The following is a 57,671-nucleotide window of genomic DNA, read 5'->3' as shown; positions in this document are numbered from 1 at the left end:
TTGAATTTATCCACAACCTGAATGTTATCATCTCCATCAGTTTGTAGTAGATTAATAGGGCGATAATATTTAGAGTCTTGTATCTTCATAAATAGTTTTTTTTAAGTATTTTCAAACAGAGAAAAAGTTCGTTTTTATCAAAAAATTTAGGCAAAGGTATGAAATGTAGTCAGAAGTTAAAAAATAAAATTTCAAATTTGATTGTAGAATTTAAAATAACAAAAGCGAAACGTAATTATAATTTGAAGTACGTTTCGCTTTAAAATCAAATATATGAGCTTACACTATCCTTTTAATAATTTTTCTTGGACTTCGTGGTTCATCACCTGATAACCCCATAACTGCCTACTGAATTTAGATTTTCCTTGCGTGATGGAACGCAGTGAGGTGGAATATCCGTACATCTCGGCAATGGGTACTAAAGCTTTGATTTGCTGGTATTGTCGGATGTTGTCAATTCCTGTAATGACAGCTCTTCGGCTTTGTAAATCGGTCATTACATCGCCCATCGCAACAGCGTCACAAAGCACTTCCAATTCGTAAATGGGTTCCATAATTTTTGGTGAAGCATTTTTGAAGGCTTCCGAGAAACCAGCTGAAGCTGCCAACTGAAAGGCAATATCATTGGAATCTACAGGGTGCATTTTTCCGTCGAAAACGCTTACGCGAACGTTTTGGCAATATGAACCTGTGAGAGGTCCTTCCTCCATTTTTGCCATAATTCCTTTTTTGATAGCTCCAATAAAACGTGTGTCGATGCTTCCGCCAACAATGCACCACAAGAAATGCAAATATCCGCCCCAAGGTAGTTCGATGAGTTCTTCTTTTCTGATATTCAAATCGGTAGGTAGAGGGGAGTTTTCATCATAAGGTTCAACACGAAGATGCACTTCGGCAAATTGCCCAGCTCCGCCCGATTGTTTTTTATGACGATATTGGGCTTCAGCAGTTTTTGAAATCGTTTCACGATACGGGATTTTCGGACGAATAAGCTCCATATCAATATTATACAGCGATTTGATACGTTGTTTCACCACATCAAAATGCATTTGTCCTTGTCCGTGAATGATGGTTTGTTTCAGCTCAGGAGAATATTGCAAGGTGAAGGTTGGGTCTTCCTCCTGAATGATATGTAAAGCGTTGGTTAGTTTTTCAAAATCCGATTTTGAAGGAGGCACCACAGCCATACGGATTTTCATTTGTGGGAATTTGATTTTGCGTATTTGTACGTCCTCGTGCCCTTCCGCATTGAGTGTGTTGTTGGTATGTGAATTTTTTAGTTTTATGGTAACTCCCAAGTCACCAGCGACCAATTGCTCAACGGGTTCTCTGTTTTTTCCATTGACGATGAAGATTTTGTTGATGCGTTCATCTTCGCCATTCATCTGATTTTTAAGAGTTTCTCCACTTTTCAGTTTTCCGCTATATACTTTAAAATAACTGAGTTCTCCAATTTGTGATTCGTTCAGTGTTTTGTAGATGAAAATACTTGTGGGTAATGAAGCATTCGGAGCGAGAGTTTTTCCGTTTTGAAGCTCTTTATCAGGTTGTTGCAAGGGTGAAGGACAAATGTCACGAATGAAACCCATAATACGTCCCGTTCCTTTATTTTCCTTTGCCGAAGCACAAAAAACAGGGAAGAAATTTTGTTTTCCCATAGCCAATTGAAGTCCTTTGGTAAGTTCCTCTTCCGATAATGTTCCTTGTTCAAAGTAACGTTCCATTAGTCCTTCTTCTTCCTCAGCAGCTATTTCAACAAGCTGATTGTGAATTTGTTTTGCTCGTTCAAGTACTTCTTCGGGAATAGCTTCTTTTTTAGGTTTTCCTCCGTTGGAATCGAAGGTATACATTACCATACGTAATGCATCAACGATATGATTAAATCCGTTTTCTAATTGATACGGAAACTGAATTTCGACTACTTTATTTCCAAAAGTATTTTTGATTTCCTGAAGTGATTTTTCAAAGTCTGCTTTTTCGTGATCCATTTGGTTGATAACGAAAAGAGTAGGGGTTTTAAACTCTTCGATGTAATCTTTGTGGAGTTCGTTTTGAACCTCAATGCCTTCCTTAGCGTTGATAACCACTACGGCGGTATCGGCGACTTTCAGCCCTGAAATGGCTTCACCGATAAAATCATCAAAACCAGGGGTGTCAATAAAATTGATTTTGACATTTCCCCATAACACGTGCATCAACGAACTGAAAATACTGTGTTTTTTTTCTCGTTCCATTTCGTGAAAATCGGAAATTGTATTTCCCTCTTCAATGCTTCCGATGCGTGTAGTAGCTCCTGATTCAAACAGCATTGTTTCTACCAAAGAAGTTTTTCCGCTTCCGGCGTGTCCTAAAAGAACCGCATTCCGAATATTGTTGGTATTATAATCCATAATGAATAATTTTGGGTGTTAAAAATACCCTATAAAAGTATAAAAAAATGAAATACAAAGCAAAGTAATTTTGCATTTTTTGTTTTTAGAAACTAAAATAATATAATTTATTTCATATTTTAATTTTTATACTATTGTTAATCATATTTTTATATAAATAAAAACAGATTGTCTGAAAAGACAATCTGTTTTCGATTTTATTCTTATTTTTACTATTTCTTTCTTGTTTTCCAGGTGATTCCTTCGATTGATTTTTGGTTTGGAATCAATAAGCTCAAAGTAAATGCAACGATGATGTTAGAAACCATTCCTATAAGTCCGTAAAGTAGGAATGAAAAATCTGTGTGAGATTTTACCAAATATAGGACAATTACACCAGAAATCAACCCAATGAAAGCAGGAGTAGCACCCACGCGAGGGAAAAATATTCCTAAAATGAATAAAGCACCTAATCCACTGGTTAATAACCCCAAAAAGGTATTAAATTGATCCCAAAGTGAAGCAATATTCCAAGTAGCCAATACAATAGCCATTCCTGTTCCTAATAAACCAATGACAACTCCTGACCATCTGGCTACAATCATTTGTTGTTTGAATGAAGTATTTTTAAATAGAGATTTGTAAAAGTCAGAAGTAATTACCGCTGAAACTGAATTGATATTTGATGAAAGTGTACTCATCGCTGCAGCAAAAATGGAAGCTATTAGTAATCCTGATAATCCTACAGGCATCTGTGAAACAAGGAATTGAGGAAAAATAGAATCAATATTAAGGTCTGTAATGGACATTTGTTCAGGATTCGATTTGTAAAATGCAAATAGCCCTGTTCCAAGAAGGAAAAACAAAATGCTCACAGGAACGCTAACAATTCCGTTCAACCAAATACTTTTTGCCGTTGCTTTTTCGTTTACGGTCGACATATATCTCTGTACAACCGATTGGTCACTGGTATATGATATTAAAGTATTGGCAAGTCCTCCAAAAACTACAACCCAAAATACAGGTTGCGAGAAATCGAATCGAAAATCGAATGTATCAAATTTGTTGAATGATTTTGTTGTCTCCCAAAATTCACTAATACCACCTTCAATCCCTGTAATCATTACTACAAGAGCAGCAATAGCACCTCCAACTAAAATAAATCCTTGGATTACATCGCCCCAAACCACAGCTTCCATTCCACCACTTGTTGAGTAAATTATGGTCACAAAGCTCATTATCAATATGGCATAGTAAATGTTAAATCCCGTAACTATGTTTAAAGCTAATGAAGGCAAGAAGAGTACAATTGCGATACGGCTTATCATAAAGAGAGTAAAAAAAGCCGATGCCACCCAGCGAATTGGGCGATTAAAACGGATTTCTAAATATTGGTAAGCTGTGTCTAATTTAAAACGCAAGAAAAATGGTAGAAAAAAGTGAATAATTATGGGTACAGCCAAAATAATTGTCATATTGAACATCAACATACGCCAATCAGTAGCATAAGTTTTGGCAGGAATAGAGATAAACGTAATGGCACTGAGCATCGTAGCAAAAATACTTACCCCTACTGCCCACCACGGAATGCGTCCGCCTCCTTTAAAATAATCATCAGTATTGTTATTGTTTTTCATAAAGAAAAACCCAAGTCCTAACATTCCTATGAAATATAACCCCAATACAGCATAATTTAACCAACCAAAACTTTCACCCTTTGAAAATGATAATTTGGTAATCAAAGAAGAACGAATACCTGGTTTTTGTTCTCCTCCTGCGATATAAATATGTTGATTTTGAGTGTCATAAAAGATTGAGGATACAGCTACAGTGTTGTTTGCATTGCCTAAAGTAAACCACTCATCGGTAATTGTATTGTAAACTAAAATTTCTTTTTCAAATCCTTGATGGTTTTGCCAAAGTTTGTTACGAAGTTCAATATCATTATCGTTTATAGCTTTTTCTATCTGATTGAAAATAACTCCAGTATCTCCTCCAAATAGTAAAATACTTGATGCCCCTACTTTGGTACCTGTAGAAACTGCCAGAGGTAAACTTCCTTTCGAGTTTTGAATGTTTTTCTTTTTAATCCATTGATTTTTTGAATGTTTGAATTGATAAACTTCATCGTAAAAATCAGTAATGTTAGAATTATTACGACTTCTTCCTCCAAAAGCAAAAATTGAAATTTCTTCTCCATCTTGTTGGGCAACAGCCACTGCTCCCGACACGTTTTTGGGATAATTGGGTAATTTTTGCCAACCTTTTTTAGGGTTGTTAATGTCTAATCTTATGAATTGATTCGATGACGTCCCGTTAGTTGTCTGTCCACCAACAATATATATGTGGTTTTCTATGAGAGTTGCCGCCGCACTTTTTACGGCTATTGGTAAATCTGGAAAGTTTGTGATTTTTATTTTTTTGTTTTCGTAAGAAATTAAAAAGTTTTTTGATGAAACGTCATCAGGTGTTTGTCCTCCAATGCAGAGAAGTCCTTCAGGGAGAGAAATATAAGTCCCTTCGGCGATGGCTTCAGGCAAATCATCTCCTTGGTGAACTAATGATAATTTACCATCAGTTGAGGATTCAAAAATAAAAATAGTTTTGGAAAATTCTTTTTTGCCTCCCTGCCAAGGTTTTTCCTTAGGAAAATATGAGCCACCTGCTAGTATAAAAAATTGCTTATGTTTGCCGAAATAAGTTCCTGCTAATCCTTCTTGAAATTGTTTTGTTTGAAGTGAATTACTATTCCAAACTACGGATTGTTCAAGCTGGTTAATAGTTTTCCTTTCCTGAGCTTTTGAAGAAAAGATTGCCCCAAAGAAAAAAAGAATTGAAAAAACGACTGAATAATAATTTTTTATCATAACGAAAATATTGGTCTTACAAAGGTATATTTTTTTAATTCTAAAATCAAAAAAAAGGAGGTATATTTCGGTAGAGGAGCAAAAATTTCATTCTAATGGAACTTTTTTATATTTTTGCACCCCAAATTCTTTTTGTCCGAATTAAAAATGATACAAATTGGTGAAACTATAATTTCAGAAGATATTATTGAAAATGATTTTGTTTGTAACTTAAATGCTTGTGCAGGAGCTTGTTGCATTGAGGGAGATGCAGGTGCTCCCGTTGAAGAATCAGAACTTAATATATTGGAGAAAATTTATGATAAAGTAGCTCCATATCTTACCACTAAAGGGTTGCAATCTATTGAAAAACAAGGAGTTTATATTAAGGGAGAAGACGGAGAATGGGAAACTCCACTTATTGATGGGGGAGAGTGTGCTTACGTAATCCGAAATGAGAAAGGATGGGCCTTGTGTGCCATTGAACAAGCTTATAACGATGGTAAAATTGATTGGAAGAAACCGATTTCTTGTCATTTATATCCCATTCGTTTACAGGAATATACTTCTTTTACAGCTGTAAATTACAATCGTTGGAAAATTTGTGATGATGCTTGTAGTTTGGGAAAAGAACTTCAAGTTCCAGTTTATAAGTTTGTGAAAGAGGCACTTATCCGAAAGTTTGGAGAACAATGGTACAAAGAGCTTGAACTAATTGCAGAACATTTGAAGACTGAACCCAGAAAAAATAAAAGAAAATAAGAATATATTACTAATCAAGATAAAGGTCAATCAATCCTTCGGGAGTTTTTACTATAATTTTTTTGTTTTCTCTGTCCACTTTCTCAAGAAATTCATCATTCATTGGTATAAGAATTTCTTTGTCATTGTTTTTTACTTCGAATAAAGCTTGTGAGGTGCTGTCGTTTACGCCAGTAATTGTTCCCACATACCCGTATTCAATGTCTTCCATTGTAAATCCGATAACTTCGTGATAATAAAATTTATTTCCGCTTAATTTTGGGAGAAAAGAGAGTGGTAAATAAAGTTTATGTTTTAATAAAGTGTCTGCGTCCGATTCATTTTCAACATCTTCAAATTTAATTCGCAGTAAGTCGGACTTATGTAGGGAGCATTTTTCAACAAAAAAAGGAACCAGATTATTGCCAAGGGCAATAAAAACTGATTCCAAATTTTCGTACAATTCGGGGTCATCAGAGTCTAATTTTACCAAAACTTCCCCTTTAAAACTGAATTTTGATACAATTGTTCCTACATAAAAACAATCTTTCAAAGTCATAACTATGCTTCAGTTTCGTTGTTTTCTTCACTTGTAGTTGCTTCAGCAACTTCATTTTCAGCCTCCGCAGCTTTAGCAATAGCAGCATTTTTGCGTTTCTCATTAGCTTCTTTTTCAGCAGCTAAAGCGTTTGCTTTTGCAGAAGCTTTGTCTTTTGCTAATTTTTCTTCTTTTGAAGAGATTTTCCCAGCTTTTTCTTCTAACCAAGCATTGAATTTTGCTTCAGCTTGTTCCATAGTTAAAGCTCCTTTAGCAACACCACCCAAAAGGTGATATTTCAATAGAACACCTTTGTAAGAAAGAATTCTACGAGCTGTTTCTGTAGGCTGAGCCCCATTTTTTAACCATTTTACCGCTGCATCAATGTTTAACTCAATCTGAGCAGGATTTGAAATTGGGTTGTAAGTTCCTATTTTCTCAAGGAATTTACCATCTCTTTTTGCACGAGAATCAGCTGCAACCACCCAATAGAATGGTTTCCCTTTTTTTCCGTGTCTTTGTAATCTGATTTTTACTGGCATAAGTATTTAATTTGTGAGGTTCACGACCTCGTTATTAATTCAGGGTGCAAATATATATCTATTTTTTGAAATAGAAGCAGAATTGAAAAAATTTTTTTAAAAATGTAATTATCTAAAAATCAAAATGAAGATGTTTTACCTTAAGTGATCTAAGTATTTTTGATGATGTTCTTTGTAAGAATTATCAATTTGCTAAGTTTTTAAGGGAATATTTATTTCTATCAAAAGTATTTTTATAAGTTTATTATTTAGAATTATTAACTATAAATACGTAACTTTGCGGACGTTTTTAAAACTTAAATTTTGTTTTATGGAAGATATGATTTTATATAATCGATTGCAATTTGCTTTTACGATTACTTTTCATTATTTATTTCCACAATTAACGATGGGACTTTCCTTAATGATTGTTTACTTTAAGTGGAAATTCCTAAGAACCAATGATGTGTCTTATAATGATGCGGCAAAATTCTGGATGAAAATTTTTGCGTTGAATTTTGCAATGGGGGTGGTTACAGGTATCCCAATGGAGTTTCAGTTTGGAACGAATTGGGCAAAATTCTCTGAACTTACAGGCGGAATTATAGGGCAAACATTGGCTATGGAAGGAATGTTCTCTTTCTTTTTGGAATCTTCCTTTTTGGGAATGTTCCTTTTTGGGGAGAAATTATTGGGACACAGACTTCATTTTCTTGCAGGATTTTTGGTCTTTTTAGGGTCTTGGGCGAGTGGATTTCTCATAATCGCGACGCATTCTTGGATGCAACATCCAGTAGGTTATGAAATTCTTGCTAACGGAAAATTCGTTTTGAATAATTTTTCTGCTTTATTTGATAATCCTTGGTTATGGCCTTCATATTTGCATAATCAGGCAGGGTCGCTTGTTACCAGCTCTTTTTTTGTGACAGCAGTTGGTGCATTTTATCTGTTGAATAACAAACATAGCAAATACGGTAAACTATTTGTTAAAAACGGAGTTATTTTTGGAGTTATTTCAGCCATTTTAGTAGCTTTCCCAACGGGAGATTTGGCTGCTAAAAATGTAGCAAAGTATCAGCCTGTTACTTTTGCTGGAATGGAAGGTATCTTTGAAACTGAGAAAGCAGGTGCGGAAATTATACTTATAGGACAGCCTGATATGCAAAATAAGAAAATTGATAACAAAATAGCTGTTCCTAACGTACTTAGCTTTTTAACTCACCACCGTTGGGATGCAGAAATTAAAGGATTGAATGATTTTGACCCATCACTTCACCCAACAAACGTTCCAGGGTTATATTACGCTTATCATATTATGGTTGGTTTAGGAACTATTTTCATAGGAATAATGGCTCTTGCAGCTTTTTTGCTTTGGAAGAAACGGCTTTTCCACACAAGATGGCTACTTTGGGTTTTGATGATGTTACTTCCGTTTCCATATATCGCTAACACGGCTGGTTGGTATACTGCTGAGCTTGGCAGACAGCCTTGGCTTGTTTATAATTTGATGCGAACAGTAGATGGGGTATCTCCTACGGTTTCTTCTGGAAATACGCTATTTACGTTTCTCGGATTTGTAGGTCTTTATCTGCTTTTGGGCTTACTTTTCATTCTTTTGGTATTTAAAATCGTTAATAAAGGACCTGAAACAAAAATTCAGCTAAATCACTAAGAAATATGGAGTTATTTTGGTATATCGTTTTGATGTTTATGTTGGGAATGTATGTTATTCTTGACGGATATGACTTTGGTGCAGGAATTGTACATTTATTCTTTGCTAAAACTGAAGAGGAAAAAAGGGCTGTAACGAAAGCCATTGGACCCTTTTGGGACGCTAATGAAGTTTGGTTAATTGCAGGGGGAGGAGTGTTGTTTTTTGCATTCCCAACTTTGTATGCTTCATCATTTAGTGGATTTTATTTGCCTTTGATGATGGTTTTATGGTTGCTGATTTTCAGAGCTGTAGGCTTGGAGCTTCGTGGACAATTTCACAATCCGTTATGGGAAGGATTTTGGGATAAGGCTTTTGGAATTGCGAGTTTGTTGTTAGCTCTTTTCTTTGGGGCAGCGTTAGGAAATGTTGTTCGTGGGGTAAATTTAGGAATGGTTGAAAACGGAATTTCTACTCAAGAGCCTCATTATTTTTTCCTTCCGTTGTGGAATCCAACTTTTGATCCTATTGCTCATCAGCAAGGTGTAATTGATTGGTTTACATTGCTTATGGGAGTTTTAGCTGTGGTAACTTTAACCATACACGGGGCTAACTGGGTGATTTTAAAAACTTCCTCTCCTCTTAATCAACGTTTGCGAACTATTATTTTCAAGCTGAATTTTGCTTTGGTATTTTTAGTAATTTTGTCAATAATATTATGGCAATATGTTCGTCCTGTTCCTTTTCATAACTTTAAAGAGCATTTATGGCTGTGGATTTTTCCTATAATTGCTGCTGTGGGATTATTAGGTCAGTTTCGTATTCAGAATTTTAAAAAGGATAGCACTGGTTTTGTATTTTCAACATTGTTTATTTTTGGAAGTTTTGCCACCAGTGTAGCGTCATTATTCCCAAATTTATTGCCTTCTACTAATGATGTTAATTCTTCTTTAACTATTTATAATACAGCAGCAAACGATTATGGTTTGAATGTAGGATTAAATTGGTTTATTATTGCTGCCGTATTGGTAGTTGCTTATTTTGTTATTCAATTTAGGGTTTTTAGGGGGAAATTGGATAATATCGATTATGGTGAACATTGATAAGAGTGATTTATAAAATGAAAAAACAGCTGATAAATTTTTAAAATTTATCAGCTGTTTTTTGTAATTGAAAAATATTAATTTTTATCTTAATCCTCTAGCTTTCAGTAATGATTCAATAGAAGGTTCTTTTCCTCGAAAATCCAAATACATTTTTTCGTAATCCAACGTATTACCACGAGAAAGAATCATATCTCTGAAACGCTGACCATTAGCTCTGGTAAGTCCGCCATTTTCTTCAAACCATTTGTAAGCATCGTGATGTAACATTTCTGTCCATTGGTATGAATAGTATCCGGCTCCATATCCTCCTCCAAAAATGTGAGCAAAATACGATGAACGATAGCGAGGAGGAACTTCATTTAATAGCAATCCTGTTTTTTTCAAAGCTTCCTTTTCAAAGGTAGTTACATCTTCGATTTTGGTGTCAGCAGAAATAGTGTGCCATTGCAAATCTAAATTTGCGGCAGCTAAAACCTCTGTAAATGAATATCCTTGGTTAAAGGTACTTGCATTTTTTATTTTTTGAACTAAAGATTGAGGGATAGCTTCTTTAGTTTGATAGTGAAATGCATAATTACTCAAAACTTCAGGGTGTAAAGCCCAGTTTTCGTGAAATTGTGATGGTAATTCAACAAAATCACGAGCTACAGATGTTCCAGAAAGTGAAGCATATTGCTGATCGGCAAAAAATCCGTGCAAAGCGTGACCAAATTCGTGATAAAGTGTAGTTAATTCGTCAAAAGAGAGTAGGGTAGGAGCTCCATTAGCGGTTTTTGGATAGTTACAAACATTGTAAATTACAGGTTTTTTGCCTAATAACTTAGATTGCTCAACGAAATTACCCATCCAAGCACCTCCTCGTTTACTTTCACGAGCGAAAAAGTCACCATAGAATAGTCCTAATTTGGTTCCATCTTCTTCAAACAATTCATAAACAACAACATCAGGGTGATATACAGGAATATCTTTTCTTTCTTTAAAAGTGATTCCGTATAGTTTTGTAGCGGCGTAGAAAACACCATTTTCTAAAGCATTTTTCAGCTCAAAATAAGGTTTTATTTCATTTTCATCTAAGTCATATTTTGCTTTTCGAACCTGTTCAGCATAAAAATTCCAATCGTATGGAGTAAGTTTGAAATCGCCTCCTGTAGCCTTAATTTGTGCTTGAATTTCTTTAGCTTCATCTTTGGCTTTTCCAACAGAAGCGGGAACTAAATCCTTGAAAAACTGATAGATATTTTCAGGAGTCTTAACCATTGTTTGTTGTAATGACCACTCCGCATAGTTTTTAAATCCTAGTAAACTTGCTTTTTTAGCACGAAGTAAAGCAATTTTTTTAATCACTTCATTTGTATTGTGTTTCCCGTCATCGGTTCTGTTCCAGGCAGATTCAAAAATCTGTTTGCGGGTCTCTCTATTTTTCAAGTCTACAAGTAGTGGTTGTTGTGTGGTATTGAAAGTAGGAACTTTCCATTGTCCCTCTGTTTCAAGTCCTTTTAGGGCTTCATCACTCAAACCTTCAAGAGAATTTTTGTCCGTAAATACTTGGGCAGAAGCCAAATTTCCTTCCAATAATATTTGATTAAATTCGGTTTGCAATGATGCTAACTCTGAATTGTAACCTTTCAAAGTTTCCTTGTCAGTGGAAGATAAATTTGCACCTGAAATTATGAAATTTTCATAATAATGCTCCAATAATTTTTTAGACTCAGCATCTAAGTTTAAATTTTCACGTTTTTCGTAAAGTTCTTTTATTCTTTTAAAAAGATTGTCATTCAGATAAATAGCGTCAGAATGTGCTGCAAATTTGGGTGATAATTCCTTCTGAATGTTTTTAATAGTATCGTTGGTGTGTGCTGAAGCCAAAGCTCCAAAAACTCGTCTTGCTCGGCTAAATTCTTCACCACTTTTTTCCAAAGCTACTATTGTGTTTTCGAACGTAGGGGCCTCTTTGTTTTCGGCGATGGCTTTAACGCGTTCTGCTTGTAATTCCATTCCTTTTAACAATGCAGGACGGAAGTGTTCATCTTTGATTTTCGAGAAATCAGGAGCAAAATACTCCAATGTACTTTCAATTAGTAATGGATTTTCTTCCATAGTGTCATTTTTAACTGATTGATTTTCATTACAACTAACTAAGGCTAAGACTAAAGCTGTTGAGGTTAAAAAATTAGAATACTTCATAGACATAAAAAATTTATGGTAAAATTAATCGCTAAAGATATGAGTTTATTTTTGAAAAAGCAAAAAATGAAGTGTTTTTTAAATCACTAGTGAGAAGTGACGTTTGAAAAATTGTTGTGTTTGGTTGGTTCACAAACTGCAAATGGTAAAAAGTTTTATATCTTTGCGAAAACATATTTTTTGATGATGAATACACCTTTAGCAGAGCGTATGCGTCCGCAGAATTTGGCTTCATATGTGGGACAAGAACATTTGATAGGCGAAAATGGTTCTTTACGGAAACAAATTGAAACTGGTTTGCTTCCCTCTCTCATATTTTGGGGACCTCCAGGAACGGGAAAAACAACACTCGCTAACATCATAGCTCAGCAAAGTAATCGTTCTTTTTTTACGTTAAGTGCCATTAATTCAGGTATTAAGGAAGTTCGCGAGGTAATAGAACAATCTAAAGGAGCTGGAGGTTTGTTTTCTGCTAAAAATCCAATCGTTTTTATTGATGAAATTCATCGTTTTAATAAAACTCAACAAGATTCGTTGTTACAAGCCGTTGAAAAAGGGTGGATTACGCTTATCGGTGCTACGACAGAGAATCCGAGTTTTGAAGTAATACCTGCCTTACTTTCACGTTGCCAAGTGTATGTCCTCAATGCTTTTGAGCGAAATGATTTGGAAAAATTATTGAGAAATGCCATTGAAAGGGACTCAATTTTGAAAACTAAAAACGTAATACTTACTGAAACAGAAGCTCTTTTGCAACTTTCTGGAGGAGATGGAAGAAAATTACTCAATACTTTTGAATTAATTATAAATTCTTCATCAGAAGATGAAATTATTGAAATAACAAATGCCAAAGTATTTCAAATTGTTCAAAAAAATACGGTTTTATATGATAAAACAGGAGAACAGCATTACGATATTGTTTCAGCTTTCATCAAATCAATTCGTGGAAGTGACCCAAACGGAGCTGTTTATTGGCTTGCTCGAATGATTGAAGGAGGTGGAGATGTGAAGTTCATAGCTCGGCGTATGCTTATTTTAGCTTCAGAAGATATTGGAAATGCAAACCCGACGGCACTTATTTTGGCAAACAATGCTTTTCAGGCAGTTACAACGATTGGTTATCCTGAGGCGAGGATAATTCTCAGTCAATGTGCTACTTACTTGGCTTCTTCCCCCAAAAGTAATGCATCATATATGGCGATCAATAAGGCACAACAAAAGGTAAAGCAAACGGGTGATTTATCCGTTCCAATTCATTTATGCAATGCTCCAACCAAACTTATGAAGGAGCTGAATTATGGAAAAGATTACAAATATTCGCACGATTATGAAAATAATTTTGCTTTTCAGGATTTTTTACCAGAAGAGTTGCAAGGAGAAAAATTTTATGAGCCAGGGGATAATCCACGTGAGAATGTAATACGCACGTACTTAAAAAATTTGTGGAAAGAAAGATATAATTATTGATTTTTAATATTTTATTGCTCCTTTTGTTTTGAAATTTTGTTTTGAAGTGATAAGATTTCTTCATATTCTGCGAAACGATGTTCTCGAACAGGACGAATGTAAGGCTCTGTGTTAAAGTAGAGTAGTAAACACAGACTTATGTTTTTGTATTTTTCAACAAATTCATATTTTACTAGTTCACCATTTTTTATTCGTTGTTTTATTTTGTTGTGGTAAGGATACATATTAATCTATTTTTTTTGATTCTTGCCAAAAGTGTTCCATTTCTTCCAAAGTCATATCTTTCAATGATTTACCTTGTTGTAGGGCTTTATTTTCTAAAAACTGAAAACGTTTGATGAATTTTTTATTTGTTTTTTCCAAAGCATCTTCTGGGTTAATTTTCAGGAATCGAGCATAATTAATTAGACTGAAAAGCACATCACCAAATTCTTTTTCAATGTTTTCCTTGTTTTTGTTTTCAATTTCATAATGAAGTTCATTGATTTCTTCTTTTATTTTATCAAAGACACCTTCTTTTGAATCCCAATCGAAGCCCACTCCAGCTGCTTTATCCTGAATTCTAGAAGCTTTTACCAAAGCAGGTAAACTTTTCGGAACCCCTTCTAAAACACTTTTTTTACCTTCTTTCAATTTGATTTTTTCCCAATTTCTCTTTACATCTTCCTCATTTTCAACTTTAACATCACCATAGATATGCGGATGACGCTCAATGAGTTTTTCGCATACTGAATTGGCTACATCTGCAATATCAAAATCGTTGGTCTCACTACCAATTTTTGAATAAAAAACAATATGAAGAAGCAAATCACCTAATTCTTTCTTAATTTCTTGTAAATTGTTGTCCAAAATAGCATCACCTAACTCATAAGTTTCTTCAATAGTTAAGTGACGAAGTGATTGCAGGGTTTGTTTTTTATCCCAAGGACATTTTTCTCTTAAATCGTCCATTATATCAAGCAGACGCTCAAATGCTTGTAATTGTTCTTTGCGAGAATTCATCAGAAAATAAATTGAAAAATTATTGTTAGAAAAAGTTGGTTGCTATCAATATTTGTTATATGAAAAATGGAAATTTGAAAAAACGTATATGCTACTCAATTTTTCAAATTTCCATATAAAATATTGTATTATTGGTTTTATTTTATGCTGTTGAAAAGAGCTTCCATTTTTTCTTTTTCCTCCTCAGCAAGTGCTAAATCTACCAGAATGCGTCCGCTGTGTTCATCGGTTATGATTTTCTTACGAGCAGCAATTTCCATTTGTACTTGTGGTGGTATAGTGAAAAATGAACCACCTGAAGCTCCACGTTCCACAGGAACTACTGCCAAACGGTTAACTACACTACTACGAATTCTGCGATAAGCAGTTAGTAGCCTTTCTTCAATTTGCTCGGCGTATTCTTCAGCTTTTTGTCTTAAGAAAGCTTCTTCTTTTTCAGTTTCAGCTAAAATGGAATCCAATTCTTCTTTTTTGTGCTTAAGATGAGCTTCTCGTTGAGTTTTTTTCTCTTCAACTTGTTTGATGGCTTCCTTTTTTTGGTCTGCCTGAGCTTTACCTTCTTTGATTCGTTTTTCAGCTAATTGAATTTCAAGTTCTTGAAACTCAATTTCTTTTGTAATGGAATTATATTCTCGATTGTTGCGTACGTTTTTTTGTTGTGTATTGTACTTTTTAATCAAGATTTTAGCTTCTTCTATAACATTTTTTTTCTCAGCAATTCCAGACTGCAAATGTTCTAATTCTTCTTTGAATTTAGATAAACGATTTTTAAGTCCTTCAACTTCATCTTCAAGGTCTGAAACTTCTAATGGAAGTTCGCCTCGAACATTTTGTAATTCATCAATTTGTGAGTCGATAAGTTGCAAATCATACAACATTCTCAACTTTTCTTCTACTGTAATTTCAGCTTTCTTTGTCATATTTACTGGTAATACTTGATAGGATTTGTGTTTACGTCGGATAAAACGACGGCAAAGTTAGGAAAATTTTTTGTAAGATAATCAAATAAAAGCATTTTTGTGAATTGTTCGCTTTCAAAATGACCAATATCGGTGAGTAAAATCTGGTTTTCAGCTTTGAAAAAATCGTGATATTTAAAATCAGCACTAACGAAAGCATCAGCTTTGGCAGCTTTGGCTTTGTCAATGGCGAAAGCTCCACTTCCTCCCAAAACAGCAACTTTTTTTATTTTTTTACCAGTTAGAGCCGAATGCCGAATGCAATTAGTTTGCATTTTATTTTTTAGATAATTAAGAAAATCTTGTTCGTCTATTGGATTTTCAAGTTCTCCAATCATTCCCATTCCGATATGTTGATGAGTATTTTCCAGAACATAAATTTCATAGGCAATCTCTTCGTAAGGGTGATTTTCTTTCAAGGCTTTTAATATTTTATTTTCAAGATGTTTAGGAAAGATAACGTTTATTTGTGTTTCATTTTCAGTGTGTAAGAGATTTTTCTCACCAATTGTTGGGTTGGAATTGTCATTGCCTTTGAACGTTCCATATCCTTCCAAATTAAAACTACAATTGCTGTAATTACCAATTTCTCCAGCTCCTGATTCAAATAATGCTTTTCGTAACATTTCGGAGTGCTTATGAGGAACGTAAGTAACAAGTTTGTGAATTGTGTGTTTTTGAGGAATTAGAATAGCTCTATTTTTAAGTTTCAAAGCATCACATATTGCTGAATTGACACCTAAAAACATATTGTCCAAAGCTGTATGCATACTATAAATAGCAATATCATTCTTGATAGCTTTCATCACTACACGCTCCACGTAATTTTGACCTGTAAGGTTCTTTAATCCGCTGAAAATAATTGGGTGAAAGCTAACAATAAGGTTGCATTTTTTTTCAATAGCTTCATCAACAACACTTTCAAGAGTATCAAGCGTTATCAAAACTTTGTTTACACTCATTTCAGGATTACCTACAAGTAAGCCTACATTGTCAAAACCCTCCGCGTATGATAACGGGCTGAGTTGTTCTATCTTCTGAGTAATGTCTTTTACTTTCATAGAATAGATAAATTACTTAATGTTTCGGTTCATTTTGATAGATAGATAAATCCAAAAAATATTGATTCAGAAGTTTTTTGATTTTCTTGCTATACATCTTAGTTTTAGTAAAAAAAGCTACCCTTTATTTGAGTAGCTTTTTTCCCTTTAAAAACAATTATTACTATGAATGTGATTCTTCTTTTTTAGATTTTCTATCCAAAGTATCATAAAGCATTGGGGCGGCAATAAATATAGATGAATATGTTCCTACAACTACACCTACAATCATTGCGAACATAAAGCCTCTTAACGTTTCTCCACCAAAAATAAATATGGTTACTAACACAGCCAATGTGGTAAGCGAAGTATTCAAAGTACGACTTAATGTACTATTCAACGCCGTATTAATTTTTTCTTTTGTCCAATTAGGTTCGTGCATATATTCACGAATGCGGTCATAAATAATTACCGTATCGTTCAATGAGTACCCTACAACCGTTAAAATAGCAGCTATGAAAGCTTGGTCAATCTCCATATTGAAAGGCATAAAGCTGTAAGTTAGAGAGAAAACACCTAGTACTAAAATAACATCGTGAGCAGAAGGCACCACTGTTCCCAAAGAAAATTGCCATCTTCTAAAGCGGATTAAAATGTAGAAAGCAATCACAACCAAAGCTCCAAGCACAGACCAAACAGCGTTACTTTTGATATCTTCAGCAATTGTGGGACCTACCTTCATTGATTGTACGATTCCTAAAGAACTCTCTGCAGAAGCTCCTACAAAGTCTTCATATGAGTACCCTTGTGGTAAGAATTTCTGTAATCCTTTGTATAGTAATTCTTGAATTTCATTGTCCACAGCAGTGCTTTCTTCTTCTACCTTGTACTTAGTAGCGATTTTGATTTGGTTTGCAGAACCAAAAGTTTTTACTTCGACATTTCCGATGAGTGGCTGTAATTCTTTAGATATTTCAGCTGGAACCACAGGGTGTTCAAAACGAATTTGGTATGTTCTACCTCCTACAAAATCAATCCCTTGGTTTAATCCTTTAGTAGATAGTGAGATGATACTAACTAATATAGCAACAGCCGAAATAATATAGCCAACTTTACGTTTTTTAATGAAATCAATATTGACATTTTTAAGAATATTCTTAGTAAGATTTGTAGAAAACGTCAAATTGTGTTTTTTCTCAACACTATAGTCTATTAGTAAACGTGTTATGAAAATAGCTGTAAACAAAGTAGTTGCGATACCAATAAGCAAAGTAGTAGCAAAGCCTTGGATAGGTCCGCTACCAAAAGCTAACAAAATAAGAGCTGTCAGCCCAGTTGTTATGTTGGCATCTAAGATTGATGAAAGGGCATTTCCAAAACCATCAGAAACTGCTTGTGAAACACCTTTACCTTTGTCTAATTCTTCTTTAATACGCTCAAATATAAGTACGTTAGCATCAATTGCCATACCGATAGTAAGCACAATACCTGCAATACCAGGCAAGGTAAGTACAGCATTGATACTTGCTAGTACACCAAATACCAATAATATATTGAAAACCAATGCTATATCAGCATAAATTCCTGCTCTTCCGTAGTAGAAAATCATCCAAGCAAAAATGATGATAGCAGCAATCAAAAATGAATTCATACCACTATCAATAGCTTCTTGTCCAAGTGATGGTCCAACTACCTCTGACTGAACAATATCAGCTCCTGCTGGTAATTTACCCGCTCTTAGTACGTTAGCTAAGTCAATAGCTTCATTTAGTGTGAAAGTTCCTGTGATTTCTGAACGTCCACCAGTAATGGCTCCATTTGTTACGCCTGGTGCAGAGTACACGATATCATCTAAAACGATAGCGATGTTTCCTTGCTCTTTGAACGCTTTATCAGTAAGGCTTTCCCAAATTCTAGCTCCTTTTCCGTCCATTTGCATCGAAACAGCAGGTTGATTTCTCACATCGTACGTTTGAGCTGCATCTGTGATTACATTTCCTGTCAGTGCTGCTACATTATCACGATTAGATTTTAAAGCATACATTTCCACCAAATCTGAATCTTTGGAAGGTTTGCCCCAAACGAATTTAGCAAACTGAAGATTTGCTGGTAACAATCGTTTTGCATCAGCAGATCTTAAGTAGTTATTAACTTTTGCAGTATCTTTTAAACTTACAGCAAAAAGAACTGGAGAACCCTCATAAGTCGGTACAGGCTTAAATAAATCAAACAAAGGGTTAATCTGTTTTGCTTGGTCTATTGAGTCTTTTTTAATGTCTGTAAGAAGTGAATCAATTGTATTTGTAGTTGATTCACTTACAGATTCCTGAGGTTTTATTGTAGATTTTAAGGTTTCATTTACAGCACTTATGTAAGGAAGAACATCTATGTTTTTAAAAGTTTCCCAAAATTCTAACTGAGCTGTACTTTGTAAAAGTGATTTGATACGTGTAACATCTTTAGCTCCAGGTAATTCAATTAAGATACGTCCTGAAGCACCCAAACGTTGAATGTTAGGTTGTGAAACACCAAACTTGTCAATACGTTTACGCAATACCTCAAAGGCTGATGTTACAGATTCATCAACTTTTCTTTTAATGATAGGACGAACTTCACTATCAGACATTTGGAAGTTGATTTCCTCACTTAATGTTTTATTGGCAAAAACATCAGGAGAAGCCAATTTACCTCCATTTTTTTCGTATGATTCAAAAAACAAATCCAAATATGTACGATCTGTTTTTCGTAATAATTCGTCAGCCTCAGCTAATGATTTGTTGAAAATGGGGTCTTTTGTATTGTTAGCAAGACCTTTTAATATGTCTTTCACAGAAATTTGTAGGATTACGTTAATCCCTCCCTTTAAGTCCAAACCTCTGTTTAACTCCTTGTCTTTCACCTGTGCATAGGTGTACTTGGTAATGCCGATGTTGTACACATCTTGCCCCAACATAGAGTCTAAGTACTGAGATTCAACTCTTTCTCGTTTCGAAACGTAATTACTCTCTGCGTTCGACACTTTTGCCTCAGCGAATGCCTTAGCTTTGTTCTCCACCCTATTTGCGATGTACGTAAATGAAAGCTGAAAGATGCTTACAAGTCCGAATAAGAGTGCAAATAGTTTAATAAGTCCCTTGTTTTGCATTTTTTTAAATTAATTACTTATTCTTTTTTTCTTCAATCGGCAAATATATACAATTTAAGTAATATATAACACTTTATAGTTGTTAAAATTTTAAGTTTTTTTACGTCAGAAATATTTAAAAAATTAACATTGACGTTTTAGGTGATTTCTTGTTCAGAAAGAACTACTTTTTCACAACATTTGTTCTTTGATAATAAACTCGAATGATTATAGTTACTAAGAAAAATAATAGAAGGGGATAAATAATGCTTTTTATTTTCCAAGACTTCTGACTTTCAGCAACTTTTTCTCTATCCAGAAAAGCTAATTGTACCTTTTTATTCCGTAGTACAAGAAAATTCGTGTCATCTAATAGATAGTTAATGGCATTTTGTAGGAATGCTTTGTTATCGTAAAATTTATTGGTCCATTTGTCAAAACCTAATTCCAAAGGATTATTGTCACTGATGTCATTTTTGATAATATCGCCATCAGAAACTACAATCATTTTGGTAGGTTTACTAATTTCAGTATTGGTTTTCAAATCAATAGGTCGGATTCTATTTTTATAAACAGAAGTAAACTCTCCTTCCAGAAGAACAGCTGTAGGGATGTTACCTGTTTTATAAGCATTTTTATCTAGCTTATTTACATCAATTTTCAGACTTACTTCTCTTGGAGTACCATCGGATTTTGAAAAAGGAGAGCTTGAAAGCAAAATAGTTTTTCTAATTCCGTTTTTTAGTGTGTCAATACTATTAGCAAATTGCAATCTCGTAGCGTCTAAGTGATTGTTAATTAGGTGATTATTTTTGGATAAAATCATAGGATTATACACCCAAGGAATAGGCATATAACGAGTTTGGCTTCCTTCTCCAGTCGCAATTACGATTTGTGATGAGTATAAATCATTGATAATATTGAAGTTAATTCGAAAACCGTACTGAAAGAATAAATCTGTAAGATTCAGATTTACAGGCATTGCCATTGTTGTACCTGAAGGATTGTACAAATCGTTAATATCAATTTTTACATTGTCGATGAGCCACAATACACGTCCACCCTTCATCACAAATTGGTCGATTACCTGTTTTTGAGGGTCGGAAAAAGGCTCAGTAGGTTTAGCAACTATCAGTAAATCAAATTCATTGAGGTCTTTTAGTGTTTTTTCTGGATTGGTGCTTACTGAATCCAAAGTAAAGGGAGCAATTCGATAATATCCTTGTACAGATTTCAGAAAATCAGCTATATATATATCTTCGAGAGTTCCATTGCTTTTTAACATTGCAATTTTTTTTCTCTTTTTCAAAGTCAACTTATGAAGAGCATCTGTTAAGCCATATTCTAATCGTTGCACGGAGTTTTGAACACGTTCTTGGTCGTTTGCACTTAATTTATTTACAAAAAGAGCTACTTTTTCTGATTTTTCTCCATTATTTACTATTGCCCAAGGAAAAATATACTCAATAGATGATTTTCCAGCTTCATTTTGTGATATCTGTAAGGGATTTAGTCCAAAATTAATTAATTCTTGTAAGGTCTGTTCTGTATTTTCTTCATTTTCCAGAGGATTGACAAAATTGAAGTGAATATTGTTGTTAAAAGCTGAATATTCTTCCAGAAGTTGCAACGTTTCCGTTTGTAATTTTTTAAATTCTGTTGGAATGTTTCCTTTTAGAAGAACATCAATAACTATAGGACTATGAATTTTTAGCAATATTTTTTGCGTTGTTTCAGAAAGGGTATAACGTTTGTCCTTGGTTAAATCCCAACGATTATGCCATTTACTGGCCAAGAAATTGACCAAAAGTAACATCAAAAAAGCTATAATTGCTTTGAAACCAATTTTATTTAGAAGTACTTTCATAGCTTATAACTTTTTAAAGATAAGGTTGTTATATATAAGAAAAAAACAATTACAGAAATGAAATAAATGATATTTCTGCTGTCAATCACACCACGACTTATAGCATCAAAATGCGATTGAAATCCGATTTTTGAGAGGTTTTCAGGAAAAATCAGCTCTACAATTTGGTCTAATCCGAAAAAGAAAAAAAAGCACAAAAAAGCAGCCAATACAAATGAAATAATTTGGTTGTTACTTACCGATGAAGCCCATAGCCCTACAGCTGAAAATGAGGCAATAAGAAGGAAAAGAGCAATGTAAGAGCCAATAGTACCAGCAATATCTAAATTTCCGACAGGATTGCCTAAAGTCCATACCATATATATATATATGACAGAGGGAATAAGCGTGATAAATAGTAAAAATAGAACTCCTAAGTACTTCCCGAGTACAATTTCCAAAGTGCTTATGGGTTTTGTAAATAAAAGTGTTAACATTCCGCTGCGTTTTTCCTCAGAAATGGTTCGCATTGTTAAGGCAGGGACTAAAAATACAAAAATCCACGATGAAATTTTGAAAAATGGAAGTAAATCAGCAAAATTACTATTGAAAATGTTATATTCTGTTTTCAGAATCCATAAAAATAATCCGTTTAGAACGACAAATAGCCCAATGATAGTAAAACCGATGGGTGAAGTGAAAAAATAACGTATTTCTTTTTTGAATAATGCGTACATTCAATCAAATTTTTTAAAATAAAGTTCTATAATTGCGATTGAGGTTTGAAATTTAGAATTCTACTTATAAAATCTTAAATTTCAAACCTCAAACAAAAAAATAAAAATAAGTTATTTCAATTTAGTATAGTTTATTTTCAATTGCAAGCGTTTATCTTTATCAATACTTAAACTATTTCCGTAAATTACAGTACTCAAAGGAGTTGAAAGTGAATTCATAGGAATAAATTTCTTTTCATTCGATGAATTCAAATATTTTGCAGAAAAACTGTTTTTAACATTTGAAGCCACAGCTATTCCTAATGGAACATTTTCCGCATTGTTTTTCACAATATTTAGAATATGATTTGTTATGCGAAGCTGATAGTAAACTCCCTTTCCATCTTTCTTTTGCAATTTTCCCAGATGAACCGTTTGAGCATCGTTTGATGAAGGCAAACTTGTTGTTGGGTCGTGCAGATAATCAGCTAAAATAGCTCCTGTTTTGGCATTATAGATAAAAATTCGCTCCGGTTCTTTGTTATAGGTAACCGATTCATCTACATATAAAAACAAACTCGCATCTGTGATTAGAACATCTTTTTTGCGAATTTCTGCCAATTCAGTTTCTGTAAATAGTTTGAGTTCAGCAGTTCTTCCTTGTGAGCCGCTGAGGAAAACTCTTGATACATCATTAGGATTTGAATCTGAATTAATAGCTTCTTGCGAATTATTAAAAAGATTTACTGTAATTCCGTTTACATTCATCTCATAACGATTGGTATTCTTTTTATCCTTGTCTGAAGATGATTTATAAGTATAAACCAATTCAATTTTTGCATTTGCCATATTCAAAAGCATCATCAAGTCTGCTGAAAGATTATCAACAGAAACAGCTATCCCTCTAAAATAGTTTTTAAAAACATTCTGGTTAGAAAGTTCATTACTACCTTCTTTATCCAATATTTTTTGTTGAAAGAAGTCTGTTTTCAAATCAATTCGTATTCCTGGAGCCAACACATCTCCCACGTTATCAGTTCCTTTATCATTCGTTTTTGAACTATCTAACTTATTTCGTGTGATGGCTTTTCTGCTAATGGTGTAGCTTTTGTTTTCTTTTATTAAAGAAGCTCCCAAGTGGTTATTAACATTCAAGTCAGAATAATAAACTTGATTTTTTAAATTTTCATCAATATCTCTCAAAAAATAAGTAAGTTCCTTTACATCTACTTGGAAAGACGCTTTTGAATCCCCATAGATAGAATCTAACACGTATTCAGCATCTTTGGTATACGAGAAGTTTTTTGAAAAACTATTAGGATTGAAAAAAGGTATATATAGGTATGCTTCAGTAACGGTCTCTTCCTCTTGTGATTTATTTTTAATTTCAGTAGCTTGAGAATTAGCACCAAAGGTGGGATTTTCACTTGGTAAAGTTACTTGAGCGATGATACTTGCTTTTTTTGTTCCAAATGGTTCTTGAGTGTATTGTCCTAAAAGATATCCTCCAAGTCCGTTGGCTTGGGTGGCTTTCTCTTTGATATTATTTATAGAAACTGTAGCAGTATAAACGCCTGTATCGTAATTAGGATTTCCTAACAAATCGCTTTCAATTTCCTTGAATGAATCATCAGTACAACCACAAAAGATAATTGATAACCCTGTGATTGCTAATGTTTTGAAAAACATTGTTTTGTTCATATTCTCTCTTCGTCTTATTTTTTTAAAATTCGTAAATAAAAATCTCTGTAGGATTCTTGAAAAGTTTCCTGATCGTTGTTGTAAAGGATAGGTTTTTTAAGTCCTTTAAGGAAAGCATTAAAGTCCTCCGACATTTCATCTCCTACAATGATTACCCCATCAGAGTTTTTCGCAGCTATCTTCATCAAATTGAAATAATTAGGCTCTTTTAGTGCATCGGAGGCTCTGGAACTAATACCATCAAAATTCACTTTACTAATTAATGTTGAGTCCAAATTGCCTTCAAAATCCTTATTGAATACTGAAGTAATTATCTTACTTTCCTGAAAAATAGGCTCATCTTTGTAATAAGTCCTCAAATATAGTGGTAATAATGATGCTAACCAGCCGTGAATATGAATGATGTCAGGAAGCCAATTAAGTTTTTTAACAGTTTCTACTACACCTTTTGCGAAAAAAATGCAACGCTCATCATTATCAGGGAATAACTCTCCATTTTCATCTGAAAAAGTAGCTTTCCTTTTAAAATATTCATCATTGTCAATGAAATAAACCTGAATACGCTCCTTGGGTATAGACGCAACCTTGATAATCAAGGGTACATCAATGTCATTGATAACGATATTCATTCCTGAGAGTCGAATTACTTCGTGAAGTTGGTGTCTTCTCTCATTGATATTTCCGAAGCGTGGCATAAAAATTCGTATCTGTCCACCATTGCTATTAACCATTCTTGGGGTTTCAAAAGACATTTTTGAAATCTCATTTTCAGGAGAATAAGGCATTACTTCAGAAGACACAAAAAGCACTTTTTTATCTTTCATAAAAAGTAAATAGTTTTTTGTTAGCTTTGAAAGCTACAAAAGTACAAAAAAATATACAGAAATCCATAAAAAATATATAAGTTTGCACGATAATTATTTAAAGAATGGAAATTTATACGCAGCAAGAGAAACTAAAAAACACAATTTCAACATATAAAAAATCAGGAAAAAGTATTGGTTTTGTTCCTACAATGGGAGCTTTACACGAAGGGCATTTATCATTGATTTACAAATCTTTGTCAGAAAATGATGTGACTGTAGTGAGTATTTTTGTAAATCCAACGCAGTTCAATAATGCTGAGGATTTGGATAAGTATCCACGAACGCTTGAGGCAGATGTGGAGAAGATAAAAAAAGTTAGTGAAGAAGTGATTGTTTATGCTCCCAGTGTGGAAGATGTTTATGACAAAGACGTAGTTTCCGAAAAATTTAATTTTGAGGGACTTGACAAAGTAATGGAAGGTAAATTTCGTCCTGGGCATTTCGATGGGGTAGGCACCGTTGTAAAGAAACTTTTCCAGATTGTTACTCCTGATAAAGCTTATTTTGGAGAGAAAGATTACCAACAACTCCTCATTATCAAGAAGATGGTTGCTCAAACAAAATTGCCTGTCGACGTAATTGGTTGTCCGATTGTTCGAGATGAAAGAGGTTTGGCTTTGAGCTCTAGAAATCAAAGGCTTAGTGAAGATAGGAGAGAAGAAGCTGCCTATATTTATCAGGTACTCCAAGAGGTTAGAAATCAGTTTAGTACAAAGAATCCTATTGAAATTGAGAAGTGGGTAAAACAACAATTTGAAATAAAAAAAGATTTTGAATTAGAGTATTTTAGCATAGCAGAAGCAGATACATTGACTGAGATTGCTGAAAAAGAATCTGGTAAAAAGTATAGGGCTTTTGTTGTTGTGTATGTTGATGGAATTCGCTTGATAGATAATTTGGAAATGTAAAAGTGAGTAAAATAAGTTAAAGGTATTTTTTTGCTATTTTATTTTGAAAAAAAGCAGATTTTTTGCACCTTTGCAAATATTTTTGATAATTCACCTATTTTTTATGTAAATTATTAAGAATCAGATATTATAAGATTATATCATACTAAAATATAAAGGCAAATGAAAAAAATTGGTAAAGATGTGTACCTAAAATGGTATGAGGATATGCTTTTTTGGAGAAAGTTTGAAGATAAACTCGCAGCAGTTTATATTCAACAAAAGGTGAGAGGATTCTTACACTTGTACAATGGGCAGGAAGCTATTGTTGCAGGTTGTATGCACGTTATTGATCCTAAAAAAGATAAAATGATTACCTCTTACCGTAATCACGTTCATCCTATCGCTTTAGGTGTTGACCCTAAAAGAGTTATGGCTGAGTTATACGGAAAAGCTACAGGAACTTCACAAGGATTGGGCGGGTCAATGCACATCTTCTCAAAGGAACATAATTTTTATGGAGGTCACGGTATCGTTGGAGGTCAAATTCCGTTAGGAGCTGGTTTGGCTTTCGCTGATAAATATTTTGACAGAAAGGCAGTTACACTAACATTTATGGGAGATGGTGCTGTTCGTCAGGGGGCTTTCCACGAAACACTCAATTTGGCAATGCTTTGGAAATTGCCTGTTGTGTTCATTATTGAAAATAACCATTATGCAATGGGAACTTCAGTGGAAAGAACTGCAAATCACGTAGATATCTGGAAACTTGGTTTGGGTTACGAAATGCCTTGTGGGCCTGTCGACGGAATGAATCCTGTAAAAGTTGCTGAGGCAGTTTATGAAGCAGTGGAGAGAGCAAGACGTGGAGACGGACCTACTCTTTTAGATATCAGAACGTATCGTTATCGTGGGCATTCAATGTCTGATGCTCAGCATTATCGTACTAAAGAGGAAGTAGAGGAGTACAAGAAAATAGACCCAATTACTCAAGTATTAGATGTGATAAAAGCTAAGAAATATGCTTCTGAGGCTGAGATTGAAGCTATTGATGAGCGAGTTAAGAAACTTGTTGCTGAATGCGAAAAATTCGCAGAGGAATCTCCATTCCCAGCCAAAAATGTGATGTACGATACTGTGTATGAACAAGAAAATTATCCTTTTTTATCTCATAAATTATAATAAAAAATGGCAGAAATAATCAATATGCCACGATTGAGCGACACAATGGAAGAAGGAGTTGTTGCAAAGTGGCTAAAAAAAGTAGGTGATAAAATAAGTGAAGGTGATATTTTAGCAGAAATTGAGACTGATAAAGCTACAATGGAGTTTGAATCATTTTATTCAGGCACATTGTTGTATATTGGTCTTCAAGAAGGCGAAACAGCTCCTGTAGATTCTCTTTTAGCAATTGTAGGTAAAGAAGGAGAAGATATTTCAGCCTTAATAGGTGGAGGTTCTGCTCCTCAAGTCGCTTCTCAACCTGAAGAAGCACCTGCAGCAGAAGTAACCATACCTTCGGGAGTGGAAGTGGTAACTATGCCACGATTAAGTGACACTATGACTGAGGGAACAGTAGCTACTTGGCTAAAAAAGGTAGGTGATAGGGTAAGTGAAGGTGATATTCTGGCAGAAATTGAGACTGACAAAGCTACAATGGAGTTTGAGTCATTCTATTCAGGAACTCTGTTGTATATAGGCATAAAGGAAGGCGAGTCAGCCGCAGTAGATTCTCTTTTAGCTATTGTAGGTCCTGCTGGGACTGATGTGAGTGCCATCGTGGCTAGTGGAGGAAAAGTTTCAGCTCCCGCGCCTAAACAGGAAGAAAAAACTGAACAGAAAAAAGAAGTGACTTCAGTTTCTGTGTCTAATTCTAATGTAGCTACTAGTGGTGAACGTATTTTCGCTTCTCCATTGGCTAAAAAAATAGCACAGGAAAAAGGTATTAATCTTTCGCAAGTGAAAGGTTCTGGGGAAAATGGACGTATTACCAAAAAAGATGTTGAAGGATTTACACCATCTGCAGTGGCATCTCCAGCACAAAGTACTTCTTCTGCATTGGTAGCTACTTTTGCACCTGTAGGGCAAGAAGCAGTAGAAGAGGTTAAAAACTCTCAAATGCGTAAAACGATTGCTAAACGCCTTTCTGAGTCGAAATTCACGGCACCTCATTATTACCTGACTATAGAGATTGATATGGAAAATGCGATGGCTTCACGTGTGCAAATCAACAACATACCTGATACCAAAGTTTCATTCAATGATATGGTTGTGAAGGCGTGTGCAATGGCACTCAAAAAACATCCTCAAGTGAATACTTCTTGGAAGAATGATGTTACCGTTTACAACAAGCACGTACACATTGGTGTAGCGGTTGCTGTAGATGAAGGATTGGTGGTGCCAGTACTTAAGTTTGCGGACCAATTGAGCCTTACTCAAATAGGTGGACAAGTGAAAGATTTGGCGGGTAAAGCAAGAAATAAAAAGCTAACTCTAGCTGAAATGGAAGGAAGCACATTTACTGTTTCTAACTTAGGAATGTTTGGCATTGAGTCGTTTACGTCAATTATCAATCAACCTAATTCAGCGATTTTGTCAGTTGGAGCTATTGTTGAAAAACCAGTCGTTAAAGAAGGACAAATTGTGGTAGGACATACAATGAAAGTTACCTTGGCGTGTGACCATCGTACAGTTGATGGTGCTACAGGAGCTCAATTCCTGCAAACGCTTAAAACGTACATTGAAAATCCTGTTACAATGCTAGCTTAGAAATTTTTAGGGTTTTTATAATATTACGTTGAAAATGCAAGTCTGAATATTTAGATTTGCATTTTCTATTTTTGGAATATTAGGAAAAATAGAAAAAAAGCCATTCTTTTGCACAAAAATTTAGGAAACGAGTTAAAATTTGAGTTATGAGAAAAATTTGTTTGTTTTTTCTATTGTTGATAACATCAACGCTGTATTCTCAGCAACTTGATGATGTGAATACTGACCGTCCCGACCAAAGTGAAGGAGTTTACACACTTCCGAAAAATAAATTTCAGTTGGAAGATGGCTTTACGTTTTCTGATGAAAATACTTCTAATAATTTGATGTTGCGTTATGGGGTTTTTAACGGAACAGAAATTCGATTGTCTTCTGATATTGAGAAAAATAAATCGGAAAATATTCAGGTAGATAATTTAGTTTTGAGTTTCAAACAACGCATTTTGCAAGAAAAGGGAAGTTTACCTGCAATTACTCTGGTTGGTTACTTGGCATACAAAAATCCTCTGAAACAATGGCAAACAGATGTTTATTTAGCTTTTGAAAATAATATTTCTGAAAAGTTTGTTCTTTGCTACAATGTGGGAACATCGAATTTTTTTAAAGAGCTGAATGTTACAACCCAATTTGGTTATTCTATTAGTAAGGACTTGTACACATTTTTAGAATATTTTGCTGTTTTCGGAAATCAGTTTCCTGTACATAATTTTGATACAGGGGTGTTGTATTGTATAACTTCTGATTTTCAGGTTGATATCTCTTTTGGTTGTTCTATTTTTAATGAAAATTCGAATTGGTTTGTAAGTACAGGGTTTGCATATCGATTTTTTTAATATAGGCCATTTGTAATACGTATTACTTTTTTTATTACCTTTGCCATCTCAAATAGATTATTTGTAATGAATTTATTATCATATCATTATACTTCTGTTTTTCACGAAAATGTGGAAAAATTTGGGCATAAGAAAGCTTTAATAGGTAAAGTTGAACAAAATTGGGAAGGGATTACTTGGAATGAGTTAGGAGATGTAACCAATTTACTTTCAAAATCATTACTACATTTTGGACTTCACCCACAAGAAACTATTGGCATTTTTTCTCAAAATATGCCTCAGTGGACAATTACAGACTTTGGTAGCTTACAAATTAGAGTGATACCCGTTCCTATTTATGCTACAAATACATCAGAACAAGCCCTCTATGTGTTGAATCACGCAGAGGTAAAGATATTATTTGTAGGTGATACCGAACAATATGAAAAAGCTCTTCAAATAGTGGAAAAATGTCCTTCCTTACAAAAAATAGTTGTTTTTAAAGAAGATGTTGAGCTGAAAGAAGATAAATATTCCATTAAATGGAATGATTTTTTAGTGTACGGAAAAACGGATATCTATAATGAAGAACTTCAAAAAAGGATAACAGATAAAAGGTTAGATGATTTATTTACAATAATATATACTTCAGGAACAACAGGTGAGCCTAAAGGTGTGATGTTGGATTATGAAAATTTAGCCTACCAATTAATTGGACACGATATAAGGCTTGAAATTTCGGATAAAGATGAATCATTGGCGTTTTTGCCTTTATCACACGTTTTTGAAAGAGCTTGGACGTACTATTCGTTATATAAAGGTGCTACGGTTTATTACTTAGAAAACCCCAATAATATTAAAAGTGCGTTGGAGGAAGTAAAACCAACTGTAATGTGTGCTGTACCAAGATTTTATGAGAAAATATTTGCAACCGTTCACGACAAAGTGGATAGTTCTTCTTTCGCTAAGAAGATGATATTTGCTTTTGCTATAAAAACAGGAAGAAAGGTCTTGAAAATCAATCAAGAAGGTAAGAAGATTTCTTGGTGGTTAAAAAAAGCACACAATATCTCAGATAAGTTAGTGTATTCTAAATTAAAGCAATCATTAGGCGGACGCATTCGTTTTATGCCTTGTGGTGGAGCTAATTTAGAGCCAAGTATAGGACGTTTTTTCCATTCCATAGGGGTAAACGTAAAATTAGGATATGGAATGACCGAAACACTTGCTACGGTGTCTTGTTGGGATAATGTAGATTTTGAAGTTCAGTCAGTTGGGTCGATAATGCCAAATGCGGAAGTCAAAATTGGAGCAGATAACGAAATTTTGGTTAAAGGAGGTATGGTGATGAAAGGGTATTATAAAAATCCTGAGGAAACCAAAAAAGTATTTACGGAAGATGGCTTCTTGAAAACGGGTGATGCGGGTAATTTAGATACTCAAAATAATGTGTATATTACAGACAGAATCAAGGAGTTAATGAAAACTTCTAACGGAAAATATATTGCACCACAACATATTGAAGGAAAGGTAGGAAAATATAATCTCATAAATCAGATTGCAGTAATTGCAGATGGAAAAAAATTTGTTTCGGCTTTGATTGTGCCTAATTTTGAGATGCTTACACAGGCTCTTCAGGAGTTGAATATCAAGTACAAATCAACAACGGAACTTTTGAAAAATAGTCAGGTAATTGACTATATTACCAAACAATTACAGAAGTTTCAAAATGATTTGCCTGATTATGAGAAAATTAAAAAATTCACGTTGCTTCCTGATGCTTTCTCAATTGAGCGAAATGAAATTACACCAACATTAAAGCTCAAACGTAAGGTTATCTACGCAAATTATAGTAAAGAAATTGAAGCAATGTACAAGTAGAAAAGTAAGGACAGAATTATCGCTGTCCTTTTTTTATTTTCTGTATATTTTTACTGGTGGAGTTCAGAAAAAATCTTTCTTTGAATGGAAAATGCTGTGATGAGATATAGATAAAACTGTTTTTATTGATGAAGAATCATTAAATGAATTTCGTAAAAAGTAAGATTAAAATAGTAAACTGAATAAACCGCAATAAAATTCCTATTATCAAATTTTATTGTTATATTTGTGGCAGTAGAGTCTAATTTTTTAACTTAAAAATATATGGAAACAACTAGAGGAGGAGAGTTCTTAGTAAAAGAAACCCTATGTGAAAACATTTTTACACCTGAGGATTTTTCGCAAGAGCAAATCTTGATGAAAGACACGGTTAAGGAGTTTGTGGATAAAGAAATTTATCCAAATAAGCCTCGTTTTGAGCAAAAAGACTACGCCTATACCATAGAGATGATGAAGAAAATTGGAGAAATGGGATTGTTAGGAATTGCTATTCCAGAGGAATATGGTGGGCTTGGAATGGGATTTGTTACTACGTCGGTTGTATGTGATTATATTTCGGGAGCGACAGGCTCATTTGCTACGGCTTTTGGGGCACATACAGGGATTGGAACAATGCCAATCTTGCTTTACGGAACGGAAGAACAAAAGCAAAAATATCTACCAAAATTAGCAACAGGCGAAGCTTTTGGAGCGTATTGCCTAACGGAGCCAGAAGCAGGTTCTGATGCCAATGCTGGAAAAACAAAAGCAGAGCTATCTCCTGATGGAAAGTTTTATATACTCAACGGACAAAAAATGTGGATTTCAAATGCTGGGTTTGCCACAATTTTAACAGTATTTGCTCGTATAAATGACGATAAAAACATAACTGCATTCATTGTGGAATATGATCCTTCTAATCCTAATGGGATAACTTTAGGTGAGGAGGAACACAAATTGGGGATACACGCTTCTTCTACCCGACAAATATTTTTTAACAATACAAAAGTTCCTGTTGAAAATATGCTTTCGGAGAGAAATAACGGGTTTAAAATAGCACTCAATGTATTAAACATAGGTAGAATAAAATTGTCGGTGGCTACTTTAGACGCTCAACGTTGCATACTTGAAAATTCTGTAAATTATGCAAAAGAACGTATTCAGTTTGGGACACGTATTGCTGAATTTGGAGCAATTAAAGCGAAAATAGCAGAAATAGCAAGTAACTTGTATGCAGGTGAGGCAGCCGTGTACAGAACACTTAAAGAAATTGAGAATCGAATAGAAATCAGAAAATCTGAAGGGAATGCTGAAAATGAAGCTGAACTTAAGAGTATTGAAGAATATGCGATTGAGTGTTCTATTCTAAAAGTAGTTCTTTCAGAAAATATTCAGCGAAGTAGTGATGAAGGAATTCAAATTTTTGGAGGAATGGGATATTCAGCTGAGATGCCTATGGAAAGTGCTTGGCGTGATGCTCGTATCACGCGAATTTATGAAGGTACCAATGAAATTAATCGAATGCTTTCAGTGGGAATGCTTATTAAAAAAGCTATGAAAGGTCACGTGGATTTGCTCACTCCAGCAATGGCAATCAAAGATGAATTGATGGGAATTCCTTCCTTTGAAATTCCTGATTTTTCGGAAGTAATGTCGGAGGAAAAAGAATTGATTGCTCGGTTGAAAAAAGTTTTTTTGATGGTTTCGGGGTTTGCCATTCAGAAGTATGGAACTGATTTAGAAAAACACCAGTTATTATTGATGGTGGCTTCCGATATTATGATGGAAATTTATATGGCCGAATCGGTTGTATTACGAGCAGAAAAAAATGCAAAACGCTTTGGAGAAGAAAATCAGAAAGTGCAAATAGCGATGGCAAGGCTTTGTTTGTATCAATCTGTCGAGAAAATAATTACTCGAGCTAAGGAAGGAATAATCTCTTTCAGTGAAGCAGATGAGCAACGAATGTTATTGATGGGCTTGAAACGATTTACAAAGTATCACAATTATCCAAAAGTTATTGATTTAAAAGAATTTACAGCAGAAGAAATTTGTAAGAAATAAGAAAATATTCCTGAATGATTGATGTAGAAAACTCTATTGAAATATACTTTTTCACAAGGTTTTGATAGAGTTTTTCTTTTTATTTTTTCAAAAGATTTCTTCGTTTCTTGCAAATTATTTTGTTTTTAGAACTTCTTAATGGCAAAATTCTGATTTTAAGAATAATTTAATTTTCAAATACCAATTAAATTACTATTTTTGCCCACCAAAAGTTAGTAGTATGGCTAAAAACGTAGTAATTGTAGAGTCGCCTGCGAAGGCAAAAACCATTGAAAAATTTTTAGGGAAAGATTTTAAAGTAGTATCAAGTTACGGACATATTGTTGATTTACCCTCCAAGGAATTGGGCGTAGATATCGAGAATGGTTTCAAACCCAAATACTTGGTTTCCAGTGATAAAAAAGCAGTTGTTAAGGAGCTTAAAACGCTTACTCAAAAAGCCGAAACGGTTTGGTTAGCAAGTGATGAGGACCGCGAAGGAGAAGCTATTTCTTGGCACCTGTCAGAAACGTTGAAATTAAAACCTGAAAACACAAAACGTATTGTTTTTAACTCTATTACAAAGTCTGCAATTGAAAAAGCCATTCAAAATCCGAGAGGAATTGACTACAACTTGGTAAATGCTCAACAGGCACGTCGCGTATTGGATAGGCTTGTCGGATATGAAATTTCGCCAGTGCTATGGAAAAAGGTTAAAAGCGGACTTTCAGCAGGACGAGTTCAATCAGTTTCTGTGAGATTAATCGTTGAAAGAGAACGCGAAATACAAGATTTTAAAACAAATTTTTCTTATAAAATAACAGCAGAGTTCGCTAATTCCGAAGGAAAAACATTTAAGGCAACCTTGCCAAAATCGTTTGAGACATTAAAGGAAGCAAAGCAATTTTTGGAAAAAAATGTGGGTGCAAACTTTACAATAGCTTCTTTAGAAACAAAACCTGCGAAAAAATCTCCTGCACCTCCTTTTACTACTTCAACATTGCAGCAAGAAGCTTCTCGAAAGTTATACTTCTCGGTAAGTAAAACAATGATGATTGCACAACGTTTGTACGAGTCAGGTTTTATAACCTATATGCGTACCGATAGCACTAATCTGTCGCAAGAAGCAATAAATACTGCCAAAAACGCCATAGTTAGCATATACGGAAACCAATATAGTCAGGTTCGCAATTTTGCTACCAAAGCAAAAGGAGCTCAGGAGGCACACGAAGCCATTCGTCCTACGGATATGACACGTACTTCCATCTCTGCAGAGAGCGATCAAGCTCGTTTGTATGAACTCATCTGGAAACGAACGATTGCTTCACAAATGGCAGACGCTCAGCTTGAGCGAACTAACGTGAAAATTCAAGCAGATAAACATACTGAACTTTTTACAGCTAACGGAGAGATGATTCGCTTTGACGGATTTTTAAAAGTATATCTCGAAGGTAGCGATGACGAGGAAGAAGAACAAGAAGGTATGTTGCCAACATTAAAAAAAGGAGAATCTATCAGCAATAACAATATTATTGCCACACAGAGGTTTACTCGTCCTCCAGCTCGTTACACAGAGGCTTCTTTAGTGAAGAAACTCGAAGAATTGGGTATCGGGCGTCCTTCAACCTATGCTCCTACAATTTCAACAATCCAAAACAGAGGCTATGTAGAACGTAGTTCTTTGGAAGGAGAGGAAAGAAAATACGAACAACTTGTACTTGCCAAAGATACCATACAACAAAAAACACTTACAGAAAAAGTGGGTGCCGATAAAGGCAAATTAATTCCTACTGATATAGGAATTGTTGTAAATGACTTTCTGGTTACAAATTTTGAGAATATTATGGACTACAACTTTACTGCAAAAGTAGAGGGTAGCTTTGATAATATAGCCGAAGGCACTGAAGACTGGACGCAGATGTTGCAACATTTTTATACACACTTTCACCCAGTTGTGGAGAATGTAGAAAAAAACGCAGCGAGAGAAACAGGTGAACGTATTTTAGGAACTGACCCAAAATCAGGAAGACCATTGAGTGTTCGCTTAGGACGCTTCGGAGCGATGGCTCAAATAGGAACAAATGAAGATGATGAAAAACCACTCTTTGCAAGTCTTCATTCGGGAATGTCTATCGAAACGATTACTTTCGAAGAAGCCTTAAAACTCTTTGAACTCCCCAGAAAATTGGGCATTATCGACGGAAAAGAGGTTGATGTGAATGTAGGAAGATTCGGACCTTATGTGCGTTATGGAGATACTTTTATTTCTTTGGACAAAGGAGAAGATGTGTTTGGTGTGACACTGCAACGAGCCGAAGAACTTATTTCACAAAAGAAAAAAGCTGACGCCCCTATCGCGATGTATCAGGGTATGGAAGTTACCAAGGGAACAGGAAGATTTGGTCCTTTTATTAAATGGAATAATATTTTTATCAATGTAAGTAAAAAATATGACTTCGATAACCTTTCAAAACAAGATATAGAAGAACTCATTGAGAATAAATTGCAAAAAGAATCGGAGAAAGTGGTAAAAGAATGGGAAGATGGTTCTATCCGATTGGAAAAAGCACGTTGGGGACGTTATAATCTCATTAAAGGAAAAGTGAAAATCGAATTACCAAAAGAAACCGATGTTGAAACTTTCACTTTAGAACAAGCTACAGCCCTGATTGCTGAGAAAACTCCGAAAACAAAAACAGCTTCAAAAGTTGCAAAAACCAAAAAGACAACCACAAAAGCGAAGAAAAAATAATGATACGAAAACTTTGGTAAAAAAATGATTTGCCAAAGTTTTTTTTATGAAATAACACCAACAACATTATTCCAATTAAGAATATGAAAAAGCAAGATGAATTCACATACACGGAGGCATATTTCAGAGAAAACAGACATATAAAATATCTGTTGATAGCAAAACTAACGCATTTCTCTTACCTTACCATTTGGAGAGACTTGGAGTACGACTTTCTCAACTTAAATTTTTCTTCGTATGAAGAAGCTAAGGAATTTTCCGAAGACATAAGTTTTTTAGCAGGAAAAGAAATACCTGTTAGCCATATTCTTTCTTCAGCAAATGAAATCTCAAACCGAATCATCGATTACACCAATCAAGCACAAGAAATTAAAGAAGAAATTGTCGCAAATTTTCATATTCCTCACTTTACGGTCGAAGATTTTCTCTTCCTACTAACTTTTGAGTCAAGTTTGTACAGATTTTTAAGAACTTGGGGAATGCATATTGTGAAAATATATGAAACAGTAGCTCAATACACTTTGGGCAACATATCCAAACAAGAATGCGAGGAGAAAATAGAAGAATTGCGTCAGAATGAGTTTCGAGAAATGCCCAAACAATCATTGAGGGACGCAATCGGCTTATTGACGCAATTATTTTGGATGGTTTACAGAAGATACCTCAGGAAAAGACAAATGGCTAAAGAAATGGGCTTGGATTGAAAGTAAACCAACCTCAAAACATTTTTGCCAAGTAGTCGTAATGTTCTCCTTCGGCAACCAATTCGCATTCTAAGCCTACCGAGTGTGCAACGTTCTGCAAAGTGTTGTAGTCCACGTAAAGCCACGCAAAAGGCTCTTCTTTTTCATTTTTGTACTTAACCAAATAATCAACCTCGCCGTAGTAATCAAAATGGAGCGGTACGTCGTATGTTCCGTCCTCATTCTCATCGAACATATAAATAATGTCGGACGAATCGGTCAAAATTTGTCCGTTTGGGGCTAACAGACTTTTAATTTTAGCTAAAAAAGTTCCCATTTGCTTTAATCGTCCGCACATTCCAGCTCCATTCATTAGTAGCAAAATAGTATCAAATTTCCCCTCGAACTCCATAATATTGGCAACTGAAACGTTCTTTAAACCTCTGAGTTTACAAGCCTCGACAGCCTTTGGTGAAATGTCGATAGAATGAACTTCCAAATTTCGTTCGTTTTGCAGATACAATCCGTGGCTACCAGCTCCACAGCCCACTTCCAAAACTTTTCCTCTTGCCAAACGCAATGCTTTTTGCTCCAATGGTGGCATTTCTTTAAACGAACGGAACAAATAGGGCAGGGGCAAAATATCTTCTTCCGAAATAGTAGTTTCTGTTTTAATATCTTCCGTATAATTGCCTTGTTGATAATCTAAGATAGCTTGTCCGAATAAATCTTTCATTAATAAATTATTTTTTAGTAGATATACAATTAAATAGATGTGTTTATAAGATGTGCAATTTGTTGTATTGTTATTTTGAAATCAAAAAATTTTTTTGACGTTGGATTGTCTACAATCTTCTTTAAAAAAATTTTTTTGATGCTGGATTGTCTGCAATCTTTTTTGAAAAACTTTTTTTGACGCTGGATTGTCTGCAATCTTCTTTAAAAAACTTTTTTTGACATTGGATTGTCTGCAATCTTCTTTAAAAAACTTTTTTTGACATTAGATTATCTATAATCTTATCTTAAAAAAAATTTTTGATTGTGTATTTTTATTGATATTACAATATATTTTTGGAAGCGTATTGCATACACTATCATTTTGTTTCTCAAGATGTATGCAGTACGCCCCGATGTGCGATATACTTTCAAAAAACATTTTTGAAGGCGTATTGTACAGATTCTTTTTTCCGAAAGAAAGCAGGAGGATTATTTAACCAACTTTTCGATTTCTTCAATCATTTTATGGCTTTCGATGGTTCGTGCGATGATGGTTCCGTTAGCATCAATCAAAATGTATGTGGGCAACCAACGCAAAGTATAGGTTTGAGCTGCTTCTGATTTCCAAGCATTTTCCACAAATCCGTGTTCCCACGAAAGTCCGTCGGCGATGGCTTTCTGCCAATTTTTTTTGTTGCGGTCGAGCGAAATACTCAGTATTGTAAAGTTTTTGGAATTGTATGTTTTGTAAATTTCTTTCAGAGAAGGTATTTCTTTGAGGCAATCAGGACACCAAGTTGCCCAAAAATCAATGAGAACATTTTTTCCTTTTAAATCACTCAGTTTAAAAGTTTTTCCTTCAGGATTTTCCATAATAACATCAGGAGCGGGATTTCCTGGCTGAAGTTTTTCGAGCTTATTGATAGCAGTATCAAGTTCTTCGATGTATGTATTTTTAAGTAACTCCGGAGCGATTTGTTTTCTAAGCGAAACGAGCTGCGGATAGTCGTACATATAAGCATTTCGCCCCAAAAAGTAGGCAATCACAGGCGAATTATTGTCTGTTTTGAGGATACTATCTAAGTTTAAGGCTCTTTTTTCGTTCAGGTCGTCGTATTGTTTGAAAAGTTGCGTGTTTTTATCTCCTTTTATGGTTTCAATTTCCCAATTTTGGTTCAAATGCAATGTTATATTTGTGTTTTCAAGGAAGAAGTTGGCTCTTTTTCCCACGTTATTGAGTCGCAAAGAGTAGACGAGGGGCTCAGAAGTATTTCCTTCGAATTTAAAATTTCCGTTGTTAATATCAACAGAATCGACAGCGGTGTATTCTCGGTTTTTGAATTCCAAGAGATAAATCTTGCCTTTTGTTTGCCCATCAACGCTGCCCTGAATTGTGTAGGATTGTTCTTTTTTTGTTTGTTGTTGCTCACAAGAAGTTAGCGTGAGTAGCAGTCCCAACACGGATAAAAAATATGTATGCTTCATAAAAAAATAGAATTTAGTTTCCAAAGGTAAGAATTTTTTTTGTATGAAAAAATTATTATTTTTGTCCGCAAAATTATGTCATAACAAATGGAAAGCCAAATTGTCACTTTTTTGTTGTATTGTGTTCCTTCAGCGATTGTTGGTGTAATTGCATATTATTTCTTCTATTTACAAATCAAAAACGAAGAAAAACGTCGTTTATTTTTGTTGCAAAAAGAAAATCAGAAGCTTTCACTTCCGCTTCGTTTACAGGCGTATGAGCGAATGGCTTTGTTTTTGGAACGCATCAGTCCGCAGCAATTACTACTTCGCATTCCTTCTCGCAACTTGCCTAAAAAAGAATATGAAGCCCTTTTGGTAAATTCTATTGATGAGGAGTTTGAGCATAACTTATCACAGCAAATTTATATGAGTGAAAATTTGTGGAATGTTATCCGAACCGCAAAAATGGCAACCATTCAAGTAATACGTAAAGCTACATATGATGAGCAGCTTGCTGATTCCAAAGCGATGACCGAATTTATTTTTAAAGAGTTTATCAACAAGCCATCGCCTTCGTCAAGTGCTTTGAGCCATTTAAAGGAGGAAGTTCGTGAGTTTTTACGTTAAATTTTGACATTTCAAAGAAGAATACCTTGCTGAATTATCGCAGACAAATAGTTTTACTTATAGGATTATTAATCGCAACCACTTGCTTTTGGTATGCGGAGCTATTTGCTATCCGAAAGATGGATTATCGTAGTTTTCATACCTATTCAATATTGGATACTTTGCGGCGTTCCAGAAATTCAGCCAAAGATACTATCAAAAAACAAAATATAAAACCTCAAACCGATTCTCTTCTGCAAAAAGCCGATTCACTCAGGAAGGATTCTTTGCAAAAACCTAAAGGGGCTTTGGAGGATATTGTTAAGTACAAAGCCAAAGATAGTATCGTATTCAACAAGGTGAAAAGTGAAATCATTCTGTACAATGAAACACAAGTGCAGTACACTGATATTGATATATCTGCAGGAATTGAGCTTATCAAATTTGATATAGGAGAGGTTTACGCGGGGCGATTGAAGGATTCTGTTGGAGAATATACGCAACATCCTGTGTTTAAGCAAGGAGATGATGTAATAGAACCCGATTCAATTCGTTTTAATTACAAAACGCAAAGGGCGATTATCCGAAATGCTTACACAAAGCAAGATGAAAATAACATAAAGGGTGAAATCATTAAAAAGGAAAATGATTCTACCTATTTTATGAAGAATGCTATCATTACAACGGCAGAAGATTTAGATGACCCAGATTATTATATTTTACTTCGGAAGGCTAAGTTTGTACCACAAAAGAAAATAGTTGCGGGGTTTAGTAATATGTACATTGTTGATGTACCGACTCCTATAGCTATTCCTTTTGCATACTATCCGATGGTTTCAGGAAGGTCTTCAGGGCTTATTTTTCCTACTTTTGGAGAAGCAAACAATCGTGGATATTTTGTACAAAACGGAGGATATTACTTTGTTATCAGTGACCATTTGGATTTAGCACTCACAGGAGATTACTTTACAAACGGAAGTTATGGTTTTAGAGCACAATCCACATATAACAAGCGGTATAAGTTTTCTGGTAATTTTAGTTTGAACTATGAAAATCAGATTTATAGTATCAAAGGACTTCCTGATTACAGCGGAACCACTCTGTATAATATTCAATGGACACATTCAAAAGATGCAAAGTCAAATCCTAACTCAAGTTTTTCTGCATCTGTGAATTTGGGAAGTAGTCGGTATTACCAAAATTCATACAATCAAATTAATTCACCCAATGTTTTGAACAATACATTATCCTCATCAATTTCGTATTCAAAAACATTTCCTGCATATCCTTCTGTAAATCTTTCTGTTACAGCATCGCATTCGCAAAATACGAACACACAAAGCATTGAAATGACTTTACCAGCATTACGTGCCAATATGGAGCGTATTTATCCTTTTGTTAAACAAGGTCAATCAAAAAGAGGACTTCTAAAAAGTCTTAATTTTCAATATAGTATGCAGGCAGATAATCGGTTTTCAACAACTGATAGTTTGTTCTTTTCAAAAAAAATGTTCAATGACGCCAAAAACGGAGTACGACATTCAATTCCCGTTAGTACTACGACAAAATTGTTCAAGTACGTAACTTTAGGTTTGAATTCATCATTGAACGAAACTTGGCAATTTAAAACAATCCGTAAAAACGATTTTAACAGCAATATAGGTGCATCAAAAATTGACACACTTAATGGTTTTGACCGCTTTCTTACTTATAATTTGGGAGCGAGTTTGGGAACAACAGTTTACGGAACTTTCCGATTTAAGAAAGATGCTAAAATACAGGCTATTAGACATGTAATGCGACCATCAGTTAGTTATGGTTACACACCTGCTTTCGACCAATATTATGAGGATTATATTTCAGATGCCTTTGGAAATAAATCGCAATATACTCGCTTTGAAGGGGGAATTTATGGAGTGCCAGGGCTAAATAAATCACAATCCATTAGCTTTTCATTGAGTAATACTTTGGAAGCAAAAGTAAAGCAAAAAGATAGCACAGAAACAGAGCCTAAGAAAATTATGTTACTTAATAGTTTGAATTTCAGTTCAAGTTATAATGTAATAACAAAACAATTTAGTCCTGTATCGGTAACAGGGGGAACTTCACTTTTTGAAGGAAAATTGCCTATAAACTTTGGAATGACATTAAATCCGTATGCAATTGATGAGAATGGAAGGCAAATGGAGAAATTCAATATTAATAATGGGGGAAGTCTTTTCCGCTTAACAAATGCAAACCTTTCCACAAGTTATACTTTTTCAAATAGAGATAAAAACAAAACAAAAAATAATGACAATAGAGCTTCGGGAGGACGTGCAGACGATTTGTTTGGGTCATCAAGACCTATAAATGATATGCAAGACAAAGACGAAGAAACAGAGGAACAAGAAGACAAAAATGAAAAGAAAAGCTCTTTTTATAATGCATCCATTCCTTGGGACGTGAATTTGGCGTATTCTTTGACTTATAGCAATGTGGCTCGTGAATCAAAAATATCGAACAACTCTATTATGTTTTCGAGTAATGTGGAACTTTCACCAAAATGGCAAGTGGGTATTTCAAGCGGATACGACTTTATAAATAAAGGAATTACTTATACACAGTTGCGATTTGAAAGGGATTTGAATAGCTTCAGAATGAGTTTTCATTTTACACCTATTGGATATAGAAATTCTTGGTACTTTTTCATAGGTATAAAATCTTCAATGCTCTCTGATTTGAAGTGGGATAAGAGTAAAGAACCAGACAGAAGATTACGTTAGTATTTTTGTAAATATACTAAATGGAGAGCTTTTTGTAAATAGGTTTTTATCGTTATTTTAATTTATAGGTGTCTTTTATGAAAACTTTTAATTTTTATTTGTGTTTTTTATTGAATAAATAATTACCTTTGCACCTGCAAATGAAAATATCTACTAAATAACAAATATAATTTTATGAAAAAGTTTTTTGCATATGCAGCTATTGTACTGATGGTTATGATAACTGCTACAAATTGTTCAAAAAAAGATGAGGTTGCTTATGATGACCTTAAGTTAAGTATCAAAAATGATGTTTCAGTTAAAGTTGGAGAAAGTGCTTCTTTTAAAATCGATGCTGGTAGTGGGGAGTATGAAGTTGTGAGTTCTGATAATAGTGTGGTTACTGCTTCTATCTCCAATTCAAATGTAACTCTTAAGGGAATTGCTGCGGGAGAAGCTACAATTACTGTTTTGGACAAAAAGACTAATCAACGTTCAAGTGTGAAAGTTTCGATAAGTAAGGGGTTACTTAATTTGGAACTTGATGCTAAAGAAGTTAGTTTGCTTGTAGGACAGGAGGGAGTTGTTAATATTTCTTCAGGAAATGGAAAGTATGAAGTCGTTGTAGCTGACCAAAGCATCGCGACGGCAACACTATCTCAAACTACGATTACTATTTCTGGGGTAGCAGTAGGAACTACAACAACTACAATAAAAGATGTTGAGAGTGGTAAAGAAGCTACTTTTAATGTAATAGTAAAGGAAAAGGAAGTTATCGGATTAGATTATGAGGGTAATAATTTGATTATTAAGGCTTTTACCGATGTTGAAAGAGAACGAGCATCAGTGAAGGGAGAAAAATTAGAAAGTACGAAAATACGAATTATCTCTGGTGCAGGTAACTATATAGTAGTATCAAGTGATGAGTCTATAGCCAAAGTGAAGATCAATGGGGATATGATCCATATTGATGGTTATAAAACAGGAGTGGTAACCATAACAATATCTAATGAAGTAAATGAACCTAGGGTGATTATAGCTAATGTGTATTCATTGAATCTGGAGGTAAATAATATTAGTTTAAAAGTTAATGAATCGGTTGAAATTCAAGTTGTTGATGGAAGTGGTCAGTATGAGTTAGTAAGTTTACCAGATGGTGTAAATGCAACAATTTCCGACAATAAGATAGTAATTAAAGGAATTGTAACTACTAAAGCTGAAGTTATCATAAAAGATAAGATTTCAGGTAAAGAAGCGGCCTTAGGGGTTTATGTTGTTGAAAATATTATAAAGCCTAACGATATGGAAACTGTGTTAGTCGAAGGAGGAAGTTTTTTGATGGGAAGTGATGATGGAGATCCCGATGAGAGAGTTAGAAATACTGTAACTTTAAGTAGTTATAGAATTAGTAAATATGAGGTTACTAATGCACAATTTGTTAAGTTTTTGAATGAAAAAGGTAATCAAATTGAACAGGGAATGTATTACTATTATGGTGCTGACAAAGATAGGGAAAGAGGTATTGTTAAGAAAGGAAATAGTTATGAAGTGGTAAAAGGTCGCGAAAATTATCCCGTAACTTACGTATCTTGGTATGGAGCGAATGCTTATGCTAAATGGGTTGGTGGAAAATTGCCAACAGAAGCACAATGGGAGTTCGCTTCTCTCGGAGGAATCAAATCCAACAAATTCAAGTTTTCAGGAAGTAATATTGTTAATGAAGTGGGATACCATTTAGGAAATTCAAAAGGATTGAATCCTGTGGGTACATTGAAAGCTAATGAGTTAGGTATCTACGATATGAGTGGAAATGCTTGGGAATGGACAGCTGATGAGTATAGCTCAAGTTATACTCCAGATGCTAAAGTTGATCCAGTACCATACAAAACGGATAATGCTAAAAAAGTATTTGTTCGTCGTGGAGCAAGTGTGTATTGTAAACCAAATTATTGTCGTTCTGCAAATCGTGGATCAAATGGTTCTTTCCAGAACAACATAGGTTTCCGTGTTGTTTTTGAACAATAAAAAGGAAGAAATAAAGTTATTTACAAAGACATCCTTTCACCTGTGAAAGGGTGTTTTTTTATTTAATTTTAGTATGCTTTGAAAAGAAGCTTTGCATTTTAGTTTTAAAGCTCAAAATATAACAAAAAAACCTTTTTTATCTTCTTTTATAAAGATAAAGTATTATATTTGTACCGAATTTTAATAAAACTAACTAACAATAATTTAACAGATATGTCAAACGACATCCGCATTCGAAAGGGGTTGGACATACATTTGGAAGGGGAAGCTGAGAAGATTACTCGGCAACTTCCTCTGGCTAAGATGTACGGTCTTAAACCCTCTGATTTTCATTCTGTTGTGCCGAAGCTTATCGCGAAGGAAGGCACAGAGGTTAAAGCCGGAGAAGCCGTTTTTCACGACAAAAAAGACGAGCGGGTGCTTTTCCCTTCTCCAGTAAGTGGAAAAATCGCTGAGATTGTTCGTGGAGAACGTCGTAAGATTTTAGAAATCAAAATCTTACCCGATACAGAGCAAGTGTTTAAAGACTTTGGAAGCAAAGACCCTGCAAAAATGTCAGCAGACCAAATCAAGGATTTCTTGCTTTCAACAGGGGCTTGGACTTTTATCAAACAACGTCCGTACGACATCATTGCAGGGACAGACACAACTCCAAAAGCAATTTTTGTTTCGGCTTGTAAAACCAATCCTCTTGCACCCGATTACGACTATGTTCTAAAAGGTAAAGAAAAGCAATTACAAACAGCACTGACGGCTTTGGCAAAATTGACCACAGGAAAGGTTCACGTTTCTGTATTCAAAAACAGCTCTTTATCGCCTTTCAGAAATCTGAAAGACATTATTCTTCACAATGTTTCGGGTCCGCATCCTGCTGGAAATGTCAGTACACAAATTGCTAAAATTGACCCAATTAACAAAGGGGAAGTGGTATGGGTGGTTACTCCACAAGATTTGGTCGTGATGGGCGAACTTTTCCTTACCGGAAAATTGAACCTAACCCGAACATTGGCACTTACAGGAGCTTGTGTTGAAAAACCGCAATACATTTCGGTAATCGCTGGTGCTCAGGTTGGTAGTGTAGTTTCTGGAAATCTCAAAAAAGAAAAATCACGCGTTATCAGTGGTGACGTATTGACAGGTAAAAAGGTGTCAGAAGACGGATTTTTAGGATACTACGATGACCAAGTTACAGCAATTCCAGAAGGCGATGATTATGAGTTTTTTGGTTGGAACAAACCTGTATTCAATAAAGTTTCAACAACTCGTGCAATGACTTTTTCTTGGCTAAATCCTAAGAAAAAGTATAATTTGAACACCAATACCAATGGCGAACATCGTGCATTTGTAATGACGGGAATGTACGAAGAGGTATTTCCGTTGGATATCTATCCGATGCAACTTTTGAAAGCGTGTTTGTACAAAGATTTAGATGAGTTAGAAAACTTGGGGGCGTATGAAGTTGCTCCTGAGGATTTTGCACTTACTGAATTTGTTTGTGTTTCAAAACAACCCCATCAGAAGATTATCCGTGAAGGTTTGGATTTAATGATGCAGGAGTTGGGGTGATTCTAAAAAATTAATTCTATATCATAATTGAGTGTTATGCCCCGACCGCAATCGAAAATAGAGCTTGAAAAATTAGCTGAGGATAATTATCGGAAATTATGTTTGTTTGTTGAAGGATTATCCGAAGCTCAAAAGAATGAGGAATTTCCTCAGGAGACTATGAATCGAAATATCCGAGATGTTATCGGGCATTTATATCATTGGCATCTACTTTTTTTAACTTGGTATAAGGTAGGAATGAAAGGCGAAAAGCCCAAAATTCCGAAAGAGGGTTATACCTTTGCCGATACGCCACGTCTGAATCGGGATATTTGGGAAGAGTGCCAAGGTGTATCGTTGGAAAAAATGCTAAAACTTTTTGAAAGTACGCATCAGGCTGTTTTTAAAATTATTAAAGATCATACTGATGAGGAGCTTTTTACCAAGAAATATTACAAATGGACGGGAACATCATCGCTTGGTTCATACTTAGTTTCGTCGACATCAAGCCATTATGATTGGGGGTTAAAACTGATTCGTAAATCAATAAAAAGTAAATAATTATTCTTATTATAAGAAAATGAGCTTAAAAAGTAAATTACATACGTTAAAAGAAAAGTATAAAGGAACGAAGTTTGAGACGACTTTCAATGCTTTGCACACATTCCTTTATTTGCCTAATGAAACGACCCACGGAGGTACGCACATTAAGGCAGCTGACGACCTAAAACGTACGATGAATACCGTGATTATGGCACTAATTCCGTGTTTGATTTTCGGTATTTTTAACGCAGGTTATCAGCATTATGCTGCAACGGGAGAGTTTGCTCACGCAGCAGGATTGTCATTTTTCAGTCCTGATTTTTGGACTTGGAAAAACTTCTCATTGGGGGCAATGAAAGTGCTTCCGCTTGTGGTGGTTTCCTATGCCGTTGGTTTGGGAATTGAATTTATATTCGCAACACTTCGCGGACACGAAGTAGAGGAAGGATATTTGGTAACAGGTATGCTTGTTCCGCTTATCGTTCCGGTGGATTTACCACTTTGGATGCTTGCTGTTGCGGTTGCCTTTGGGGTAATTATCGGAAAAGAAGTTTTCGGAGGAACAGGAATGAATATCTTGAATCCGGCTTTGACTATCCGTGCCTTCTTATTCTTCGCTTATCCAACTTCGATGAGTGGGGACAAAATTTGGGTACACGGAGCTACTGAAAGAGCAGGTGAAATCGCCAAAGGAGCGAATTTAGACGCTATTTCAGGAGAAACTATTCTTGGACATTTGGCTCAACAACATAACATTGCAGATAAATTCTCTGTATCGGATATGTTCTTCGGATTTACGCCCGGTTCTATCGGTGAGACATCAACTTTATTGATTATTTTGGCAGGATTGTTCTTAATCTTCACTAAAATAGGAAGTTGGAGAATAATGTTGAGTATGGTTCTTGGAGGTTTAGCAATGGGATACATTTTCAATGCTTTTGCACCTGCAATGGAAGGAACTAAATTTTTCACTTTGTGGAGCTTACCGGCTTGGCAACACTTACTTGTTGGAGGTTTTGCTTTCGGTACGGTGTTTATGGCAACTGACCCTGTTACGGCATCACAAACCAATACAGGAAAATACATCTACGGATTTTTGGCAGGTTTCATCTCGATAATGATTCGTTGCTTCAATCCTGCTTATCCTGAGGGAGTTATGTTGGCAATTTTGTTGATGAACGTGTTTGCTCCAACGATCGACCATTACGTGGTTCAGGCAAATGTGGCAAGAAGAAAAAAACGTCTAAAAGCTAAAACTGCATAGATATGTCAAATAGAACTGAAAGTAATTCATATACAGTGATTTTTGCCATCATAATGGTAATTATCGTAGGAGCGTTGCTTGCGGGAGTTTCTTCGGCGTTGAGCGATAGAATCAGCGAGAACAGAAAGTTCGAAAAGCAACAAAACGTACTTTACGCAATGGGCGTAAACCGCAATCAGAATACGAATTTGGGTGAAGGAGATGTAACTTTTGTTCCGACAAATGAGGTTACTGCCGAGTTCAAAAAATACATCAAAGGGCAATATTTCATCAAAGGAAATCAAGCTGTTGAAGCCGATTTGATTGAAGACCCAAAGTGGACAGCTGAAAAGGGATTACCTCTTTTCGTTGGAGAGAAAGACAGCAAAACATTCTATATTATTCCTGTTTTTGGAAAAGGTCTTTGGGACGCTATTTGGGGATATGTGGCTGTGGATAAAGATCTTATCGTTCAAGGAGTTTTCTTTGACCACAAAGGTGAAACTGCTGGTTTGGGGTCAAACATCAAAGAACGTTTCTTTATGGACGATTTCATCGGAGAGCATTTGTTGGACGCTTCGGGTAACTTCCAAAGTGTAGAGGGTTCAAAATCAAACGGAGACCCTGAAAACAAACGCAAAGAAGACGGAAAAGTAGATGCCATTGCTGGTGCAACCCTTACCGTAAACGGAGTAAATGAGATGGTAAAAACAGGCGTTGGTGCTTATGTTGATTATATTAAAAACTTAAAAAACTAATATTATGGGACTATCAAAAAAAGACGTAAAATTGGTTACAGACCCGCTATGGGATAACAACCCAATTACCGTACAAGTACTGGGGATTTGTTCCGCATTGGCGATTACGGCACAGCTTAAAGCAGCTATCGTTATGGGATTGTCCGTAATATTTGTACTTAGTGTGGGGAACGTAGTAATTTCTTTGATTAGAAATGTTATTCCTGGTAAAATTCGTATTATCGTGCAATTGTTGGTGGTTGCGGCGTTGGTAATCATAGTTGACCAAGTGCTAAAAGCCTTTTCGTATGAATTGAGTAAACAACTATCTGTATTCGTGGGGCTTATAATTACAAACTGTATCATTATGGGACGATTCGAGGCTTTTGCTTTGGGAAATACCCCTTGGAAATCGTTCTTGGATGGTATCGGAAATGCGGGTGGATATGCGTTGGCTCTTGTCATCGTGGCTTTCTTCCGTGAGCTTTTAGGTTCGGGAACGCTACTTGGATTTCAAGTATTGGGTGACCCTATCAAAAAGACAGGTTTGTATGCATTAGGATACGAAAATAACGGATTTATGTTATTGGCTCCGATGGCACTTATCACTTACGGAATTGTGATTTGGATTCAGCGTACACGTAACAAATCCTTAATTGAGGAATAATTAGTAACTAAATAAAAATTAGAAAATGGAATATATAGAACTGATTTTTAAGTCGATATTCGTAGATAATATGGTATTCGCTACCTTTTTGGGTATGTGTTCGTACCTTGCGGTATCTAAGAAAGTATCTACGGCAGTTGGTTTGGGAGCAGCGGTTATTTTCGTATTGGCTGTAACTGTTCCGATGAACTGGCTACTAAACGAATATCTGCTCAAAGAAGGAGCTTTGGCTTGGTTGGGCGAGGAGTACGCAAGTTATGATTTAAGTTTCTTGACCTACATTTTGTTCATTGCAACTGTGGCTACGATGGTTCAGTTAGTAGAAATCATTGTTGAAAAATTTGCTCCTGCTTTGTACAATTCATTGGGGATTTTCTTACCACTTATTGCTGTAAACTGTGCAATTTTGGGAGGTTCACTCTTTATGCAATCGCGTGAAATACCTACCATTGGTTTGGCGGCTACTTACGGATTGGCATCAGGGATTGGTTGGTTTTTGGCAATTGTTGCCATTGCTGCCATTCGTGAGAAAATCCGTTATTCGAACGTGCCACCTGCACTTCGCGGATTGGGAATCACCTTTATCATTACGGGGCTTATGGCTATCGGCTTTATGAGTTTCGGAGGAATGCTTACAGGGGGAGAGAAAAAATCTGACGAGGATAAAAAGGCAGTTATCGAGCAAAAAGTTGATAAAACTGAAAAATTAGCCAATAACACAAAAGAAATTAAGTAATGGTATTATCAAGTAGTATATTTGTAACAGTAGCAGTAACGGTTATCGCTTTACTGGTGATAACATTGCTTTTGGTGGCACTTTTGTTGGTCGTAAAACAGAAGTTAGCTCCATCAGGACCTGTAAAAATCAAGATTAATGGCGAGAAAGTAATTGAAGTACCTTCGGGAGGGTCGTTGCTTTCTACATTAGGAAATCAGAAAATATTTTTGCCTTCAGCTTGTGGGGGTGGAGGGTCTTGTATCCAATGCGAATGCCACGTGCTTTCAGGTGGAGGAGAGGCTCTTCCAACAGAAACACCTCACTTTACCAAAAAAGAACTAAAAGAAGGAGCTCGTTTGGCTTGTCAGGTGAAGGTAAAACAGGATATGGAAATTTCAATTCCTGAGGAAATCTTTGGTATCAAAAAATGGGAAGCTGTCGTGGTTCGTAACTACAACGTAGCTTCGTTCATCAAAGAATTTGTAGTTGAAATTCCTGAGGATATGGACTACAAACCAGGAGGATACATTCAGATTGAAATTCCACCTTGTGAGATTAAGTATTCTGATATTGACATCACGGCTCACCCTGCTGAACACCCAGGAGAACCTGAAAAATTCAAAATGGAATGGGACAAATTCAACCTTTGGCCTTTGGTAATGAAAAATGGCGAAACGGTAGAACGTGCTTACTCAATGGCTTCGTATCCTGCTGAAGGGCGTGAAATTATGTTGAACGTTCGTATTGCGACTCCGCCTTGGGACAGAGCTAAAAACGGCTGGATGAACGTAAATCCAGGGGTGGCTTCTTCGTACATTTTCTCTCGTAAGAAAGGTGATAAAGTGGTTATTTCTGGTCCTTACGGGGAATTCTTTATCAACGAATCGAATGCCGAAATGTTGTACGTAGGAGGTGGTGCAGGTATGGCACCGATGCGTTCGCACCTATATCACTTGTTCAAAACGTTGAAAACAGGACGTAAAGTAACGTATTGGTACGGAGGACGTTCTAAACGAGAGTTGTTCTACTTGGAACATTTCTGGGAATTGGAGCGTGAGTTTCCGAACTTTAAGTTCTTCATCGTGTTGTCTGAACCACTTCCAGAGGATAATTGGAAAGTTAAGAAAGACATTAACGATACGGAAGGAGACGGATTTACAGGATTTGTTCACAATGCGGTTATCGACCAATATTTGAGCAAACACGATGCACCAGAAGATATCGAATTGTATTTCTGTGGACCTCCAATGATGAACAAAGCGGTACAAAAAATGGGACAAGACTTCGGTCTTCCTGATGAAAACATCCGCTTCGACGACTTTGGTGGATAATGAAACGTAATGAAGTATTAGAGATTTTAAATAAAAATCCTTTCTCAATCAACAGAGAAAGGATTTTTTATTTTTAGATGTTTTTAAAATAGCTTTTGTGTATATTAGAAATGAACTACTGTATAATCATTTGTTAATCAATTTTTTTTAGAAGAATGTAGAAATAAAAAGCCCCGCAGATAGGCGAGGCGCTAGATGTTTTCACAACGGAATAATCCTTATTGTAAATTGCTTTCTGCTACAAAGATAGAAAAAAATAATTGAATATCAAAAATAATTAACTTTTTATTTGTATTTTTATACCCATTAATTTTTAAACTATTAATTATGAAACATATACTCGGTCTTGATTTGGGGACCAACTCTATTGGTTGGGCAGTTGTAAAAGAAGCTCAAAATGATAATGAACAATCAGAAATTGTGGATGTTGGTGTTCGGGTTAATCCGCTAACAACCGATGAAAAAACAAATTTCGAGAAAGGGAAGCCCATTTCTACCAATGCCGATAGAACCCTGAAACGAAGTGCTAGACGCAACCTGCAACGCTATAAGCTCCGTAGAAAAGAACTCATCGAACTTTTGAAAGAACATCAACTCATTTCTGAAAATACAATTTTAACAGAAAACGGTAAAGGAACCACCTTCCAAACATTAGAATTACGAGCAAAATCGGCTAAAGAAAAAATATCTTTGGAAGAGTTGGCTCGTGTTTTTTTAACGATTAATAAAAAAAGAGGTTATAAAAGTAGTCGAAAAGCTAAAAATGAAGACGAAGGGCAACTGATAGACGGAATGGAAATTGCCAAAAGACTTTATGAAGAAAACCTTACTACGGGACAATTATCTCTACAACTTTTAAAAGAAGGTAAAAAATCATTACCTGACTATTATCGTTCTGATTTACAGTTTGAATTGGATAAAGTTTGGAACTTTCAGAAACAATCTCATTCGGATATTTTGACCGATGAATTTTACGCTCAACTTAAAGGTAAAGGACAAAGGGCAACCAGTGCTTTGTTTTTGGCAAAATACCAAATCTATACTGCTGAAAATAAAGGAAGTAGGGAAGATAAAAAATTACAAGCCTATCAATGGCGAGTAGATGCGCTCTCAAAGGAATTGACAAGGGAAGAATTGGCTTTTGTCATCACCGAAATCAATAATAATTTAAATAATTCCAGTGGTTATTTGGGAGCAATTTCAGACCGAAGTAAGGAACTTTACTTCAACAATGAAACCGTGGGCGAATATCTTTGGAAACAAATTGCAGCAAATCCGCATAATTCGTTGAAAAATCAGGTGTTTTATCGCCAAGATTATTTAGATGAATTTGAACAAATTTGGAAAACACAATCCGCTTTTTATCCTGAAATTTTGACCGACGAACTAAAAAAAGAACTTCGAGATGTGGTGATTTTCTACCAAAGAAAATTAAAATCTCAAAAATCATTGGTGAGTTTCTGTGAGTTCGAAAATAAGGAAATAGAGATTAAAAATGAAGATGGAACGACTACTAAAAAAGTAATCGGTCTTAAAGTAGCTCCAAAATCATCGCCTCTGTTTCAAGAGTTTAAAATTTGGCAGAATTTAAACAATGTCTTGATTCGTAAAAAAGGAAGTAAAACGAAAAAAGTAGCTAAAAATCAACAAGCAGTTCTTTTTGAAGAAGAAAAAACAATTTCCGAATTGGATTTGGAGGCAAAACAAGCATTATTTAATGAGTTAAATCTCAAAGGAAATCTCAAAGCGGATTATTGCTTGGAAATTTTAGGCTATTCTCCCAAAGAATGGGAGATGAATTATTCCATTTTGGAGGGCAATAGAACAAATAAAGCATTATACGAAGCATATTTGAAAATTACTGATTTAGAGGGATATGATGCAAAAAATCACCTCAAAGTAAAATTGAATAAAGATGAGGTGGAGCTTGATGATTTGAAAGTTCCTGCATCGGAAATCAAGGATATGGTTCAAGCGATTTTTAAAGAGGCAGGTATCAACACGGATATTCTGCATTTCAATGCTGAATTAGACGGTAAAGATTTTGAAAATCAAGCAAGTTATCAGCTTTGGCATTTGCTGTATTCTTATGAAGGCGATGATTCTAAAAGTGGTAACGAATTGCTTTATAAATTGTTAGAAACAAAATTCGGTTTTAAAAAAGAGTATGCTCAAATTTTAGCGAATGTTTCTCTGTCAGATGATTATGGTAATCTTTCTACCAAAGCGATGCGGGAAATTATCACTCATTTGAAACAAGGTTTTCCTTTCACAGGACGAAAAGATAGACCTGATGAACCAAGTGCTTGTGAATTTGCTGGTTATAAGCATTCTAAACATTCATTGACCAAAGAAGAAAATGAAAAGCGTGTGCTGAAAGATAGTTTGGAAGTCTTGAAAAAGAATAGTTTGCGCCAACCGGTAGTAGAAAAGATTCTAAATCAGATGATTAACTTAGTCAATGCACTTTTAAAGAAATACCGAACCGAAAACCCTAACTTTAAATTCGATGAAATTCGTATAGAATTGGCTCGTGAACTGAAAAAAAAGGCGGAAGAAAGAGCCAATATGACGGCAAACATCAATAAAGCGAAAACTGAACACGAGAAAATCATTAAAATTTTGAAGAATGAGTTTGGCTTACCAAATCCAACAAGAAATGATATTATCCGTTATCGCTTGTATGAAGAGTTGAAAGATAATGGATATAAAGATTTGTATAAAGGAGATTACATTCCAAGAGAGAAATTATTTAGTAAAGAAATTGATATAGAGCATATTATACCTAAAGCAAGAGTGTTTGATGATAGTTTTTCAAATAAAACGATTACTTATAGAAAAACGAATTTAGAAAAAGGTGAGCGAACTGCGTATGATTATATAGAAAGTTTGGGTGAAAAGCAATTGGAAGAGTTTCTTTCTAGAATAGAAAATTTATACGAAATAGGAAAACCTAGTAGATTGCATAATAGGAGAAATCCATTGAAAAAAGTTGAGGAAAAAGGAATATCTGATTCTAAGTATAAAAAATTATTGAAAAAAGAAAGTGAAATCGGAGATGGTTTTGTGGAAAGAGATTTGCGTGAAACACAATACATTGCTAAAAAAGCCAAAGAGATTCTTTTACAAATCACTCGCAGTGTGCTTTCTACATCGGGAGGTATTACAGATAGATTGAGGGAAGATTGGGATTTAATCAATGTGATGAAAGAACTCAACTTGCCGAAATACAGAGCTTTGGGACTTACCAAAATGGAAGACCGCAAATATGGTCAGCAAGTGGAAGTCATCACCGATTGGACTAAACGAAATGACCTCCGCCATCACGCAATGGATGCTCTTACGGTTGCTTTTACCAAGCACAATCATATTCAATACCTTAATTATCTAAATGCTCGTAAAAATGAAAAACATAAGGAGCATAACAACATTATGGCGATACAACAATTGGAAACCATAAAAGTAACCGATGAAAATGGTAATGAAAAACGAATTTTTAAAGCTCCAATGCCCAATTTCCGTCAGGTAGCCAAAGCCTTTTTGGAAAATGTTTTAATTTCTCATAAGGCTAAAAATAAGGTAGTTACCAAAAACAAGAATAAAATTTCGGGAAATAACAAAGTTCAGGAAGTTTTAACTCCTCGCGGACAATTGCATAAAGAAACAATTTATGGAAAATACCAGTATTATGTACAAAAAGAGGAAAAAATCGGAGGTAAATTTGATTTGGAGACTATAGAAAAAGTAGCCAATCCACTGTATCAATCCTTGTTGAAAAAGAGATTAGAAGAAAATGGCGGCGATCCGAAAAAGGCTTTTACAGGTAAAAATTCATTGGCGAAAAATCCTATTTATTTAGATGAAGCCCAAACAGAACAACTGCCTGAAAAAGTGAAATTGGTATGGTTAGAAAATAGTTTTTCCATTCGAAAAGACATTACTCCTGAAAACTTTAAAGATGAAAAGTTAATCGACAAAATATTAGACGAAGGGGTGAAAAGAATTTTGAAAGAACGACTACAATCTTTTGGAAACGATGCTAAAAAAGCCTTTTCTGATTTAGAGAAAAATCCGATATGGCTCAATAAAGAGAAAGGAATTGCGATAAAGCGTGTAACCATAAGCGGTGTAGCAAATGCCGAGCCTTTGCATACCAAAAAAGACCATTTAGGCAAAGAAATTTTGGATAAAGAAGGTAAGCCTATTCCTGTGGATTTTATCAGTACGGGCAGCAATCACCACGTAGCGGTTTACCGTGATGAGAAGGGAAATTTACAAGAAAAAGTAGTATCGGTTTTTGAAGCTGTGGTAAGAGCTAATCAAGGTTTGCCAATAATAGACAAAACATACAATCAGTATTTGGGTTGGGAATTTTTGTTCTCAATGAAACAGAATGAAATGTTTGTCTTCCCGAATGAATCAACAGGATTTAATCCTAACGATATTGATTTATTAGACCCTAAAAACAAGAAAATAATAAGCCCGAATTTATTTAGGGTACAAAAGTTGGCTACCGGAGATTATTGGTTTAGACATCATTTAGAAACTACGGTGGAAACAAAATCAGCTACTAAAGATATGACTTATAAAAGGTTATCTTTAAATCATATAAAAAATATAATTAAAGTCCGCATCAATCATTTAGGGGACATTGTTAGTGTAGGGGAGTATTGATATACCTATTCAATAAAATGTAAAATAAATGATGTGGAAGAATTTATACAAAAGATTTTAAAATAAATTAATAAATGGAAAATATAACAGGAAAATGCTTTTTTTGTGAAGAGTTGGTTGCTAAAAGTAACATCAATACCCACCTCAAAAAGCATTTAAAAGAATTGTCAAAAACGGAAGGTGATAAGGATAAAAAATCATATTTATTAAAAATATTTACTTATCCTAATTACAAAAATTCCAATTATTTTCTTTATCTGTTGGTAGATGGAGAGACCACGATGAAGAAAGTAGATCGTTTTTTGAGGGATATTTTGTTGGATTGTTGCGGTCATTTGAGTGCTTTTGCGTATAAGGGGGGAGGAAAATTAGGAATGTCCAAAAAACTTAAAGACGCCTTAAATAAAGGTGATGTATTGGAATATGAGTATGATTTTGGTTCTACAACAGATCTCCAAATAAAGGTGGAAGAAGAATATCCTATGGGGGTAAAAAGTAAAGTTTTGCTTTTGAGCAGAAATGAACCTTTAGAAATTTATTGTCAAAAATGTAAAAAACTTCCAGCTGTTCATTTATGCGTGGCTCATTTGTATGAAGACCAGCCTCATTTTTTCTGTGAATCTTGTGCTGAAATTCACGAAAAAGAATGTGAAGGTTTTTTAGATTATGCTTCGATGCCTGTTGTAAATTCACCAAGAATGGGGGAGTGTGGCTACGAAGGAGGTTTCATTGATTTAGAAAGAGATGGCGTTTTCGAGATTAAAAAATAGAAATCTATGCTCTACCGCTCCATTTACATTGGCAATCCAGCATATTTGAAGTTGAAAGACCAACAGATGAAAATCGTTTGTCCTGAAACCAAAGCAGAGAAAGGGAGCGTTCCGGTAGAAGATTTGGGTTTGTTGATGCTCGACCACTTTCAGATTACCATTTCCCATCAGCTGATACAGTGGCTGATGGGAAACAATGTGGTGATTATCAGTTGCGATGCTCATCATCTCCCACACGGACAAATGCTACCGCTGCACGGAAACGCAACCCATTCCCAACGCATAAAAGACCAGATAGAAGCCAGCGAACCGCTCAAAAAACAGCTGTGGAAACAAACCATAGAATGCAAAATAGCTAATCAAGCTGCTGTTTTGGAACGACTCGGAACTTACTCCAGTCCGATGTATGAGTATCTCAACCAGGTGAAATCGGGTGACACCAGCAATATGGAAGGCATCGCTGCACAGCACTATTGGAAATACCTCATTCACCCCGATTTTTTACGTGAACGCTACGGTGATTCACCCAATCAATTTTTCAATTTTGGCTATTCGGTATTGAGAAGTATCGTGGCAAGAGCCATTGTAGAAACAGGTTTATTGCCCGTTTTGGGGATTTTTCACAAAAATAAATACAATGCCTACTGTTTGGCAGATGACCTAATGGAACCTTACCGACCTTTTGTGGATTTATTAGTTATCCGATGGTTAGAAAATAATCCTGAAGCGGAAGAATTAACCAAAGAAGCGAAAGCCTATTTTTTGCAAATCGCCACCAAAGATGTGAAAATAGACGAACAGGTGCGTCCGCTATTGGTTGCGGTAAAATCCACCGTTTCCTCTCTGTACAAATGCTATACGGGCGAAAAAAGACAAATTTCTTATCCTAAAATGTTATGAATTCCGAACGATTTAACGCTTATAGAATTATGTGGGTAATGGTTTTATACGATTTGCCAACCGAGACCAAGGCAATGCAAAAAGCAGCCAATCTCTTCCGAAAACGCCTGGAAGATGATGGATTTTCTTTATTTCAGTTTTCTATCTATTTGAGGCACTGTCCGAGTAGAGAAAATGCAGAAGTGCATAAAAAACGAGTAAAAATGATGCTTCCCAAATACGGGAAAGTAGCCGTAATGACGATTACAGATAAGCAGTTTGGTGATATGGAAATATTCCATTCTAAAGTACGCGAAGATCCGCCACCTACTTACCAGCAGCTCGAGTTATTTTAGAAGTAGAATGAAAAAAATGGATTTACTCAGCCCGATTTATTCTTTTTTTGCTCAATTTTTTATTTCTAAAAACAAAAATAATCCTCTGTCTGTCAGAGGATTATTTTTTGAGGTTGTAACTAATCACAAAGTTACGGAAAATTGAAAGCAATTTACAACNNNTNTA

At 35.1% G+C, this 57,671-nt stretch carries 43 protein-coding genes (1 of these 43 running past the window's edge); 26 read left to right on the top strand and 17 right to left on the bottom strand.

From position 1 onward, the window contains the following. The 3 genes from YW9_RS0110235 to YW9_RS0110225 form a co-directional block, all read right to left on the bottom strand. Nucleotides 1-89, bottom strand: partial view of an AAA family ATPase gene (locus YW9_RS0110235; RefSeq protein WP_018280077.1) — the 5' portion only. Its footprint begins 1,054 nt before the window's first position; only the first 89 of its 1,143 coding nucleotides appear in the window; the start codon lies at nt 87-89; its stop codon lies beyond the left edge, outside the window. Nucleotides 90-284: 195 nt separating this feature from the next. Further along, nucleotides 285-2,390 (bottom strand): elongation factor G, encoded by a 2,106-nt coding sequence (locus YW9_RS0110230; protein WP_018280076.1) that lies wholly within the window; start codon nt 2,388-2,390, stop codon nt 285-287. 212 nt (nt 2,391-2,602) lie between these two features. Then, complete coding sequence (locus YW9_RS0110225; protein ID WP_018280075.1) at nt 2,603-5,236, bottom strand: sodium:solute symporter family transporter; 2,634 nt, start codon at nt 5,234-5,236, stop codon at nt 2,603-2,605. Between the two features lie 147 nt (nt 5,237-5,383). Here YW9_RS0110225 and YW9_RS0110220 point away from each other — a divergent pair, with 147 nt between their 5' ends. After that, the gene (locus tag YW9_RS0110220) at nt 5,384-5,977 is read left to right on the top strand and encodes a DUF3109 family protein (protein ID WP_018280074.1); all 594 of its coding nucleotides are present in this window, start codon (nt 5,384-5,386) and stop codon (nt 5,975-5,977) included. 10 nt (nt 5,978-5,987) lie between these two features. Here YW9_RS0110220 and rimM read toward each other — a convergent pair whose 3' ends face one another. Both rimM and YW9_RS0110210 read right to left on the bottom strand, forming a co-directional pair. Next, nucleotides 5,988-6,515 carry a ribosome maturation factor RimM gene (gene rimM / locus YW9_RS0110215; RefSeq protein WP_018280073.1) on the bottom strand — a complete coding sequence of 176 codons (528 nt, stop codon included), beginning with the start codon at nt 6,513-6,515 and terminating at the stop codon, nt 5,988-5,990. A 2-nt stretch (nt 6,516-6,517) separates the two neighbouring features. Then, nucleotides 6,518-7,036, bottom strand: a complete 519-nt coding sequence (locus YW9_RS0110210; protein WP_018280072.1) for a 30S ribosomal protein S16 — start codon at nt 7,034-7,036, stop codon at nt 6,518-6,520. A gap of 310 nt (nt 7,037-7,346) precedes the next feature. Here YW9_RS0110210 and YW9_RS0110205 point away from each other — a divergent pair, with 310 nt between their 5' ends. Both YW9_RS0110205 and cydB read left to right on the top strand, forming a co-directional pair. Continuing rightward, nucleotides 7,347-8,687 carry a cytochrome ubiquinol oxidase subunit I gene (locus YW9_RS0110205; protein WP_018280071.1) on the top strand — a complete coding sequence of 447 codons (1,341 nt, stop codon included), beginning with the start codon at nt 7,347-7,349 and terminating at the stop codon, nt 8,685-8,687. 5 nt (nt 8,688-8,692) lie between these two features. Further along, a complete protein-coding gene (gene cydB, locus YW9_RS0110200; protein WP_026193971.1) occupies nt 8,693-9,769 on the top strand; it encodes a cytochrome d ubiquinol oxidase subunit II in 1,077 nt (358 codons plus the stop codon). 84 nt (nt 9,770-9,853) lie between these two features. On the opposite strand, the gene YW9_RS0110195 is transcribed toward cydB, so the two are convergent. Then, nucleotides 9,854-11,956 carry a M3 family metallopeptidase gene (locus tag YW9_RS0110195; protein ID WP_018280069.1) on the bottom strand — a complete coding sequence of 701 codons (2,103 nt, stop codon included), beginning with the start codon at nt 11,954-11,956 and terminating at the stop codon, nt 9,854-9,856. Between the two features lie 186 nt (nt 11,957-12,142). Here YW9_RS0110195 and YW9_RS0110190 point away from each other — a divergent pair, with 186 nt between their 5' ends. Next, the gene (locus tag YW9_RS0110190) at nt 12,143-13,423 is read left to right on the top strand and encodes a replication-associated recombination protein A (RefSeq protein WP_026193970.1); all 1,281 of its coding nucleotides are present in this window, start codon (nt 12,143-12,145) and stop codon (nt 13,421-13,423) included. Nucleotides 13,424-13,434: 11 nt separating this feature from the next. Here the strand turns inward: YW9_RS0110190 and YW9_RS0110185 are convergent, their stop codons facing one another. From YW9_RS0110185 to YW9_RS0110145, 9 genes are all read right to left on the bottom strand, one after another. Then, nucleotides 13,435-13,647, bottom strand: a complete 213-nt coding sequence (locus tag YW9_RS0110185) for a hypothetical protein (RefSeq protein ID WP_018280067.1) — start codon at nt 13,645-13,647, stop codon at nt 13,435-13,437. A 1-nt stretch (nt 13,648) separates the two neighbouring features. Next, the gene (gene mazG, locus YW9_RS0110180) at nt 13,649-14,425 is read right to left on the bottom strand and encodes a nucleoside triphosphate pyrophosphohydrolase (protein WP_018280066.1); all 777 of its coding nucleotides are present in this window, start codon (nt 14,423-14,425) and stop codon (nt 13,649-13,651) included. A gap of 137 nt (nt 14,426-14,562) precedes the next feature. Continuing rightward, entirely contained in the window at nt 14,563-15,345 is a 783-nt protein-coding gene (locus YW9_RS0110175; protein ID WP_018280065.1) for a zinc ribbon domain-containing protein, read from the bottom strand. Between the two features lie 2 nt (nt 15,346-15,347). Further along, a complete protein-coding gene (locus tag YW9_RS0110170) occupies nt 15,348-16,445 on the bottom strand; it encodes a Nif3-like dinuclear metal center hexameric protein (RefSeq protein ID WP_018280064.1) in 1,098 nt (365 codons plus the stop codon). 163 nt (nt 16,446-16,608) lie between these two features. Beyond that, a complete protein-coding gene (gene secDF, locus YW9_RS0110165; protein ID WP_018280063.1) occupies nt 16,609-19,569 on the bottom strand; it encodes a protein translocase subunit SecDF in 2,961 nt (986 codons plus the stop codon). A 163-nt stretch (nt 19,570-19,732) separates the two neighbouring features. Next, entirely contained in the window at nt 19,733-21,415 is a 1,683-nt protein-coding gene (gldG, locus tag YW9_RS0110160) for a gliding motility-associated ABC transporter substrate-binding protein GldG (RefSeq protein ID WP_018280062.1), read from the bottom strand. Beyond that, nucleotides 21,412-22,131 (bottom strand): gliding motility-associated ABC transporter permease subunit GldF, encoded by a 720-nt coding sequence (gene gldF, locus YW9_RS0110155; protein ID WP_026193969.1) that lies wholly within the window; start codon nt 22,129-22,131, stop codon nt 21,412-21,414. The genes gldG and gldF overlap by 4 nt, the downstream gene beginning before the upstream one ends. Nucleotides 22,132-22,242: 111 nt before the next feature. After that, nucleotides 22,243-23,811: a DUF4270 domain-containing protein gene (locus tag YW9_RS0110150; RefSeq protein ID WP_018280059.1), complete on the bottom strand. Its 1,569-nt coding sequence runs from the start codon at nt 23,809-23,811 to the stop codon at nt 22,243-22,245. 14 nt (nt 23,812-23,825) lie between these two features. After that, nucleotides 23,826-24,635: a glycogen/starch synthase gene (locus YW9_RS0110145; protein ID WP_018280058.1), complete on the bottom strand. Its 810-nt coding sequence runs from the start codon at nt 24,633-24,635 to the stop codon at nt 23,826-23,828. A 104-nt stretch (nt 24,636-24,739) separates the two neighbouring features. Here YW9_RS0110145 and panC point away from each other — a divergent pair, with 104 nt between their 5' ends. From panC to YW9_RS0110105, 8 genes are all read left to right on the top strand, one after another. After that, nucleotides 24,740-25,585: a pantoate--beta-alanine ligase gene (gene panC / locus YW9_RS0110140; RefSeq protein ID WP_018280057.1), complete on the top strand. Its 846-nt coding sequence runs from the start codon at nt 24,740-24,742 to the stop codon at nt 25,583-25,585. Between the two features lie 162 nt (nt 25,586-25,747). Further along, entirely contained in the window at nt 25,748-26,746 is a 999-nt protein-coding gene (gene pdhA, locus YW9_RS0110135; RefSeq protein ID WP_018280056.1) for a pyruvate dehydrogenase (acetyl-transferring) E1 component subunit alpha, read from the top strand. A 6-nt stretch (nt 26,747-26,752) separates the two neighbouring features. Next, on the top strand, nt 26,753-28,333 hold the full coding sequence (locus YW9_RS0110130) for a pyruvate dehydrogenase complex dihydrolipoamide acetyltransferase (RefSeq protein WP_018280055.1): 1,581 nt from the start codon (nt 26,753-26,755) through the stop codon (nt 28,331-28,333). A gap of 146 nt (nt 28,334-28,479) precedes the next feature. Then, complete coding sequence (locus YW9_RS0110125; RefSeq protein WP_018280054.1) at nt 28,480-29,166, top strand: transporter; 687 nt, start codon at nt 28,480-28,482, stop codon at nt 29,164-29,166. A 66-nt stretch (nt 29,167-29,232) separates the two neighbouring features. Beyond that, complete coding sequence (locus tag YW9_RS0110120) at nt 29,233-31,026, top strand: AMP-dependent synthetase/ligase (RefSeq protein WP_018280053.1); 1,794 nt, start codon at nt 29,233-29,235, stop codon at nt 31,024-31,026. 264 nt (nt 31,027-31,290) lie between these two features. After that, on the top strand, nt 31,291-33,069 hold the full coding sequence (locus YW9_RS0110115; RefSeq protein WP_018280052.1) for an acyl-CoA dehydrogenase family protein: 1,779 nt from the start codon (nt 31,291-31,293) through the stop codon (nt 33,067-33,069). Between the two features lie 220 nt (nt 33,070-33,289). Continuing rightward, nucleotides 33,290-35,800 carry a type I DNA topoisomerase gene (topA, locus tag YW9_RS0110110; protein WP_018280051.1) on the top strand — a complete coding sequence of 837 codons (2,511 nt, stop codon included), beginning with the start codon at nt 33,290-33,292 and terminating at the stop codon, nt 35,798-35,800. Between the two features lie 83 nt (nt 35,801-35,883). Beyond that, nucleotides 35,884-36,504: a hypothetical protein gene (locus tag YW9_RS0110105; RefSeq protein ID WP_018280050.1), complete on the top strand. Its 621-nt coding sequence runs from the start codon at nt 35,884-35,886 to the stop codon at nt 36,502-36,504. A 13-nt stretch (nt 36,505-36,517) separates the two neighbouring features. Here YW9_RS0110105 and YW9_RS0110100 read toward each other — a convergent pair whose 3' ends face one another. Continuing rightward, nucleotides 36,518-37,219 (bottom strand): class I SAM-dependent methyltransferase, encoded by a 702-nt coding sequence (locus YW9_RS0110100; protein WP_018280049.1) that lies wholly within the window; start codon nt 37,217-37,219, stop codon nt 36,518-36,520. Nucleotides 37,220-37,689: 470 nt separating this feature from the next. Then, nucleotides 37,690-38,685: a TlpA disulfide reductase family protein gene (locus YW9_RS12800; RefSeq protein ID WP_018280048.1), complete on the bottom strand. Its 996-nt coding sequence runs from the start codon at nt 38,683-38,685 to the stop codon at nt 37,690-37,692. Between the two features lie 87 nt (nt 38,686-38,772). On the opposite strand from YW9_RS12800, the gene YW9_RS0110090 reads away from it, so the two are divergent. From YW9_RS0110090 to cas2, 14 genes are all read left to right on the top strand, one after another. Next, entirely contained in the window at nt 38,773-39,294 is a 522-nt protein-coding gene (locus YW9_RS0110090; RefSeq protein WP_018280047.1) for a DUF7935 family protein, read from the top strand. 119 nt (nt 39,295-39,413) lie between these two features. Further along, the gene (locus tag YW9_RS0110085) at nt 39,414-42,038 is read left to right on the top strand and encodes a putative LPS assembly protein LptD (protein ID WP_018280046.1); all 2,625 of its coding nucleotides are present in this window, start codon (nt 39,414-39,416) and stop codon (nt 42,036-42,038) included. A gap of 174 nt (nt 42,039-42,212) precedes the next feature. Continuing rightward, entirely contained in the window at nt 42,213-44,042 is a 1,830-nt protein-coding gene (locus YW9_RS13365; protein WP_081615905.1) for an SUMF1/EgtB/PvdO family nonheme iron enzyme, read from the top strand. 213 nt (nt 44,043-44,255) lie between these two features. After that, a complete protein-coding gene (locus YW9_RS0110075) occupies nt 44,256-45,608 on the top strand; it encodes a Na(+)-translocating NADH-quinone reductase subunit A (protein ID WP_018280044.1) in 1,353 nt (450 codons plus the stop codon). A gap of 36 nt (nt 45,609-45,644) precedes the next feature. Next, the gene (locus YW9_RS0110070; RefSeq protein WP_018280043.1) at nt 45,645-46,148 is read left to right on the top strand and encodes a ClbS/DfsB family four-helix bundle protein; all 504 of its coding nucleotides are present in this window, start codon (nt 45,645-45,647) and stop codon (nt 46,146-46,148) included. 19 nt (nt 46,149-46,167) lie between these two features. Next, entirely contained in the window at nt 46,168-47,394 is a 1,227-nt protein-coding gene (locus YW9_RS0110065) for an NADH:ubiquinone reductase (Na(+)-transporting) subunit B (protein WP_018280042.1), read from the top strand. A gap of 2 nt (nt 47,395-47,396) precedes the next feature. Then, on the top strand, nt 47,397-48,131 hold the full coding sequence (locus tag YW9_RS0110060; protein ID WP_026193966.1) for a Na(+)-translocating NADH-quinone reductase subunit C: 735 nt from the start codon (nt 47,397-47,399) through the stop codon (nt 48,129-48,131). A gap of 4 nt (nt 48,132-48,135) precedes the next feature. Further along, nucleotides 48,136-48,777, top strand: a complete 642-nt coding sequence (locus tag YW9_RS0110055; RefSeq protein ID WP_013996999.1) for an NADH:ubiquinone reductase (Na(+)-transporting) subunit D — start codon at nt 48,136-48,138, stop codon at nt 48,775-48,777. Between the two features lie 25 nt (nt 48,778-48,802). Further along, nucleotides 48,803-49,513 (top strand): NADH:ubiquinone reductase (Na(+)-transporting) subunit E, encoded by a 711-nt coding sequence (gene nqrE, locus YW9_RS0110050; protein WP_081461653.1) that lies wholly within the window; start codon nt 48,803-48,805, stop codon nt 49,511-49,513. Continuing rightward, the gene (nqrF, locus tag YW9_RS0110045) at nt 49,513-50,826 is read left to right on the top strand and encodes an NADH:ubiquinone reductase (Na(+)-transporting) subunit F (protein WP_013997001.1); all 1,314 of its coding nucleotides are present in this window, start codon (nt 49,513-49,515) and stop codon (nt 50,824-50,826) included. Before nqrE ends, nqrF begins: the two co-directional genes overlap by 1 nt. A 327-nt stretch (nt 50,827-51,153) precedes the next feature. Then, a complete protein-coding gene (gene cas9, locus YW9_RS0110040) occupies nt 51,154-55,500 on the top strand; it encodes a type II CRISPR RNA-guided endonuclease Cas9 (protein WP_018280040.1) in 4,347 nt (1,448 codons plus the stop codon). 74 nt (nt 55,501-55,574) lie between these two features. Then, complete coding sequence (locus YW9_RS0110035; protein ID WP_018280039.1) at nt 55,575-56,270, top strand: hypothetical protein; 696 nt, start codon at nt 55,575-55,577, stop codon at nt 56,268-56,270. 6 nt (nt 56,271-56,276) lie between these two features. Next, the gene (gene cas1, locus YW9_RS0110030) at nt 56,277-57,170 is read left to right on the top strand and encodes a type II CRISPR-associated endonuclease Cas1 (RefSeq protein ID WP_018280038.1); all 894 of its coding nucleotides are present in this window, start codon (nt 56,277-56,279) and stop codon (nt 57,168-57,170) included. After that, nucleotides 57,167-57,505, top strand: coding sequence for a CRISPR-associated endonuclease Cas2 (gene cas2 / locus YW9_RS0110025; protein WP_002663340.1), 339 nt, complete (start codon nt 57,167-57,169; stop codon nt 57,503-57,505). Before cas1 ends, cas2 begins: the two co-directional genes overlap by 4 nt. Nucleotides 57,506-57,671 lie beyond the last annotated feature (166 nt).

This window comes from Capnocytophaga cynodegmi DSM 19736 (assembly GCF_000379185.1).
Classification (GTDB): Bacteria; Bacteroidota; Bacteroidia; order Flavobacteriales; family Flavobacteriaceae; genus Capnocytophaga; species Capnocytophaga cynodegmi.
The sequence above is the reverse complement of the archived record's forward strand: the minus strand, read 5'-3'. Positions and strand labels throughout refer to the sequence as shown.

Bases quoted from the DNA above. Each gene is read 5' to 3' on its own strand.
- topA (WP_018280051.1), top strand. From the start codon at position 33,290: ATGGCTAAAAACGTAGTAATTGTAGAGTCGCCTGCGAAGGCAAAAACC.
- YW9_RS0110170 (WP_018280064.1), bottom strand. From the start codon at position 16,445: ATGAAAGTAAAAGACATTACTCAGAAGATAGAACAACTCAGCCCGTTA.
- panC (WP_018280057.1), top strand. From the start codon at position 24,740: ATGGAAATTTATACGCAGCAAGAGAAACTAAAAAACACAATTTCAACA.
- YW9_RS0110065 (WP_018280042.1), top strand. From the start codon at position 46,168: ATGAGCTTAAAAAGTAAATTACATACGTTAAAAGAAAAGTATAAAGGA.
- YW9_RS0110085 (WP_018280046.1), top strand. From the start codon at position 39,414: ATGGATTATCGTAGTTTTCATACCTATTCAATATTGGATACTTTGCGG.
- YW9_RS0110075 (WP_018280044.1), top strand. From the start codon at position 44,256: ATGTCAAACGACATCCGCATTCGAAAGGGGTTGGACATACATTTGGAA.
- nqrE (WP_081461653.1), top strand. From the start codon at position 48,803: ATGGAATATATAGAACTGATTTTTAAGTCGATATTCGTAGATAATATG.
- YW9_RS13365 (WP_081615905.1), top strand. From the start codon at position 42,213: ATGAAAAAGTTTTTTGCATATGCAGCTATTGTACTGATGGTTATGATA.
- YW9_RS0110105 (WP_018280050.1), top strand. From the start codon at position 35,884: ATGAAAAAGCAAGATGAATTCACATACACGGAGGCATATTTCAGAGAA.
- YW9_RS0110225 (WP_018280075.1), bottom strand. From the start codon at position 5,236: ATGATAAAAAATTATTATTCAGTCGTTTTTTCAATTCTTTTTTTCTTT.
- mazG (WP_018280066.1), bottom strand. From the start codon at position 14,425: ATGAATTCTCGCAAAGAACAATTACAAGCATTTGAGCGTCTGCTTGAT.
- YW9_RS0110100 (WP_018280049.1), bottom strand. From the start codon at position 37,219: ATGAAAGATTTATTCGGACAAGCTATCTTAGATTATCAACAAGGCAAT.
- YW9_RS0110070 (WP_018280043.1), top strand. From the start codon at position 45,645: ATGCCCCGACCGCAATCGAAAATAGAGCTTGAAAAATTAGCTGAGGAT.
- YW9_RS12800 (WP_018280048.1), bottom strand. From the start codon at position 38,685: ATGAAGCATACATATTTTTTATCCGTGTTGGGACTGCTACTCACGCTA.
- YW9_RS0110190 (WP_026193970.1), top strand. From the start codon at position 12,143: ATGAATACACCTTTAGCAGAGCGTATGCGTCCGCAGAATTTGGCTTCA.
- nqrF (WP_013997001.1), top strand. From the start codon at position 49,513: ATGGTATTATCAAGTAGTATATTTGTAACAGTAGCAGTAACGGTTATC.
- secDF (WP_018280063.1), bottom strand. From the start codon at position 19,569: ATGCAAAACAAGGGACTTATTAAACTATTTGCACTCTTATTCGGACTT.
- gldG (WP_018280062.1), bottom strand. From the start codon at position 21,415: ATGAAAGTACTTCTAAATAAAATTGGTTTCAAAGCAATTATAGCTTTT.
- cydB (WP_026193971.1), top strand. From the start codon at position 8,693: ATGGAGTTATTTTGGTATATCGTTTTGATGTTTATGTTGGGAATGTAT.
- YW9_RS0110150 (WP_018280059.1), bottom strand. From the start codon at position 23,811: ATGAACAAAACAATGTTTTTCAAAACATTAGCAATCACAGGGTTATCA.
- YW9_RS0110115 (WP_018280052.1), top strand. From the start codon at position 31,291: ATGGAAACAACTAGAGGAGGAGAGTTCTTAGTAAAAGAAACCCTATGT.
- YW9_RS0110055 (WP_013996999.1), top strand. From the start codon at position 48,136: ATGGGACTATCAAAAAAAGACGTAAAATTGGTTACAGACCCGCTATGG.
- YW9_RS0110130 (WP_018280055.1), top strand. From the start codon at position 26,753: ATGGCAGAAATAATCAATATGCCACGATTGAGCGACACAATGGAAGAA.
- cas2 (WP_002663340.1), top strand. From the start codon at position 57,167: ATGAATTCCGAACGATTTAACGCTTATAGAATTATGTGGGTAATGGTT.
- YW9_RS0110120 (WP_018280053.1), top strand. From the start codon at position 29,233: ATGAATTTATTATCATATCATTATACTTCTGTTTTTCACGAAAATGTG.
- gldF (WP_026193969.1), bottom strand. From the start codon at position 22,131: ATGTACGCATTATTCAAAAAAGAAATACGTTATTTTTTCACTTCACCC.
- cas9 (WP_018280040.1), top strand. From the start codon at position 51,154: ATGAAACATATACTCGGTCTTGATTTGGGGACCAACTCTATTGGTTGG.
- YW9_RS0110195 (WP_018280069.1), bottom strand. From the start codon at position 11,956: ATGAAGTATTCTAATTTTTTAACCTCAACAGCTTTAGTCTTAGCCTTA.
- YW9_RS0110175 (WP_018280065.1), bottom strand. From the start codon at position 15,345: ATGACAAAGAAAGCTGAAATTACAGTAGAAGAAAAGTTGAGAATGTTG.
- YW9_RS0110220 (WP_018280074.1), top strand. From the start codon at position 5,384: ATGATACAAATTGGTGAAACTATAATTTCAGAAGATATTATTGAAAAT.
- YW9_RS0110205 (WP_018280071.1), top strand. From the start codon at position 7,347: ATGGAAGATATGATTTTATATAATCGATTGCAATTTGCTTTTACGATT.
- YW9_RS0110035 (WP_018280039.1), top strand. From the start codon at position 55,575: ATGGAAAATATAACAGGAAAATGCTTTTTTTGTGAAGAGTTGGTTGCT.
- YW9_RS0110210 (WP_018280072.1), bottom strand. From the start codon at position 7,036: ATGCCAGTAAAAATCAGATTACAAAGACACGGAAAAAAAGGGAAACCA.
- YW9_RS0110185 (WP_018280067.1), bottom strand. From the start codon at position 13,647: ATGTATCCTTACCACAACAAAATAAAACAACGAATAAAAAATGGTGAA.
- cas1 (WP_018280038.1), top strand. From the start codon at position 56,277: ATGCTCTACCGCTCCATTTACATTGGCAATCCAGCATATTTGAAGTTG.
- YW9_RS0110060 (WP_026193966.1), top strand. From the start codon at position 47,397: ATGTCAAATAGAACTGAAAGTAATTCATATACAGTGATTTTTGCCATC.
- YW9_RS0110090 (WP_018280047.1), top strand. From the start codon at position 38,773: ATGGAAAGCCAAATTGTCACTTTTTTGTTGTATTGTGTTCCTTCAGCG.
- YW9_RS0110125 (WP_018280054.1), top strand. From the start codon at position 28,480: ATGAGAAAAATTTGTTTGTTTTTTCTATTGTTGATAACATCAACGCTG.
- rimM (WP_018280073.1), bottom strand. From the start codon at position 6,515: ATGACTTTGAAAGATTGTTTTTATGTAGGAACAATTGTATCAAAATTC.
- pdhA (WP_018280056.1), top strand. From the start codon at position 25,748: ATGAAAAAAATTGGTAAAGATGTGTACCTAAAATGGTATGAGGATATG.
- YW9_RS0110145 (WP_018280058.1), bottom strand. From the start codon at position 24,635: ATGAAAGATAAAAAAGTGCTTTTTGTGTCTTCTGAAGTAATGCCTTAT.
- YW9_RS0110230 (WP_018280076.1), bottom strand. From the start codon at position 2,390: ATGGATTATAATACCAACAATATTCGGAATGCGGTTCTTTTAGGACAC.